This is a genomic window from Lacihabitans lacunae (assembly GCF_042649125.1).
GTDB classification, from domain to species: Bacteria; Bacteroidota; Bacteroidia; order Cytophagales; family Spirosomataceae; genus Leadbetterella; species Leadbetterella lacunae.
On sequence record NZ_JBHRYQ010000001.1, the window covers coordinates 4,556,045 to 4,613,715 of the forward strand.

Sequence of the window (57,671 nt, forward strand, 5' to 3'; positions counted from 1 at the left end):
ATTTTCGCAAAGTAACATAAAAATATTCTTATTTTACTTTAATCTCCTTAAACTAAAATAAGCGATTTCTTATTTTAGTTTGGTGCTATATTTCAATTCCTACTTTTACTAAATTCGTTTTAATACGCTGTTGCAACTCAATAGACTTTTCAAAATACCCTTTTAGGTTTTCAGAAATGGTGGCCACTTTTTCTTCATACGGTATGCCGTCATCTTCTACTTCTTCAGTGCCTACATATCTTCCCGGAGTTAGTACAAAATTGTTGGCTTCTACTTCTGCAAGATTTGCAGACTTGCAAAAACCTTGTACATCTTCATAATTGCCATCTATGTTACGCCAATTGTGGTAGGCTTCTGATATTTGGGTAATGTCTGCATCTGTAAGGATTTTATTTTTACGGCTGGTCATAGTGCCTAATTTACGGGCATCTATAAACAGTATTTCGCCTGAACGATTGCGGAATTTGTGATTGGTTCGGTTACGAGCCAAGAACCACAAACAAGCTGGTATTTGGGTATTGTAGAACAGTTGTGTTGGTAAGGCTACCATACAATCTACCAAGCCCTCTGTAATTAGTTGTTTTCTTATTTCATTTTCTGTACCTGCATTGGTAGTCATAGAGCCATTGGCTAATACAATACCTGCTGTTCCTGTGGTGCTTAGTTTATTGATGAATAGTTGCAACCAACCATAATTGGCATTTCCTACTGGTGGTACTCCGTACTTCCACATATGACTATCTTGCAATTGCTCGCCACCCCAATCGGAAATATTAAACGGTGGATTGGCAATGATGTAATCTGCTTTTAAGTCTTTGTGTCTGTCGTTATGGAACGTATCGCCTAATTCAATTTTGGCATCAATACCTCTAATGGCTAAATTCATTTTAGCCAATTTGTAAGTAGTGGGGTTACTCTCTTGACCATAAACGGCAATATCGCCAATTCTTCCACCGTGGGCTTTTAAAAACTTCTCGCTTTGAACAAACATACCACCACTACCACAACAACCGTCATAAATACGCCCATTGTATGGTTCGAGCATTTCTACCAATAGTTTAACAATACTTTCGGGAGTATAAAATTGACCGCCTCTTTTACCTTCGGCATCAGCAAACATTCCTAAAAAGTACTCATATACTCTACCTAATAAATCTTTGCTGCTATGGCCTTCTTGTTTGAAACCTACGTTTCCGATAAGGTCAACTAGTTCACCCAAGCGTTTTTTGTCGAGAGCAGGTCTTGCATAGTCTTTTGGCAATACACCTTTTAGCGAAGGGTTGTCTTTCTCGATGGCATCCATAGCATCATCAATGTCTTTGCCTATGCTCGGAAGTTTGGCTCTTTGGTGTTGTATATAGTTCCATCTGGCAGAAGGGGGTACATAAAAAACATTCTCTGCCAAGTACTCGTCTTTGTCTTCGGCATCAGAAAGGTTGTCTTCTTTGAGTTTGTTGTATAAATCCTCAAAACTATCCGAAATGTATTTTAGGAATATCAAACCCAATACAATGTGTTTGTATTCGGCTGCATCCATATTGTTTCGGAGTTTGTCAGCAGTGGCCCAAAGGGTTTTTTCTAGTTCTTGATCCATCTTTTTGTATAAAATTCAATAAATATGTCTTTTCAAAAATGTAATTGCTTTTTCTCAGATTTCTTTGGCTAATATCCGTAATAAGTAACAAATCATGTTTTAATCGAAATAAAAGCCATACTCCAATTCATGATTTTAAATCAAGAAATCGGGTTAGATTATTAATTCTGGGGGTTAAAGCAATGCGAATTAAGAATATTCTTTCAAAAAGCTAAAAAACAGTAGAGTTTCATGGTCGATTTCAGAATTTTTCAAATTCGATTTAAATTTAAAAAGAACTATTTGTTATCAAATACTATTACATGGTATTTTTTGAAACAAAAGATAAAAAAAAGACAGCCGGAGCTTTTTAAATGCCACCGCCTGCCTTTGTGTCGATAAGATATTTTTACGAAATATCACACCAATATTCTAATCACACAGCCTTTATTGCTTATAGTAAATGTATCAGACCAAACGTAAGTTCCATTTGCAGAAACCGCTCTATAGGTATGTTTTCCCGGTTTTAGATCCTTATAAAATCCTACTCCATTTACTAAGGTTTTATTGTCGCAAGATATTTTTACAGAAGACGTGATATAACTGCTAACTGCTCCTATATAAACATTGTCAATATAAAAATTCAGGTAGTTATCATTAATCTTCTTGTTTAGGTAAATCAGAAATGTTCCCTTGGTATTAGTAATTTTTACAACTTCCGAAGTAAAACCACTTTTCCCAAGTTTTCTTTTTGCGGTTACTTTTAAGGTGTAATTACCATCGTTTTCATAGCCATGGAATATCTCGGAGAATCCTTTATCAAGGTTTTTTATATTGCCATCTCCCCAGTCTATGGTATATGAATTATACGTTGAGTTATTTTTAAGGACTATATCTCCATAATCGCCATATTTAATACTAAATTCTGGATTTGGAGATGGAAATATCTCTTGGTTTTCACAAGAGATATTTAGTAATAATACAATAACAGAAGTGATGATTTTTAATGTTTTTTTCATTGTTCGATACTTTTTGATTCTTGGTTATCTATGGATTCTTCTAAAATTTTATCCTCTTTCATTTTTTCAATGGCCTCTAATTGCTTCTTGAAGAATTTTTTGATTGACTCTCCAAATACAAAAGTTAAAATCAGGATTCCGATAGCTGCTGCCGACCAGAAAATGATAGAAAACCAATTAGTTGTTTTTTCAGGTTTAGGATAAAACCTCGGGCGATATTCTACTATTTCAAATGGGTTATAGTCAAATTTGAGATTTGGGTCAAGCATATTGTGTTTGGTTTAGAGTGGGTAATATAAATTGGTTGTAATACATAGTTACCAAGATGTTCACCAGAGTGGGCATATCGGCTACAACATCCTCATTTGATTGACCATTAACAAAGTCAAATGTTTCCATTAGTAGGTCAGTTTCATACCTTTCAAGACGTGCAGAGTTTTCATAATAGTTTTCTTTTGTTTTTAAATACAACTTATTTAAAGTATCCAATTCAGCATTTTTTTGCTCTTTTATCTCATTTTCTATTCTTTTTAGCTCGCTCTGTTTCCATTGCTCTAGTATACGGTTTGATTTTTCTAAAACTGAACTTTGATAGTTGTTCTGAAAATCTTCGAATTTCTCTTCATACGAGTTAATTTTGCTTTCTAAGGTTTTTATTTTTCTTGCCTTTTCCTCCAATTTAACTTGATAGTTCTTTAGCTCCTTTTCATATTCTTCATTTTCAAATTTGGAACTTTTTAGCTCCCCTTTTTCTTCCATTTCCCAATAATCTTGTATTAGATTTGTTAGGTATTCTGACATTCTCATACGCCTTTCGTTTGCTTCGGCCATGACTTTTCGTTTAAAATCATACGATGTTCGTATGTTTACATTTTGTGATAATTCATTCATGATAAAAATTTTAAAAAGTTTTTAATATTCTGTAAACCAGCTGTATAACAATTGCGTTACAGCGGTTTTACATGTGCAAACTTAATGTTATACGACGTATAACACAGGAGAGTATGGACAATATGGATTGTGTGGATTTTGTTTTACATTTTAATAAAGTATATAGCGAAGGGATAATATTACCCACTCTTAATACATTCGTGAATCTCTGTCTCCACAAGGTCATAAGCATTTGCAATATCCTTAATAGTGACTCTCGCCCCTGTCAGTTTCTTAGAACTTGGGTACTCCTCTTTTATACTTTTGATTATTGCATAGCTAGATGACCTGCTTGCATCCAAAATCTTCATTACGTCCATATAATTCAATACTAATCTTTTCATTTTTTTAGGTTGTTTTTTTAATACACTACAACGCAACTTTAAACTGTTGATAATTAAATAATTAACTCTTGATATTTGTAGTAAAAGTGTAGTTAAAGGCTACTACACTTACTACAAATATTAAAATCAGAATTACTACATTAAACTACAGATTTACTACACTTTTACTACAAGAATATTAATATAAATAATTGATAATAAGGATTTTAAAGTGTTTGTTGTAGTGTAGTGTTGTTTTTAAGAATCAAAATTATTTTCTGGATATTCTCTATTTAAATTCAAATTGAATCTTAGCCTATAGTTTTCGTAAATCAATGAAAGTGAATTACTTACTGGCTGAGAGCTTGATTTTTCAGACTCTATATTTTTTGAAAAACGAATTGACTTAAGAACCTCTTTGGAATTTCTCTTTTCTTCAATTTTTAAAATCTCTTGTACAATAGAATCTCTGTCTGGAGCCGTGCCGTGATTTATTTGTCTATACTTTAGTTTGTAAAGATTATAGACTGAAGGCAGATTAATTTGAAGCATTTCGTTTAAAAACTTAAAATGTACTCCTTCGATTAATTGATGAGCATCATATAAATTTTGAAGTATGGCAAAAAACTCCGCCACATCTGAATTACTAAATTGAATTTGATGCTGATGTTTTATACAATCGGCAGCATAGCTAGTGTATACATCTAAAACATCATCCTCACTTTCACTTTCGCACATGGCGATTTTGTTATGAGTTTGAAGAATAAATGCACATGTCATACATTGTATTATGTTACTAGTTATTCTTTCTGGATAGTCACATCCTTTTACTTTTTCAAGTAAACTTGTATTTAATTTATCGAAAGCATTACTGTAGTTTTCTTCAATTAACGCTCTGTATTTAAGAAGCTCCACAGAAATACCTGCCAAACCTCTTGACTCTAAGTCTGAAATTTGATTGTAACCTTCTCTTTGGCTTTGTGTCTTTTTGGTATCTTCTACACTTATTAAAATACACCGTGAAAAGAAAATTGGATTTCTTGGTAAAAAGTTACTTGTTAGAGTCAAAGCAGAATGTATTTCTATACTATCAGTATCTGTGTTCCCTCTGTTGTTATCGGGTGTTTTATGATATCCTGCATTGTCATAAGCTGCCTGTAAAAGACCTTCATGCTGAAAGTCAGGATGGTATTCATCCATCCATAAAAGCGTATTGGATGCCTGATCCATTAATTTAACTAATGCCGCTTCTGTATTTTTTGACTTTAGATTTATATCTTCTTGTTTAAAGCCAAATAAGGCCGTTAAGCTCCTTACTATACTACTTTTGCCAGTACCTGCTCCGCCTTTTAGAAAAAGAATAGGAGAGCTTCCTTTATGTTTTAAAATGATGTCTCTAAACAAAGACATAACATAAAAACAAACCGGTATAAACGCCTTCTCTAAAGTATGAGCTTGAGCGTATATTCGGAACCAAGTATTGAAGTTAATTTGGCTATCCGTTAGCTTGAATCTATGTTTCAATTTATTGTTGGAGGTTGGAATGCATAAATGAAATTCACCAGAATTAATTATTCCTAAATTTCCTGGAGTGGCCAATTGGTTATTTGGCTTTAATACTTCATTAGAAAAGAAATAACAACCAGATTGTTGATGGTATCCATACCTAGTAACCTTTATGGCATCAGGAAATTTGTGTTTGAATAATACATCCTGCATTTCGGTTAAATGTAGTTCTGTCCCTTTAAAACTTAACCTTTCTTTAGCAAGAATATTCTTTATTTTTTTAGCGGAGCAAAAATCATCATGTGATACTTCTATAAATTTCGAGTTTTTCATTTTTGTTTTTATTTCAATTATCCAAGTTATTTGGTCTTCGTTGTCAATTGTTTTATACTTAATAAATAGGAGATATTCCTGTGCTACTACTTCATAATTGTTTTTTGTTTTTACCCAAATAGAGTAATCATCACGAAACTCTACTGTTGGTTTAATAAAAAACAACTCGTTTTTGATAATGCCGTCTAAAATATCAAGCTTTGTCTTTTCATTTTTGAACCGTTCTATATTTGCTATTATTTCATCTGCCAAATCGTGTCCATCTTCTCTTTCAGGAAACAAATCGGAAACTTCAATATCATTTACCGTTGATCTAAGGTTTCTTATGCTGGAATTATCTCTTCCTGCTTTGTCAGCATCACAAAGCCATATTACTTCACGACCAATGAGATTTTTGGCTTTTTCAGTTTTAACACCATTTGCGGCTGCACTTGCCAACCATACATATTCAGGATAAAAGTATGAGGCAATTACTTTTGTTTTTTCTGACTCTACTATTACTACATTCTTTTCTTTATCTATATCAATACTTTCTAATCCAAATAAATCAATGCTGTATTTTTGATTTTGATTTGGACCTTTCATTGAAAAGCTGTAAAAGTTCTTGTCTCTTTTACCATTGGTGGCATATCTAGTCCTTTTACAATTTATTATATCACCTTTTTTGTTCCGAAAAACAAATACTGTTAGGCCTTTTTCATCAGTCCCAACATTTTGAGATTTTAGATGACTTGCTGGAATGCCAATAGAGTCGCAAAATTTGTGAAATGAGCTTGAAGAGTCATTTAAATAATCTTCAAATGTATCCTTCTGTTCTTTAGATGGATATATGTATTCTATTTTCGGATTACTCTTTGTAGAAGCCTTTGTAATGCCATTACCAGTAGGGATATTGTGATAACCGCATTTATTTTTTTTATCACAAATCCCATATTCTAATGGCATTCGTACACCAAGGTCATTTTGATAATATCTAAATGACTTTTCAGTATTACATTTTGGACAAGTACCCTTTGGTTTATTAGTATCCTCGAATTTATATTTACTCATCAGTTTCAGTTTTTTTAATGTTAAAGTGCTTTGAAGAATTACATTGAAATATTGTAAGGCCATGACCTGACAATAACTGAATTATGAGGGGAGGAGAACCGCTTTGGCTAAAAGGCAAAAAGGATTTTGCAATCACTTGGGAGAGTGATTGACTTTTTGAAACGAATTTCATAAATTTGTTAGTTATTATTTTAAAAAAATGTACTAGTCGGTGCATTTGAAGCCAATGTGCGGGAACACATTGGCTTTTTTTATGCACCTAAATCATTAAAAATCCTTCGGGAAAAGGTTCTTTAAATCTTGAATGGAGACGTAGACTTTACCACCAATCTTGTTGGTTCTAAATAGTCCACTTCGCTTGAATTGCTCAAATTTTGATCTTGACCAACCAAATTTTGCACATACCTCTGATGGCTGAATAGTTTCAGGTAATTCAGATTTTGTTTCTTTGGAGATTACTTTCTCAAGATGTTTGAACTTTTGTTCGATGAGCGAGACCACGCTTTGAAGGTCTGTTACTTCAGTACTTAATTGACTTTTTTGTCGGTGCATAAAAATTATTATTATTTAATACCCAAAGGTAGTAAATAATATGTTGTAATAACGCCAACAGCAAGAAAAATATTTATCTTTTTTGATTGTCGTCTATTAAAGTCTTGATAGATTCTATTAACCCCTTAAATTCTATTGTTTTGAAGTATTTTTGGAAGTCTTCAATAAAGTCAAGGTATTTAAAGTCTGCAAGAGTTGCACCCATTAAGAGATATTTAGGGTTATGGAATTTGAATTCGTAATATTTAAATTCAAACATCCAGATATTTTCATCTAGTCTTTTTTCAAATTCAAGCCATTTATTGTCTTGAGTTTTTAAGAATGAAATCAATTGAAAAGCATTTAGCTCTAAACTTTCATTCAATAAATATTCAATAAAATCAGTATTCTTAAGACTTTTTGAAAAAGAAATTATGTGTTCAATTAAAATTTCATTTATTATTTTCGGCAATTCGAAGTTTTCATATCTATAGGTATTGAATAAATATGAAAAATCAAAAGTATGGATAAGCATACCGGTACGGTCATTATCTGTAACTTTCTCATACTCATTTTTTACAACGTTAGTTAGAGTAGCAGCTTCTCTAATCATTTTTAAATAGAGTTCTTTTTTCTCCGCTTTAAATGCTTCAGGTTCCGCACATATTTCAATTAATTCATCAAACTCATTTAATGTTAAACTTACATTTAACTTACTTTTAATTTTGACAGATTGTCTATTAAAAATTATTCGTACGTATAATTGAAACTTTGGTTCTGAACTATTGTTTTTTTCATCTTTCAATTGAGAAATATATTCGGTAGCTTTAAGATATATATTCAAATAATACTTAATTGCTATTTTTTTTCCAGGAATCGATAATTCACTTGCAAAATCATCTGGAAGCTTAAAGTCTATATTTTTAATTACGTTATTTCCCATTTTTTTCTTTTTTAAATATGTCTCTCAATTTTTCATTTTGAATATCTTCAACCAAATGTACATATTTGTCAGTTTGTTCTCTTTTTGAGTGCTGTAACTGTGATTGGACTAACATTGGATCTTTTGAAAGTATATAAAGATTAGTTCCAAAAGAGTCTCTTGAAGCTTTAAAATAGAGTTTTCTATTAACACCTGCCAACACTGCAATTTGCTTTAAAAGCTTATTTACTGTGGAGTTATACATTCCATGAAATAATCTTCTTTTCTCAGTGGTTGGCCAGTATTTTCTAACTAAATCCACTGGTTTTCCATTAAATAGTAAATATAAGGGTCTAGTTCCTATTTTATTTGTTTTTTTTGCTCTAAATTTTAATATTAGACCGTTAGCAGTCTCTTCAAAGTTTTCTCTTGTTAGTGCTTTACAATCAGAAAATCTTAATCCTGTATAGCAACTAAACAGGAACATATCCCTTGCTTTTTCAAGCTTATCTTTTTTCTCCATTCTTTCATTAAAAACCAGCGACTCTATTTTTGCAATATCGTCCAGCCTTAAAAAAATAGTGTCTGTTTCTTCAGTGTGTAATTTAAAGTCACGGTAGGGGTTTTCGTTTTCAGCCATTAAATTCTGCTTAACAGCGAGGTTAATATATTTTCTTAACTGCCTGTGATATTTTTCTATGGTATTGATCTTTAAGTTTCTGTCAGACCTTAAGAAATTATCAAAATCTTGAATAAGGCTATAATTCAAATCCTCAAATTCGATATTTCTCATAAATTTTGTCAAAACCAATAGTGTGTTTCTGTGACTTTGAATAGTTACAAGTTCAAGTTGCGTTTCCTTTTCAATTTGCTCTTTGAAGAATTTAGTAAAAGAAGTTTTTGGTCTTAGTTTTTCCTTTGGCTTTAAAAAGATATCAAAGTCTGATAATTCAAACTTCCCATGTAAGGCTCGATACTCAATCTCAAAAGTTTCAAAGGTATTTAAAAAGTCTTTGATAGTTTTTTCAAGGTATGCGTCTTTAGGTCTATTTTTTTTAGTATCCCATTCTTTTGGAGTTAAATAAACTTTAGTGGAAAAATATCGACGACTTCCATTAAGGTAAGCTTGAATTTGAATCAATCCTTTTTCCTTGTTCTTTTTAGGTATGTCTTTTTTAAAATCGAAAACTAATCTGTAGGAAACTTTCATTTGCATTATGTTTTTGTGAATTCAAACATACCATGAAAGTGCAGAGAAAATGTGGGTAACAAACGAGTAACAAAAAATGTGGTATTATGTGTTAAAACATAGTAACCTAGAATATCTAAAAGTGGACTAAAACCCCCAGAAACCAAAAAAAGCACTCAAATTGAGTGCTTTTTGCGGTCCGGACGGGACTCGAACCCGCGACCCCATGCGTGACAGGCATGTATTCTAACCAGCTGAACTACCGGACCAAATTCCCTTTCGGTTAATTGTGGTGCAAAGATAAGTGCATTTTTTGTATTGTCAATACCCCGACCGAAAAAAAATCATATTATTTTTATACATTTTTTTTAAAATATTAGAAATGAATACTTTACGAAAAAACAAATATTTTAATTTTTAAAATAAATTCATCCATCTCTATTTCTACCGTTTCTTTTAGTCCATTTTTGATTTCTAAACTTGTAGCCTGAACCTCCTGACATATGTATGCTGAGAAATTTTGAACGGCAGTGCTTAGCTCTTCTTGGTCGTTTTCTAATTCAATCACTATTTTGTCTGTCACCTCAAAGCCATTGTCTTTTCTGTAATTCTGAACACGGTTCACAAAGTCCCTCGCTATGCCTTCTTGTTTCAGGGCGTCGTCTATGTGTATGTCAAGAGCCACTGTAAGGCCGCCGTCTTGAGCGGTTAGGTAGCCGGGTAGGTCTTCGGTCAGTATCTCCAAATCGCTCAGTTCTATTTCGCCTATTTCGAAGCTCAATTTCCCTTGAGTTTCTATTTCTTTTATCTGCTCTTTGTCTAAGCCCAATATCAGGTCAGCCACGGCTTTCATGTTTTTGCCGTATTTAGGTCCTAAAGCCTTAAAGTTTGGTTTTACTTTTTTGCTCAATACACCCGAAGCATCGTCGAGATAAGAAACCTCTTTAACGTTGACTTCTGTTTTAATCAACTCCTCCACACTGCTGATTTGGTCGCGGGTGGTTTGGTTTAGTACAGGCACCAATATTTTAGAAAGCGGCTGTCTTACTTTTATCTTGTTGTTTTTACGGATACCGTGTATCATCGAACTTATGCGTTGTGCCAAGTCCATTGAGTTTTCTAGGTCTTTGTTTATCCACGTATGCTCAGCTACTGGGAAGTCCGTTAAGTGCACCGAGTTATCGTCAGACGTATGCGTTAGGTTTCTGTAAAGCCAGTCTGCATAGAATGGGGCTATAGGTGCCATCAGTTGCGAAACCACCGTTAGGCAGTAGCCAAGTGTTTCATAAGCCACATGTTTGTCTTTGCGTTGGCTTTCGCCTGCAGACGGGTTCCAGAAGCGTCTTCTGCTCAATCTTACGTACCAGTTAGACAAATGGTCAGACACAAACTCTTGAATGGCCCTGCCGGCTCTGGTAGGCTCGTAAGTTTCGTATGCTTCGTCTACTTCGCCTATTAGTGTCTGTAGTTTAGATAGTATCCATTTATCTAGTTCAGTGCAGTTTGCCAAGTCTATTTTGCCCGATCGCTCGAAGCCGTCTAGGTTAGCATATAGGGCAAAGAAATTATAGGTGTTAGTCAATGTTCCGAAAAACTTATTTCTAACCTCAGTGATTCCATTTAGGTCAAAACGTAGGTTGTCCCAAGGCTGTGCGTTGGTGATCATGTACCACCTGGTAGGGTCAGCACCGTAGTTTTGTAAGGTAGTAAATGGATCTATGGCGTTCCCGAGGCGTTTAGACATCTTGTTGCCGTTTTTATCCAAAACCAAACCTGTAGAAACCACGTTTTTAAACGCTACAGAGTCAAACAACATACCGGCTATGGCGTGCAAGGTAAAAAACCAGCCACGCGTTTGGTCCACACCTTCTGATATGAAGTCAGCAGGGTAGGTGCTTTGAAGGCCATCGCCGTCTATTTTGCCTTTGTTTTCAAATGGATAGTGCCACTGTGCATACGGCATAGCACCTGAGTCAAACCAAACATCAATCAAATCTGGCTCACGCGAAAGCACACTCCCTAGGTCAGAAACCAAGAAGATGTCGTCTACAAATGGCCTGTGGAGGTCAAACGTGCCGTCTTTGTGCATTTCTAGGAATGTCTTGTTTTTAGAAGACTGCTCATCCGATAGTTTGCCTGAGTCTACTGCTTCTTGCATTTTTTCAATCAGTTCGGCTACCGAACCAATGCATATTTGCTCATGGAAATCATTTCTCCAAATCGGTAGGGGAGTACCCCAATATCTCGATCGCGACAGGTTCCAATCCACTAGGTTTTCAAGCCAGTTGCCAAAACGCCCTGTACCTGTAGATTCAGGCTTCCAGTTGATGGTTTTGTTTAGCTCTACCAGGCGGTCTTTCATGGCGGTGGTTTTTATAAACCAGCTGTCAAGCGGATAGTAAAGTACCGGCTTGTCGGTTCGCCAGCAGTGCGGATACGAGTGGTCGTAGCGTTGCACGGTAAATGCCCTGTTGAGCGTCTTTAACTTGATAGAGATACGCTCGTCTATCGATAGGTATTTGTCTTTTCCTTGTTTTATTCTTTCTGCTTCTTTTTCTTCGTCTGTCAGGTAGGCTTCTTTTACATATTCGTGAGCAAAATCAGAGACCTCTTTCACGAATCGGCCTTGGCGGTCTACCAATGGCATTTCTTTGCCATTTTCGTCTTTGACCATTATTGACGGAATGCCGTTTTGTTGGGCCACTCTAAAGTCATCTGCACCAAAAGTAGGGGCAGTGTGCACCACGCCCGTACCGTCTTCAGTAGTTACAAAATCTCCGATGATGATTTTGAATGCAGGTTTGTCGGGCTGTACATAAGGCATCAGCTGCTCATAATCTAGTCCTTCTAGTTCTGAGCCTTTAAAGGTGGTCAATATGCTCCACGGCAATAGTTTTTTGTCAGAAGCTTCGTAACCTTCAAAGTCGCCATCTTTCCCTTTTTCGCTGAAATATTTCGGGATAAGGTCTTTAGCCAAGATCACATTGATAGGCAAATACGTATATGGGTTAAAGGTTTTCACCAGTGCGTATTCTATGTTTTTGCCTACTGTCAAGGCTGCGTTAGATGGCAAGGTCCAAGGAGTGGTGGTCCAAGCCAACACAAAAACCAGGTCAGTGGCTTTTTCGAATATAAAAGCCGATTTCTCGGTTTCTTCTAATTTAAACTGAGCCGTTATAGACGTGTCTTTCACATCACGGTAGCAGCCCGGCTGGTTTAGCTCGTGCGACGAAAGCCCGGTTCCGGCCGCTGGCGAATAGGGCTGTATGGTATATCCTTTATATAACAGGTCTTTGTCAAAAAGTTCTTTGAGTAAATACCAGATACTCTCTATGTAATTGTTTTCGTAGGTGATATACGGATCTTCGAGGTCTACCCAATATCCCATTTTGAGGGTTAGGTCGTTCCATTGATCGGTGAATCGCATCACGGTCTCGCGGCATTTTTGGTTATATTCTGCCACCGATATTTTCTTGCCTATGTCTTCTTTGGTTATTCCAAGCTCTTTTTCTACTTGTAGCTCTACCGGAAGCCCGTGCGTGTCCCAGCCACCTTTACGGTTTACTTGGAATCCTTTGAGGGTTTTGTATCTACAAAAAATATCTTTTATGGCTCTGGCCATTACGTGGTGAATACCCGGTGTGCCATTAGCCGAAGGTGGACCTTCAAAAAACGTGTATGTAGGCTTGCCGCTTTTGGTGTCAATAGATTTTTGGAAAATTTGGTTATCGTTCCAAAATTTCAGGATTTCATCTGCTACTTCTGCGTAATTGACGGCTTTATATTCCGGATATCTCATGATCAAAAATAATGTTTGTTGGATTTTAAAGAACCTTCCTTAAAATGAGCCGCAAAGATACATATTTTAGCTACAAGACTATATAAGGTTTTTGGGATAAATGCATAAAAAAAGAGTAAAATATAAGGAATAGCCCGAGATTCTCAGATTACTAGGCTATTTTTGCAGAAAATAATAACAATCGCTTGGACGTACTTTCATTTATAAATATCGGGGGAATGATTGCCTTTGTGGCATCGGGCACACTTGCGGGTATCCGTAAGCGACTCGATATTTTCGGCGTAATGGTAATCGGCTTTGTGACTTCTATCGGTGGTGGTACTATCAGAGACATGCTTTTGGGTATTTCGCCTGTCAAATGGCTCACCGACTCCAAAATCATTTTACTCATATTGGTGGTTTCGCTTTGTACCGTTTTTTTTAGAAAAAGAATAGAGAGATTAGATAAAACCTTGCTTTTTTTTGATACCCTCGGTTTAGGTTTTTTTACGATAAAAGGATTGGAAGAAGGTATTTCAGCCGGACTAAGTGTGCCGTCGTGTTTGATTATTGGGACCATAACGGCCTGTTTTGGTGGGGTATTAAGAGATATTTTGTTAAATGAAATACCCACACTTTTTCATAAAGAGATATATGCTACTGCCTGTCTGATAGGCGGTTTTCTTTTTTTTCTTTTAAAATACCTGAATGCTCCTTTGGCGTTTATAGAACTGGCCACTTTTATTGCGGTAGTTTCGGTGCGTTTTGCGGGTATAAAAACAAATTTTACGCTTCCTAATATAGAACCATAGTCTTGATTTTTTTAGAAAAAATATCGCAGTTTGTTTACAATGTTTTACTGTTTACAGTAAAAGTGTTGTTGGTTTTCTTTCGAAAATCAAATTCTAAGATTGGGCTTTTTGCAATTGGTCAAAGCGATTTGTCGGTTAAGTTAAAAGATTTTTCAAGCAAAAGAAATTATAACCAAAAGCTCATTTGGTTTCATTGTGCGTCTTTGGGTGAGTTTGAGCAAGGCAGGCCCGTAATAGAAGCCTACAAAGCGGAGTTTCCAAACGACTTTGTGTTGCTCACTTTTTTTTCACCTTCGGGATATAAAATTCGTAAAAACTATGCCTTGGCAGACAAAGTCATGTATATGCCCTTAGATACCCCTGGCAATGCTCGAGCATTCGTAAAAGCGATTCAGCCTGATGTAGCGGTTTTTGTGAAATACGAAATTTGGCCTAATTTCATCAAAGAACTTAAAGCTGCCGGATCTTTAGTGATAGGCATCTCCATGATTTTTAGAGAAAGTCAAATCTACTTTAAGTATTATGGGAGTTTTTTCAGAAAAGCACTCTTCTCATTTGATCGTCTTTTTGTTCAAAACAAAGAAACCGCAGATATTTTAGTTAAAAACGGTTTCACCAGCATCGAAACAGTAGGAGATACCCGTTTTGACAGAGTTTGGGACACCGCCCAGCAGATTCAAGCCATAGACCGGGTCTCAGAGTTTGTAGGTAAACAGCAAGTGATGGTGGTGGGCAGTGCATGGGCAGCAGATATGCAGGTGCTTTTGCCGGTTATTAATGCATTTCCAGAGTTGAAATTTATCATTGCCCCGCACGAAATCCACGAAGTGGAGATATCAGACTGGAGAAAGCAAATTCATAGCCCCACGGCCCTATTTTCGGATTTACCTGATGAAGAAATTCTTAGGGAAACTCAAGTGGTTTTTGTAGATAGTATAGGAATGCTTTCTAAACTTTATCAATATGCCACCCATGCATATATAGGAGGGGCTTTTGGCAAAGGATTGCACAATACTCTGGAGGCGGCGGTTTTTGGTGTACCCGTATTTTTCGGAAATAAAAACTTTAAGAAATTTGACGAAGCAGTAGCCCTCCTTTCGTTGGGAGTCGCATTTTCGGTAGATAGTCATGAGCAGCTGCATACGCTACTGTTAAATATGGATGCAGGTGCTTTGCTTAAAATTAAGAAAGACTCCGAAGCATTTATTCAGAAAAACAAAGGTGCAACGGTTAAAATCATGCATTTTCTACAAGAATTTAGGGTAAAATAAGTGCCACAAAAACAACTTTAGTAAGTATTTGATATATTTACGTAGATACACCTTAATACATTATGAACGTTGCGATAATCGGCACTGGAAACGTGGCTTGGCATTTGGCTCGCGTATTTGAAAAAAACGAGATTTTGGTCACAGATATTTATGGAAGAGACGAAGACAAGGCCGAAGAGATTGGCCAACAGCTCTACGAAGTAAAAATCAATACGGAGCTCGATTTTTCGGAAAGTAGGGCAGATGTTTTCTTTGTTTGCGTGTCTGATGACGCCATAGCGGAGGTTTGTTCTAAGGCTTTGTTTCCTGAAGGAGCCATAGTGGTGCATACTTCTGGTGGTCGCCCACTGTCAGATGTGCAAGAGACACTCCGAATCTACCACGACCTTCCCGTAAGCAGTGGGGTTTTTTATCCAGTAATGACGTTTACCAAAGGCAAAGCAGTAGATTTTCTTAAAATTCCGATTGCCATAGAGTCTGAAAACGAAGAAACCGAGAATCTGCTGCTCGGACTAGCGAGGGCAATCTCAAACGAAGTTTTTTTGATGAACTCCAAGGAGCGTGCTATTTTGCATGTTTCGGCGGTTTTTTCATGTAATTTTACAAATCATTTGTGGGCATTGTCAAAAGCTATTTTAGATTCCGAAAATCTGGAATTTGATATGCTAAAACCTTTGATTGCCGAAACCTTTAAAAAGGCCATGGCCAGCGATCACCCCGCCGAAGTACAAACGGGACCAGCCCTAAGAGGCGACGACAGCAGCATAAAATCACACCTGGATTATCTTGCCGAAGACGAGGACTTATTGGAAGTTTACGAAACCCTCACCAAGAGCATCCAAGATTGGCACGAGTAAAGCAGTTTTGCTTTTCTTTTTAATTATGACGACAACTTTTTTTGTTCGCACCCCCGTGCCATTTTTATTTAGAAATATTTTTATTTCAATTCTAAAAATATTTTAGGCGAATTTAAATTTAGTTTCTACTTTTTTTTCTTTTCAAAAAACGTCTTTTTTTGATATTCATACTTTTGTTTATCAGGTAGTTGTGTTGTTTTTTTGCTTTCAAAAAATTATTTAACGGTAACTATTTTTGGCTAAGTTTCTAATTATTAGCAACTCTGGCATTTAAAGTTGTGGCACAGATTTTGGAGCGTATAATCACAAGAGCAGCCCCATAATTAACCATTTATGAAAAGGCCTCCCAAATTAAATTATTTATAAACTAGGATTTAGTGTATCATTTTGGTTCCTAAAATGTCAGGGAAATACCATTGAAAAGCTAATCAAAAAATTAAACATTTTTTTATTATGAAAAAGTCTATTTTGACATCATTCGCTCTTGTTTTGTTTGCACTTGGTGCAAGTGCACAGGTAGTAACTTATCCCAATTTAGTTCAAACCTACAAACAAAAAGTTCAAATGGTAGCCACTGCAGTTACTACAGATGGTACTGGTGGTGGTGGTGGTGGCACAGGTGGTACTGGAGGAACTACTGTGGATTTAGCACAAGTTGATTTTGCTTTTAATACCGCTGCTCACTATGCTGATGGTATTTCAGGAAAGGTAGGACACAACTTTCTAATTACTTCAACTTCTCCATGGTTATTGCAAGTAAAAGCAGAAACTGATTTATTTACAGCACTTACTACATCTGGTTCTGACATTTCACATAATAAATTAGCTTGGGCTTTAGCTTCCGATGGTACTTATACATCATTATCTACGGACTTTGCAGCAGTTAAAAGTGGATCTTTAGGTTCGCCACTTACCCCTGGTCATGACTTTACAGTTTATTACAAGTTAAATCCAGGTGCAGTTGCTCCAGATACGTATTCAATGAATGTGATTTATACATTATCGGTTCAGTAAAATTTCACTTTTATAGTTTTCATTAGGAGAGGATATTTTTATTCTCTCCTTTTGGTGTTTATTTTGGTTTATTTTTTTATGTTTGTAGACCGTAGTTTTTAATTTAAGTTTAAGGGCTACGCCAATTTGTCTAAAACAAGGAAAAATGAACAAAACGCTATCGTTTATAACGTGTTTTTTGTTAGCCTTAACTGGCCTGAAAGCCCAAAGTACTTTTACCCAAAAAATTACTTTGACGGCTCTTCCTGTCCTCGAAATGAAAGTAGACAACAACCTAACTTCTTCTGATTTTGTATTTAATACTACTGAAGATTATCAAAACGGAAAAACCAAGGTGCAAGCTATTGGGATTAGCGTAGTTTCTAATTTAGATTGGGTAGTAAATGTAAAGTCTACATCTGCTTCATTTAATCCACAGACTGTCGGAGATATTGATATTCCATCTTCCGCTTTTTTGATAAACAAAACAGGCTCAAATGAGCAAATTCTTCTTAGTACTGAAAACCAAACGGTGGCCAAAGGTGGTCTTGGTGGTTTCGAAAAGAATCATTTTTTGTTAGATTACACTGCAAAACCAGGCAGTGTTAAACACGATATCTACGATATCGAAGTAGTTTATACGCTCTCACCTCAATAGTAATTATTCTTCATTTCATTTTTTTCGTTACAATAATCAAATATTATTGTTTTTAATTATTTGATTTTTAATGATTTGTGATTTTTTCGCCACCGTTAAATCATTTTTGGCACAGTTGTTGATATATGTCAATTGTGAAGATTTTAAGTGCTTAACTTCTTTACAAAACATATAAAGTCAAACAGAATCTTAGATTCTAATTTGGCGAAAACAAATTGCTTTTTTAATGAAAAAATTCCTAATAACCGTAGTGGTAACTTTTACCACCACCTTATTGTCTTACGGGCAGGTTTCTGCCAAAGGCCACGATGTAGCCCTCGAAGTAAAAAATATAATTGAGCTAGATTTTGTGAGTTCACTTACTAACCCTCATTTTGTTTTTAATCAAGCAAGTGATTATGACAATGGTAAAACCTTAGAACAAGCTGGTACTTTCAAAGTCAGGTCAAACATTCAGTGGATTGTAGATGTAAAAACAGCTACAACGTTTTTTCAGAGCAATAATGGCTATCAAGGTTTAAGTGCCAGTAAGCTTTCGATTAGAAAGAATGGCGAGACGGTTTTCAAGTCTCTGTCTACAACTCCCCAAGTTTTAACTACTGGTCCACGTGGTGGTTTTGATCTCAATAATTTTCAAATTGACTATTTCGCTGCACCTAGTTATATACTACCTGGTGAATATACCATTGATGTAGTTTTTACACTTTCCGCACCTTAATATAAACCGTATTTTCTTAATAAATTTTTAATTGGCTGAATATAAACCGCAGTCATAATTTTTTTACCCAATGAATAAAACTCTTTTTTCAATCGCAATCGGATGCCTTTTGGCATCAAATGTGTTCGGTCAAAACACCGTAAAAACACAAACTGTCACATTGAGCATCAATAACATATTGGAGCTTGATTTTGATAACACTACACAAAATCTTGGATTTACATTTGCAACTGCATCTGATTTTGAGGACGGCAAAACCAACCTCTCAGCAGCAGGGCTAAAGGTAAGATCAAACAAGGCTTGGAATGTAAGTGTAAAGGCTAATACGGCCAATTTTGTTACCTCAGGAACAGGAGATTTGAATGTGGCAGCAAGTACGCTTTCGGTAAGAAAGAATGGAAGCACTGCAGCTATTCCGCTTTCTACAACAGATCAAACTTTAACTACAGGTGCTAAAGGTGGCTTTGGGCTAAATACGTTTCAGATAGATTACATTGCCAAGCCTGGGTATATCTCACCTGCGGTATATACATTGGGTGTAACCTTCACAGTAACAGCACCATAAATTCAATACTTAAAGCATTTCCCTAATCATAAAACTGTTATTCCTAAAACCCTAAAATGATACAAAATAGAAACATATCTATTTTTATTATCTCATGCTTTCTGTGCTTGTTTTTGTCAAAAAACGAGGCTATGGGACAGTTTGATATGGGTATGGAAAACTATTCTATTCAGGTTCTAAATGATACAGTGGCTGTAAAGCCAGGGCAGTTTGCTTTTAACTCTATAACCATAAACAATACCTCAGACCAAGACTTAGTGCTGGGTCTGGGGTTTAGTTTGCCCGTTGGGTGGGGGTTTGTAACTAACCCTGACCCAAAAGTGGTAGTTAAAAGAGGCGAGTTTTTGAGTATACCGTTTCGTATCGCTCCTTCGCGGGCGGCATTAGGCGATGTAAATTATCCCATAACCATCATATTTCAAAATCCAATGACGGGCAAAGAAATTAAGCAGAATTTCTTTGTAAGAATTAATAATAATACGGTATGGAATGCAAGTCTATTGAGTTCAAATCTGCTAATTGAACCTACCGATAGTTTATCCAAGTTTGAACTTAGAGTAAAAAACAACGGCAATAAACGTGAGCTTTTTGAAATAAGTTTAAGGTCAGATTTAAGGTTAAGTTTACCTTCTACAGGTACACAATTTATTCTTTGGCCAGGAAAAGATACTACAGTAACGGTTTTTGTAGCTTCCAGGTCAAAACTCGCGAACACCAATACCGTTTTGTTTTTTGTAAAAGCTCAAAAAGAAACCGTTTTACTTACGGGTAACGTGTATTTCACATCTGATACTTTTCAAGGTAAAACAAGCAGGTTTGGCTCTATGCCGATTGACGTAGAGTATTTTGGAGTTAATATGTTTAAAAGAAATTCTTCGTATAACTATTTCGATATTAGTGGAAACTACGATTATGGAAAAAATAGGTCGCTTAATTTCAGACTGAGAACAAATTCGGTAAACCTTGGGGATATATTTTCAACGCAGTTTTATAGCCTCAGATATAGTAGCGACAGGTTTGAAGTTGGTGTAGGCAGTCAAAATAGGTTCCTGAATTACCAAATTAACGGATATGGAGCAAATGTAGTTTTTAAAAACAAAAAACAAAGTGAGTTTGAGCTTTACGGTGTTAAAGGCTATCAGAAAGACGATCAAGTTTTGGGTTTAAGAATCGATAATAACATTTCAGAGAGTCTGAATTTGTCAACAAATGCGATGTTAATCGATGACAAAAAGAAAGATGTGCTAGCTTTTTTTAGTCTACATAAACTAGAGAAAAAAAGCACAGTAAATGACCAAATTTCGGTATCGGGAGGTTATAGTGCTGGAAAACACATTGACACGCTCAACTATGGCTACATGGGTGGCTATCGAATCGAGAAAAGATATAATTTAGTTCGATTACAATCTTCGTATCAATATTACAGTCCTTTGTATTATGGTTTATTAAGAGGAGTAATACATGGAAGTCATGAGCTAAGGTTTGGTACCAAAAAGGCTACTTTCTCTTTATTCTCGCAAACAAACTCAAGGCAGCCTGTTCAGCTTAATTCGGAAAATGTAAGTTTCTCAAGTCTAAATTATAAGACTTTTGATAGTGGCTTAAGATTTGGATTTGCTAATCAAGTAAATAACATAAGTTTTGAGTTTTCTTATTTAGAGCAATATCAGCAAAATGAAGATTTGTCTAAAATGAAAGGTTATAGATCTACCGTCTATTTGACTTCTAATAAGGCTAAGTTTTTTCAAACTTTAAGATTTAGTTATACCCAGGCCTCCATAAAAGAACTGGCAGATTCTAATATGAACAATAGCTATAGTGCTTATTATCAAATGAAGTATAAAAATATTGGTGTAAATGCAAATTATGCTTTTGGGCCTAATTATTATTTTGACTATTTGAGTTATTACAAATCTAATGTATTGCCTAATTCTCAAAACGTATCTGTTTTTTATGAATTAAATAACAAGTCGAAAACTTTCTATAATCGCTTAAATCTCACGGTTAGTAATCGTTCAAATTTTGAGCACCCGAGTATGTATGTAAGAAATGAGCTATATTTTGAAATGCCTAAGATAAAATCAAGAATAACACTATTTTCTAGCTTTGACATTAAAGATGTATCCAATACAATGTCATTTAATGTTTCGGTCAAGAAAACCTTAGACGTACCGATGATATTTAAGCAAAAATATTACTCTGCGAGTTTGTTTTTATTTAAAGATTTAAACAATAATGACCTGTTTGATAATGGAGAAGAGCCACTATCCAATGTTAATATCAAAATAAATGATATCACCTTTAAGTCTAACAGCAAAGGAATGATTTTCCTTAAAAATGCCGAAGAAAAACAATACATAATAGATTATAAAGTTATTCAAAACCTGAAAGGATGGATGGTAAAAGACGGAACCGTAGATACCTTAAATTTAGATAGAAATGTTTCACTTGGTGTGCCATTTAAGCAAAGTAGAATGGTGGCAGGGAGAGTAAAGTTTGAAAATGAAAATACCTATAACAACAAAATTGAGGCGGCAAATGGCATTCTAATTATTGCCATCAATAAAAAGGGAGAGATTTTTAAATCTTCTACAAACTCAAAAGGAGAGTTTTATTTTAATTTAAATAAAGACTTTTATAATATACAGATGCCGACCAATATTTTTGGAGAAGAGTATCATGTAGAGAAATCTATTTTCTCAGTAGATTTGACTAATGAAAACTATTCAGAAATAGAATTTAAAGTTGTGAAACAAAGGCGAAAAATTAACATTAGAAAGCAATAATACTATTGGGCAGTAAGGGTGAAAAGCAAGACGATAGCGTAGGCACCACCATTATAATCATATCCTGGAGTAGCTTTTATGTCAAGTTTGAAATTGTTGCCTGACTGTGTGTCATTGCCTCGGCTTCCTTGAGTGACCATTTTCGGGCTATTGCTCAGCGGTACAAAAGTGTTAGAAGTGGTTTTTCTTAAGCTGAGAATTGAGGAAGGCATTTGGGTACTGGCCTCAGGTCCGATGGAAATAAAGTTAGAAGTTAAGGTGGATACATTGAGAAGCCAGTTTTTGTTTGAATTTACGCCAATGTTAAACTTGTTGTTGAGTATTATGCCATCAAGGAGTTCTTGGTTATTATTAAATTTGAAGTCTAAGAAGCCATTGGTGCTGAGGTCCATAGCGATATACGAATAAACAGTCACACTGGCATTTGCACTTCTCGTAACTATTGTTTGAGAAAAGCTGGTATTAGAAATAATAAAAAATATAAAAATGAGTATTTTTTTCAAGGTCTTAGTTTTAAAGTTCGGTTAACGTAAAAATAAAGTTATAGTTGTAATAGTTGGGTACATATATAAATTCAAGTGGGTTTAGAATTAGGTCGAAATAGATAATATCAGACTTTCTAGAACGACCATTTACCTCAAGTAATAATATATCGGAGAGACCTAATGGTTTTGTCAAAAAACTTGAGCCACTGATTGTAAAATTAGCACTGTTTAGTTTTATCGAAAAAAGAGAGGTGGGGGTAAGGCCAATATTAAAATTATTGATAGGTTCTAACTTGCAATAAACATTGTATTGTCCTTTTTTAGAATTGGTAACATTTAAAGTAAAGGCCTTGGTGGTAGTTCGAGAAGTTTGAAAATTATTAAGTGTGCTATAATCAAATGTTAAAGATGAAGATTGTAGGTTAAAATCAAAGGTTTGGGCATTAATTTTGAATAGTGATGTTAAGCTCACTAATAGTATAGAAAATGTTATTTTTATAGGTTTCAATTTTAACATTAAGGGGTAGTTTTGTAAAATAAAGTTTAAAATAAATATATTAAATAAATGAAACGAGTTTTTTTTCTTTTTTTCTTTTTAATTGGATTATCCGAAGTACATGCACAGCAAGTAAATGTGAACCCTTCTATCGTTAATTTTAACGTTGGAAACGTGGGTGCATCTGAAACTAAAGTAGTAACCATTACCAACAATTCAAGCAAAAGCCAGTCTTTTGAGGTGAGTTTAGGTGACTGGAATAGAAACCCAGACGGTTCACACGAATACTTTGCTCCAGGTACTAAACCTTTCTCGTGCTCATCATGGATAACGCTGAGCAGTAACTTTATAGAGATACCTGCTGGGCAAAAAGGAGAGATTCTGATTACTATGCAAGCACCCACAGACCCAGCTCAATTAGAGAAAATGAAATGGGCGATGCTGTTTGTTCAAGGAGCACAGATAAAGAAGGAACTAGTAGGTGGGCAAAACGAAGCGAAAGCAGCTGTGCAGGAGATATTACGAATGGGTATCCATTTGTATCAAACGCCACCATCACTTTTCGAAAGTTCAGCGAGAACACTAAATTTGAACCCAAATAAAGAAAATAGTAAAGTGTATGACTTTGAAATAGAAAACATAGGAAAAACCATGATTACAGGCAGGGCTCACATGGAAATTACCAACCTTTCAAACTCTGAGGAAGTTATCACGCCAGTTGTAGATTTTCCTGTATTTCCGGGAGGAAAAAGAGTGGTAAAATTAGAGATGCCGAATGAATTAAAAAAAGGTAAATATTCAATACTCGCGGTGTTGGATTATGGAATAAATAATCCGCTCGAGGCAATTGAAAAGACCATTGAAGTTAAATAAATTTAAGCCACTTTCGAGTGGCTTTTTTTTTGCCATTTTTTAGTGAAAAATTATTAAAAAGGGCAATTTGTTGAAAAAATTACTGTTTATTAAGCCCAAGAGTCATAATTAAACCATTAATTTGTACTTCAAAAAAAAACATTGATGCTTCCTAAAGTAATTGCCATTTGTAATCAAAAGGGTGGAGTGGGCAAAACCACCACAGCTGTTAATATTTCAGCAGGTTTAGCCGCCAGAGGTTATAAGGTTTTGCTTATTGATACCGACCACCAAGCCAGCTGTACCGTGGCTTTTGGACTAAAATCTGAATACGACAACAAAAGTATATATGCGGCTTTGGTAGGCTTAAGTCCGATCCAAGACTGTATCATAAGGACTGGCTACCCAAACCTAGACCTCATACCGTCTACACCTCACCTTGTGGGTGCCGAAATAGAACTCGTAAACGTTACCGAACGCGAGTATATTCTAACCGAAAAGTTAGAACCCATAAAACCTCTGTACGATTTCATTTTTATTGATTGTCCGCCTTCCTTGGGTATTGTGCCCGTAAATAGCCTTATGGCGTCTGATTCGGTGATTATTCCGCTTCAGTGTGAGTATTTTGGTATCGAAGGTTTGGAACTCATATTGGGTACCATGAAGATTATTCAGAAAAGATTGAAGCCGGAGTTACGTGTGGAAGGGATTTTGCTCACCATGCACGACGAAGACAATGAGCTTTCTAACCAGATATTGAAACTCATGCGAAGCACCTTTGGTGACCAAGTATTTGATACTTATATACCTAGAGACATGGCGTTTATTGACTCTACTGCCAAACAAGTGCCTGTGATTTTAGCCAAAAAGAAAAATACAGTAGGTGCTAAGGCCTACGATAGACTTATTCTAGAATTTTTGGAAAAATATAACCTAATTAAAAGAAAAAGATAATCTTATAAATCATTTGCCTTGCTACCCAATATTTTGGTGCCCGATATCTCTTCATACTTTTCTTGAGATAATGTAAAGCCGTCAAACTCGGCAAAACGGGTATACTTTCCAATAAAACGGAGGTTTACATTATCTACAGAACCACTTCGGTTTTTAGCTATTATCACCTCAGCCATACCTTTGGTAGACTCGCCAGTTTCTGTTTCAGTTATTTGGTAGTACTCTGGTCTGTAAAGAAACATTACCACATCGGCGTCTTGCTCAATTGAGCCCGATTCCCTTAAGTCAGATAGCTGTGGGCGTTTGTCTCCACCACGGGTTTCTACCGACCTACTCAGCTGCGAAAGTGCAATCACCGGAATGTTTAATTCTTTTGCGATGGTTTTCAGTGACCTCGATATCGCGGCTATCTCTTGCTCACGGTTCATGCCACCTTTTCCATTTCCAGCGGTCATCAGTTGGAGATAATCTACAATCAATAATTTGATATCATGAAACGCCTTCAGTCGGCGGGCTTTTGTCCTTAGTTCGAGTACCGAAAGAGCCGGTGTGTCGTCTATATAAATGGGAGCAGTAGCCAAGTTGTTAAGTCGCGAGTGCAGAGCTTGCCAGTCTTCGGTTTCTAGTTCTCCTTTTCTTAGCTTTTGAGAATCAATCTCAGCCTCGGCCGAAATCAACCTGAGCATTACTTGCTGAGACGACATCTCTAACGAAAACAACGCCACAGGCATTTTAAAATCGATTGCGGCATTTCTTAGAGACGAAACCACAAATGCGGTTTTTCCCATACCGGGCCTGGCCGCAATAATGATAAGTTCGGTGTTATGCCATCCACCGGTAACTCTATCAAGTGTTGGGAAACCCGAAGGTACACTTGAGCCACCTGCGTCTTGGTCTGCTTTGTTTTTAAGTTCTTGAATGGTTTTTTGAACCACCAAACTTAGGTCAGGTATATTTTTATTTAGATTTCCTTCTTGAATGTCTCGGAGGCTTTGTTCTGTAGTATCCATCAAATGAAACACGTCTGTGGTGTCTTCGTAGGCTTTGGTAACAACCTCACCCATAATTTTGATAATACTTCTTCTGATTGCATACTGAACAATAATTCGAGCCTCTTTTTCAATGTGCGAACTGATAGATTTGGAGGTGATTCGGGCCAAGTAGCTCGCTCCACCAATAAACTCAAGTTCGCCCGATAGCCTAAGTTGATTAGAAACCGTGAGTAAATCTACAGGTTCTGTTTTTCCGAAAAGTAAAAGAATAGCCTGATATATAGCCTCATGTTTTTCTGAGATAAAGCTATCTGGTTTCAAGATATCAATGACTGAGGTCAGTGCATCTTTTTCTTTTATGATACCCCCAAGAACCGCTGCCTCAAGTTCGATAATATGAGATGCTTGCTGGAAATCGTATATCTGTTCCGCGTTTCTCTTTGGTTTTTCTGGCCCTCTTCTTTTTTGTTGTTTCATTTCTGTAGGTCTTTCATTGATACCTCGCGTTCTTCTTTTTTGGCGGTACCCACTCCTAAAGGTATGCTCTTATTTTTCTTATCTCCAAATAGAGAGTTGAAGTTCCTCGAAATTATTAAGTTTCCTCCCGAAACCACCACATTGCCACCAGTAGAAATCAAGTAGTAATTGGTTGGTACACTTCTCGAGTAAAGCTTAAATTTATACTCACCATCTGGCGAAAGTAAATATTCCAACTCGCCGCCCACCGAAAGCTGCCCTTGGGTGTTGGCATTTATGCTGTTTTCTATCGCATTAATAAACGAGCTTTTTCCGGTTAGTTTTATTCTGTTGTTTGAGAACCTATAACTAAAGTTTAGCTGCATGTTGTTTAATAGGTTAGTTCTGATATCGCCAAACTGCACCCCAAGTTCGAGGTTAGGATTTAGCTTGTTGGCTAAGTTTCCTATCTGGTTCGAAAGCAAATTGCTGACATTGTCAATCAAAAACTGCTGCGTAAGTGCATCTGCAAAGTTATCTGGAAATATCTCGTTGAAAACCAAAATACTAGACACATTTCTGCTTAATAGCTGCTCGTCATTTCTAAGTTTTTGTTCAAACCCCAGGAGGTCTTGCTGTACAGCAAATGGCACCTGTTTCATGTCAAAGGCGATGTCATATTTGATAGTAGGAGTCATTAATCTCTCTGTCAAAAGAACCATGACATTTACCGGATAACGAATATTTGCATCTTCGGTTCTGTTTGTGATTTTACTTATCGGAATATTGGCCGTATAAGCAGCTTTCATATCCAATACTGCTTCGTATGGATCGCCAGACCACGTTATTCTACTTCCATCTATAATATTAAACTTACGCAGGGAAGCCAAGTTTTGGAAACTGAAGTTGTACTTTCCGCTTTTAACTACATAAGGCCCATTTATCGAAAACTCTCCCCGCGTGTCATAGACAATACTGAGTCGTCCTTCCCCAAACACGTCTAAAATATCGTTATTGGTTCTATCAAATATTATCTCGCACTCGGCATCAGGTGTAAAACTCAGGTTAAATACCATTTTTACTCCATCTGTCTTTACTCTTTTTTTAGGAATTTCTATTGTCGAAATTACCTCTGGATTTTTTATTTTTCCTATGAAAGGAATACCTTCTTGCTTGGTGTCAATTTTTTTCTCGTTATCAAGTGGTATAATTATTCTAGTACCTTTTTTGCTCGTTAGGTTAGCATTGATATTTAAGTTAGAAAAATCGCCACTAAGGTGAATATCGCCCGTAGTGTAAGCAATTCCCGAAAATGCGGCATTTTCATTTGAGGATATTTGCATGATTTTAAAACCATCTTTTCCTTTAATGTATCCATGCAGACCCACCATAAAATTCCCCGACCCACCATTATATATTCCTCCTTGGATTTGAGCAGTGTTTCCGCCTACAAGTGCGTCTTTTACGGTTATACCCTCCGAAGGAGCCACAAAGCCTTCCTCACTACAAATTATTCTATCGTCAAAATACAAGGTAGTGCCCGATGCATCAATCTTTAGGGTTCCTTTATCTATTTTTACTTCTCCCTTAAAAATCGGATCAAGTGGGAAGCCGGTTATCAAAACATCACCTTCGGCAAAACCCCCAAGTTTTGAGAATGTGCCTTTAAGTATGCCCTCAAACATATCAATGTTGAGGTTTCTTAACTTGGCTTTTAGAGCCAAAGGACTCAGTTTATTTTTTGGGTCAAAACTCCCGTTCACTCTAAATATTTCTTTGTTTACCCGATAGATATTTCCGTTGATATTTAGTTTTTCGTCGATATTGTCCCAAACCGCTTCAGTGTTTACAGTACCTATCAAACTGTTCTGATAAATGAGCTCGTCTATGTGTAATGTGCTCGTAATTAACGGGTCATCATAAAAATTCTTCAAACGGAGTTCGCCATTGGCTATTCCTTTTATTTCTGAATTTGTGAAGGGCTTAAGTGTTTGTAGGTTCAGATTTTCCACTGTCAAGATCGACTCTTCGTGCTCGTTGTTGGCTATTACACCATTGAGCGACACCCGTTGCGACTTATTAGAAAACTCAAGGTTTCTAACACTTATCTCTTTGTTTTCTACATAAATCGCATTTTCAGGGTCTATTTTCCATTCATCTTTTACCAAAAACATTCCCGAGTTTTCAGGGCTAAACTTTATCTCGTAACCTTTTTCTAGGAAACTTACCTTACCCGTCATGTTTCCAAAACTACTCGTGCTTTTTTGTTTTATACCAAGGTCAAAATCTATGGTGTTTGTAAGTCCCCAATACGCATTAAATACCAAGTCTTGGGTTTCTATGTCTTTGCTCAAGTTTTGATTTTCTGACGATACCACCAAAGCCGTTAGTACCTCAGGTGCGAGTATTTTTTTAGAAGAATTAAAATCAATATGGTTGGCATAGAAAGCACTTTTCTTATAGTTTAAGGTATCTAATGTTCCTGCCAAAGTAAACTCCGAAGTGGTTTTGTTTGAAAATTTTCCCGATAGCGAAGAGCCCGATGAGACATAATAATCAGGAGCAAAAAAGTCAAAAAACGTACGGGAGTTTTTAAAGAACAATTTATAATAAGCCTCGTATGGCAGTTTACTCACATAGTTTTTCTTTTTTTGAGCATAGTATTCATTTCTTTGCTGCTCAGACTCTTCAAAATACAGCCTATATTCTTTCCCTAATAGTTTAAGGTCACTAATAATTTGACTTGGAGCAAATTCCCCATTCAGATATAAGTTCCAAAACTCTGAAACCACCGAAAATCTCCGCTGGTTTTCGGCTATCGCCGAATTGAAAAATAAGGAATCTATCCGGAGTTTTCCATCTTCGTTGGTAAATTCAGTATTTTTAAATTGTGCCCTACCAATCCAATCATCTAGTTTATTCCCTACAAAATCAAAGTTTATCGTAGACTTAATCTGCATCGGGTCTTTGGTTATTCCCAAGTTTTGCAGGTTGGCATTGCCGAGGTTTCCTACTATTTTAAAGCTATTCAGCTCTTTATTAAAATCTACTCGACCACTTACGTCAGCCGTTAGGTTTGGATCTTTTATGTCCACAAACCCATCAAATACCGACTTTCCCAGTTTGCCATCTACCACAATGTTTTTGTAGTTGTAGCCATTAAATCCGATGCTCGCCACCTCGCCGTCGAGTTCTATTGTAGAGCCAGTAAGTTTAAATCCGTCGCCTTTTATTTCACCCTTGAAACTTATGGTTTGTAAAGCCTCTGGGTCATCTATAAACTTGCCAAGCTCGAAATTGGTGGCATCTATATTTCCAAAATAGGTAACATCATCTGCTCCATTGCCTATTTTAACGTTTATAAGGCCATTTACCTTACCCAGGTTTTTACTCTGCAAGTCAGCCTTCATCACAAAATCATCATAAACTCCCTTGTAGGTCCCCGATAGGTTAAGTTGCTCTATTTTGGTTATATACTTTTGATATTCAGCGTTTTTGCTGTATTGTTTTAAGTCATTGGCTACCAATAGCGAAGGCTTTAACTTCAAGTCGGTTACGGTTTTTTTCAAATCCGGAAATCCTTTAAAATTAACATCGCCTTTTAAGTATGAGTTTTTGCCAAACTTTAAATCAAAATTATCAAAAGTTAAATCAACATACCGGCCCTTCATACTCGCATTTAGCTCATACCGCTCATTGATGGCATACATTTCAGGAGCAAAACGCCCAAGGTCTTGCGAATCAAAAACACTGTTTTTTAAATCAGCCCTCATTCTTATTTTATGAAAGAAATCGTCAAAGGCAGACGGGCGATCATAGTAAAAGTGGAGCTTATCGCTTACAAAAGAATTATTGATATAGGCACTTAGCCTATCTAAGGTCATGGCAGTTTTACAATACAAAAAATCAGTTTTAATATTTTTTATATCTAACTGACTCCTTTTGTCTATCCCGTTTATAGTGGTCGCCCTAAATGCCACCGTATCGCCAAGTATCAACACTTTTTCGAGATTGGCATTTATTTGGTCAAACCTAAAATTGTTGTAATCAAACAGATTCTCTGGAGAGCGTTTTTTACGACTATCCGTAAGGCTCACAAATCCATTCTTTATATAGGCATTGTCAATCGTGAAGGCCGTATTGTGATCTTTTACTACTTTTTTGGTGCTATCCGAAGTCATTCGTTCTATCTGAGCTATCCAATCGTCTATGTTCAGATGTCCGTTTTTTTCTTTAACGAGTTTAACCTCTGGATTTTTTAGAAGCACATAGTCGAGGTTGTTGTCAAACTCAATATACGTTTCGGCATTAAACTTAAAATTCGTTTTGCAGTTCACATAAAGCTCCCTCACAAAAATCATATCACGCCCCTTAAGGTCTTTGATATTTATGTCTTCGAGCGTAATTTCATCCAGCCACGATATCCTCGCACTACCCACCGTAACCTCACTTCCCAGCTTATCGCCAAGCCATTTCGTTGCTTTTTGAGCCAACGCAGACTGCACCTCCGAAAGCTGTAAAGCATAGTAAACCACTACTATCATACAAAAAATGCACAACAGCAGCCAAGCCAGAGTTTTTATTAATATGTTCGGTATTCTACTCAATTATAGGTTTTGCTTCTTATTTTTGCCTTTATTTTATTTAAAAACGCTTTTTTTACTAATTAAACATACCAAAAGGGTAATAATTTACTCATTTTTTGGTTAAGTTTCAAATATCCCAAACCAACCGAACCTATTTCAATTTTATTGACGTTCGTTCCATAGTTTTGGGCGGCACCCACAAGGGGTCGGGCTATCTGTTACAAGTCCTCGCGGCTACGCCAGCTGTGGGCTTTTCACGTCTATCCCTGCCGCAAAATTTGACTTTAATTAGACCAGTTTTTAATTAAAAAAAATTGGTTTACAACCATCAAGCAAAAGGCATGCAAAATTTCTTAAAAATATTCAAAATTACTAATTAAATGGCCATTAATACTGAAAAAGTAACACTTTTGGCCATCGAATCCTCGTGCGATGAAACCTCAGCTTCGGTTATCTCTGATGGTCAGATTTTATCTAATATCGTGGCCACTCAGGTAGTACACGAAAAACACGGAGGAGTAGTTCCCGAACTTGCCTCCCGAGCACATCAACAAAATATTATTTTGGTGGTTCAGGAAGCCCTCCAAAAAGCCCAAATAGACAAATCGGAACTTTCAGCCATTGGCTTTACACGTGGGCCGGGTTTGCTGGGTTCGCTTCTTGTAGGCACCTCATTTTCTAAGGCCATGGCTTTAGCTCTTGATATTCCCCTCATTGAAGTTAATCACATGCAAGCACACGTTTTGGCCCATTTTATAGATGAACCAAAGCCAGCTTTTCCATTTTTGTGTTTGACTGTAAGCGGTGGTCACACCCAAATAGTTAAGGTAAAAAGCCACTTAGGTATGGAGGTCATCGGCGAAACCACCGACGATGCCGTAGGAGAAGCCTTCGATAAAGCCGCCAAAATGTTAGGTTTAGGTTATCCCGGAGGCCCCATGGTAGACAAACTTGCTAAAACGGGCAACCCACTAGCGTTTCCGTTCCCTATATCAGACATGCCAGATTTGAAGTTTTCGTTTAGCGGAGTAAAAACAGCCTTGCTTTACTTTATACAAAAACAAACGCCCGAATTTATCCAAGAAAACCTTGCGGATATTTGTGCATCGTACCAATATACCCTAATCAGAACGTTACTTTTAAAACTCAAAAAAGCATCTAAACTACACGGCATCAAAGAGATATCGGTGGCGGGAGGTGTTTCGGCCAATTCAGGTTTAAGGTTAGCACTAGCCGAAATGGCAAAGAAAGAAAGGTGGAATATATACATTCCTGATTTTCAGTATTGTACAGACAATGCCGGCATGATCGCCATAGCGGCACATTACAAGTTTTTGGCTGGTGAATTTACGAGTCAATCCGTGAGTCCGATGCCGCGTTTTGCAATATAAAAACCACCTATTTTTTATTTATTTTCCAAATAAAACAATATACTAGGTCTCAAATGCATTTAAAATATTATTTTTGAAATCGAATAAAAACATATTCCTAATCTATGAAACTCCCAATTATTAAAAATCTGGCAGCAGGAAAATATAAAGGACTAATAAATATTGTCTATAGCTTATTTTACCTGGGTGTAGCTGGTTTTTTATTTTTTATAATTGCTCTTAACTTCAATTTGTTTTGGCTTTTTGGCAAAATGCCGGGTGTAGACGATTTAGACAATCCCAAAAGCGAAATCGCTTCTGAGATAATTTCATCTGATGGAAAAGTGCTCGGTAAATTCTTTTTTGAAAACCGCAGTCCCGTAACTTTTGAAGAAATACCGGATAACTTTATCAATGCACTAATAGCGACCGAAGACGTAAGGTTTACCAAACACTCCGGCATAGATGCCCGCAGTATGTTACGTGTATTCGGAGGTTTATTGACTTTGAGCCCAAAAGGTGGCGGTAGCACCATTTCGCAGCAATTGGCCAAAAACTTATTTAAGCTGCGTCAAGACGAAGAATACGAAGGAATTTTGTACAAAGTTCCTTTGGTGCGAACTTTTGTAATCAAAGCCAAAGAGTGGGTTACTTCTATTAAACTAGAACGTAGATACACCAAACAAGAAATATTGGTAATGTACCTTAACACTATTGAGTTTAGTAGTGGTGCATATGGACTTAAGTCTGCCGCAAAAACATATTTCAAAAAACTTCCGAAGAATCTTTCCCAAGTAGAGTCTGCTTTGCTAGTAGGAATGATTCAGAATCCTTCGAGATTTAACCCCAAATTTTTCCCAAAAAACTCAATAGAAAGAAGAAATACGGTGCTTTCTCAAATGGTGAAATTTAATAAAATCACACCTGAAGAAGGAGACGAATTGAAAGAGTTGCCAATTGAACTTAATTATTCGCCCGAAAGCCATAACAACGGCATGGCTCAATATTTACGTGCCTACATTAAAGATTGGATAAAACCTGAACTAAAGAAACTAGGGTATAAAGAATCTGATTTGTACACCAAAGGCTTTAAAATTTATACCACCATAGATTCTCGTATGCAGGCATACGCTGAGGATGCTGTAAATACGCACATGAAAGATCAGCAAGCCAAGTTTTATGCTCATTGGAGAGGACGTAATCCTTGGGTGCAGCGTAAAAGTCCAAATTCAAACCAATATATAGAAATACCGAATTTTATAGAAAACGCTGCAAAAAGAACCGGCTATTATCAAGCCATGAAACGTAAGTTGGGCAATGATAACGAGGCGATTATGGCGGCCATGAACGAGAAAATGCCAATGCGTATTTTTACTTGGGAAGGCGAGAAAGACACCGTCATGTCGCACATAGATTCATTAAAGCATTACAAGAAATTCCTTAATATTGGAATGATGGCTATGGATCCTAGAAATGGCAACATAAAGGCCTGGGTGGGTGGTATAAACTTTAAGTATTTTAAGTTTGATAACGTGTATCAAAGTAGGAGACAGCCCGGTTCAACATTTAAGCCTTTTGTATATGTAACCGCTATAGATAATGGTTTCTCTACGTGCGAAACTGTAGTAGACGAACCCATAACTTTTGGAAGAGAAGACGGCGTTTATGGAGCTCCTTACACGCCAAAAAATTCAGATGGTAAATACAGCTACCAATCCATGACGCTTAGACAAGCACTTGGTCAATCGATTAACAGTGTAAGTGCCAGACTAATAAAAGAATTTAAACCTTCCAGGGTAATCGAATATGCCCATATGTTAGGAATTACCGGCGAATTGGCCAACAGTCCTTCACTTTGTTTAGGGGTTAGTGATGTTCGTCTGTTTGATATGGTGGGTGGTTACGGAGTTTTTGCAAATCAAGGAAAGCACTCTCAGCCGATGGTGGTTGTTAGAATTGAAGACAAACACGGTGATGTTATAAAAGAGTATTTGCCAGACCAAAAAGAAGTGCTAAGCAAAGAAACGGCCTATAAAATGGTGCATTTGATGCGTGGTGCAACTTTGCCTGGAGGTACAGCCTCTGGTTTAGGGCGTTACGGAATTTTAGATGGAAACGAGGTTGCGGGCAAAACCGGTACAACTTCAAACTATTCAGACGGATGGTTTATGGGCATGACCCAAGACCTAATAGGTGGAGTTTGGGTAGGTGGAGAAGACAGGGCTGTCCACTTTCAATCCATTGCTCTTGGTCAAGGTGCCCGAATGGCCATGCCAGCTTGGGGATTGTTTATGCAAAAAGTATATGCAGACAAAACTTTAGAATTTAAAAAAGGCAAATTCATAATACCTGATGGTGTAAGAATCAGCGGTGATTGTGTGTTAAATCCAAATGAAGGTTTTCCAACTCAAGATGCCGCTCAAACCGCTCAGCCGGCTTTGAAGCCAGCAGACGATGACGATTTGTTATAGGTATTAAATTTTTATAAACGATATTTGAAGAGTCGAGCAGTTTATCTACTGTTCGGCTTTTTTTGTTTTTACACCTTAGATTCCTATTAGAAATTATAAAGTTTTTAAGAAATAATTTGGTTTTTTCGAGAGGTCTTATAGCTTTGTAAAAGGAAGTCAAGTGACTTAAAATTCTCTCCTAGTCTCGGTTATTATAATTTAACTTTTATGGGTAAACAGATAAAAATTTCGAAAGGCTTTGATATTAAGATTGTTGGAGCTCCCACACATGATTTAGAAAGTTTACCACCCTCAGATATTTTCGTTTTAAAACCCTCAGATTTTAAAGATTTAACACCAAAACTCTTGGTTGCAGAGGGTGATACCGTTTTAGCAGGCCAAAAAGTCTTTTTCGATAAAGATAGACCTGAAATTGGCTTTGTTTCACCGATGAGTGGTGAGGTGGTAGAAATAGTACGAGTAGAGAAAAGAAGGATTTCTGAAATAAAAATCTTAGCGGATAAAAAAATAGAATTCAAGCAATTTGATGTAAGTAATCAAAATACAAAAGAAGGTATAAAAGAAATACTATTGGAGTCGGGTTGTTGGAGCTACATTCGCCAGCGGCCTTTCGATGTAATTCCTGATATTACAGCCACACCAAAAGCGATTTTTGTGAGTTTGTTTGATACAGCTCCCTTGGCTCTTGATTATGATTTTGTCTTAAAAAATAAAAAAGTTGAGATCAAAAAAGGTTTAGAAGTTTTAGCTACATTAAGTGGTGGTAACTTACAAATAGGAGTGCCTAACTCTAGCACTCTAGATACAATTGGAAATTTAAGTGGTGCAAGTGTCAATGAATTTAAAGGGCCGCATCCGTCTGGAAACGTCGGGATTCACATTCATCATATCAGTCCTATATTGCCTGGGCAAAGTGTGTGGTACTTAAACCCACAAGATGTATGTATTATTGGCAATCTTTTTTTAACTGGAAAATACGATGCTACTCGAATAATAGCCTTAGGAGGTAGTGGCGTAGTTGATCCGCAATATTATGAAGTACTAACAGGGCAAACGCTAAGAAGTATTTTAGAGAAAAAAATCAAAGAAGATAATCAAAGAATCATTCAGGGGAATGTGCTGACAGGAGTCAAGTCTTCAGAGTCAGATTATCTCTCATTTTATACCAATCAAATAACAGTCATTTCGGAGGGGAATCAGCCTGAGTTTTTAGGGTGGATTTTGCCAGGTTTCAATAAGCTTTCGCTTTCTAGGTCTTATTTCTCATGGCTAAACAAATCAAAGACGTACGATCTCGATACCAATACACATGGTGAAGAGCGAGCGTTTGTGGTTTCTGGTCAATATGAAAAGGTATTGCCTATGAATATTATGCCCGTGATTCTGCTTAAGGCCATTTTGGCACAAGACATAGAGCGTATGGAGCAGCTTGGCATTTACGAAGTCTCAGAAGAAGATTTTGCTCTATGTGAGTTTGTGTGTACGTCTAAAATAGAGGTACAGCAAATAATAAGACAAGGACTAGAACTAATGCAAAAAGAGGCTTAAAGCTCTGTTTTTTTATAAAAATTATTAAATTTCATTATCTGTGAAAATAGCAAGAAAATTAGTAGATTCCATAAAACCGACTTTCGCAAAAGGGGGTAAGCTCGAAAAGTTTCATTATATGTTCGATGCCTTCGAAACCTTCCTTTTTGTGCCCGATACTACCACTAAAACAGGTGTGCATGTCAGAGATGCCATGGATTTAAAGCGAACCATGGTTATGGTTATTTTTGCTTTGGTGCCGTGTTTACTTTTCGGTATTTGGAATACAGGATACCAACATTATTTGGCGTATGGCATAGAAAGTTCTTTTGTTGAGAATTTCACTTTTGGCCTAATAAAAGTTTTGCCCATTATTGTGGTGTCTTATGTTGCGGGTTTAGGTGTTGAGTTTGCTTTTTCTATTGCCAAAGGCCACCCAATAAGCGAAGGATACTTAGTTACAGGTTTACTTATTCCGCTTACGCTTCCTGCCACAGTACCACTTTGGATGGTTGCTTTAGGTGCTATTTTCTGTACATTATTAGGCAAAGAAATTTTTGGAGGTACGGGTATGAATTTCATGAATCCGGCCTTGTTGGCTCGTGCATTTATGTTTTTTGCTTTTCCTGCCTATTTGAGTGGCGATATTTGGACAGACCTGAGCCCAGAGGCAGGTCATCAGGTAGTTGATGCTTTTTCGGGTGCTACTAACTTGGTGACATTTGATAGCAATTATCAAAATCTTCCCTCCGTTTGGGACATGTTTATGGGTTTTGAACAAGGTTCCATAGGCGAAACCTCAGTATTGGCTTGCCTCATTGGTGCATTAATTCTAATTGTTACAGGTGTTGGCAGTTGGCGAATAATCGTTTCTGTTTTTGTAGGTGGTTATTTGATGGGCTTACTTTTGAATTTTTTAGCTCCTGCAGATAATTTACAACACGCCATGCACACGCCGGCTTATTACCATTGGTTTATGGGAAGTTTTGCTTTTGGAGCCATATTCATGGCTACCGACCCAGTTTCTGCTGCCCAAACCGAAAAAGGAAAGTTGATTTACGGTTTATCTATCGGAGCATTCATTGTTATTCTCCGGGTATTTAATCCCGCTTATCCCGAAGCCGTTATGTTGAGTATTTTACTATTTAATGTTTTTGCTCCAATTATTGATCATTTGGTTATTGAACAACACATAAAATCAAGATTAAAAAATGCACAGTAATCGATATACATTTTTATACGCCATAGGCATTTCTATAGTTACTGCGGTTATTCTCGTTTTAACTTCCGTTATGCTCAAACCCAAGCAAGATTTTAATTTAGCACTTGACACCAAATCTAATATTTTGAAGTCAGTTAAAGTCGAGTCAGCCATACCCAAAGAAATCGAAAGAATGTATGGTGAGCAAGTAGAAGAGCTTGTTATTAATAGCGAAGGAGAGAAAATAGAGGGCGTTAAGCCATCGCAAATTGTGCTTAAAAACGAATTGGCGAAACCCTTAGCAGATAGGAAATTGCCACTTTATATTTTTACTGAAAAAGATAATTCTAAAAACTATGTAATACCGCTATATGGCGTTGGACTTTGGGGGCCAATCTGGGGCTTTTTAGCCTTAGATTCTGATTTAAATACTGTGAAAGGAGCTTTTTTTGACCACAAAGGCGAAACACCAGGTTTGGGTGCTGAAATTGCTGAGAAGAGTTTTCAAGATCAGTTTATAGGTAAAAAAATAAAAGACGGATCAAATAATTTCATTTCGGTCAATGTGGTCAAAAAATCAGCAAAGGTAGACTTCGGAGATGAATATCGAGTAGACGCTATTTCGGGCGGAACCATCACTTCAGAAGGAACGGATAAGATGTTAAAAAAATGCGTTGAACCATATTTAGTGTATTTCAATAAAATCAAAAACTAAATGGAAGAGGTAATAGAAAAAACAAAAAAAGAAGGTTTATTCTCAAAGAAAAACCTGGCCATCATTAAAGACCCTTTAGATGACTCTAATCCGGTTACGGTGCAGGTTTTGGGAATTTGCTCGGCCTTGGCGGTAACGGTGCAAGTGAAGCCCGCTATCATCATGTCGCTCGGGGTGATATTCGTTACTGCGTTTTCTAATTTAATCGTATCATTAATTAGAAAAAGTATTCCCACTCGAGTTAGAATCATCGTGCAGCTAATTGTAGTGGCTACTTTGGTAACTATTGTGGATCAAATGCTTAAGGCTTATATGTTCGATGTTTCAAAGAAGCTTTCTGTTTTTGTGGGTTTAATAATCACAAACTGTATTGTAATGGGTAGGCTAGAGGCTTTCGCTTTTGCTCAGAAACCTTGGCCTTCGTTTTTGGACGGTATCGGAAATGGTGTCGGGTATGGTATAATCTTAATAACGGTAGCAGTTTTCAGAGAGTTTTTCGGTAGCGGTTCATTGCTAGGCTATGATATAATTCCGCAATGGGCGTATGACCACGGATACGTAAATAATGGACTAATGATGTTACCTCCTTCGGCTTTGTTTTTAATAGGCGGTTACATTTGGTGGCAACGTAGCCGAAATAAAAAATTGGTTAACATCTCATAATCAGAAAACACTATGGAAAATTTATTAGGTATATTTATAAAATCCATATTTGTAGAAAATGCAATCTTTGCTTTTTTCTTAGGTATGTGTTCGTTTTTGGCGGTTTCTAAAAAAATAAAAACAGCGGCTGGTCTAGGTCTTGCGGTGGTTTTTGTGATGTTACTAACTGCTCCTCTTAACTATCTTATTCTTAATTTCATGCTCAAAGAAGGGGCTTTGGGTTGGATTCACCCATCTTTGGCTGCGGTAGACTTAACCTTCTTGGCTTTTATACTTTTTATCTCTACGATAGCCGGAGCGGTACAGTTGGTAGAAATGGTGGTAGAGAAATTCGCTCCAGCTTTATACAGTGCCTTGGGTATATTTTTACCCCTAATTACGGTAAATTGCTCCATTTTGGGAGCCTCGCTTTTTATGCAAGAGCGAGAATATAATTTTTCCGAAACCCTCGTTTTTTCATTTGGAACAGGTATCGGCTTTTTCCTTGCCATAGTTTTGTTGGCTTCTATTCGTGAAAAATTGAGATATTCTAAAGTTCCGGCACCGCTACAAGGTCTCGGAATCGCGATGATTATTACGGGCCTGATGGCAATGGCTTTTTTAAGTTTTTCAGGTATCAAACTTTAATTCCCTTCTAATATGCTCCCTATTCTTTTAAGTGGTATTGTGGTATTTATATTGGTAGTGTTGTTGTTTGTGTTTTTGATTTTAAAAGCAAAAGACAAACTCCTACCTCAAAAAGATGTGAGTATTATCATCAATGGTCAAAAAGACGAGCCATTGATCGTTAAACCGGGCGATTCACTTTTGTCGGTGCTCGCTTCTAAAAACCTCTTTTTGGCGTCTGCCTGCGGAGGGGGTGGAACATGTGCCATGTGTAAATGCCACGTAATAAGTGGCGGAGGCGATGTGTTGCCTACCGAAACCAACCACTTAAATCGCAAGCAGGTGGCGGAGAAAATGCGTTTGGCCTGTCAGGTGAAAGTGAAAGAAGACATGGAGATTGAGATTCCTGCTGAAGTATTTGGTGTTAAAAAATGGGAATGTACGGTTACCTCAAATTACAATGTGGCCACATTTATCAAGGAATTTGAGGTGAAATTGCCCGAGGGCGAAACCTTAGATTTTGAAGCTGGTGGTTATATTCAAATTGATATTCCAAAAACTTCGGTTAATTATAGTGAAATGGATATTACTGCACACCCTGCCTATCATGACTCTCCCCAAAAATTTAAACCCGATTGGGATCAGTTTAATCTTTGGCCACTTAAAATGGTTAATCCAGAAGCTGAGTTTAGAGCATATTCAATGGCCAATCACCCAGCGGAGGGCAACATTGTAAAATTAACCATTAGGATAGCTACTCCGCCTTTTGATAGGGCCAAAAATGGTTGGATGGACGTAAATCCGGGAGTGGCGTCTAGTTATATTTTTAACTTGAAACCAGGAGACAAAGTAAATATTTCGGGTCCATACGGTGAGTTTTTTATAAAAGAAACAGAAAAAGAAATGCTTTATATAGGTGGTGGAGCAGGAATGGCTCCAATGCGTTCTCATTTATTTCACCTTTTTCATACTTTAAAAACCAAAAGAAAAGTAACGTTTTTTTACGGAGGAAGAACCAAGAAAGAGTTATTTTATATTGAAGAATTTAGAGAAATAGAAAGGCAATTTCCAAACTTTAGGTTTGCGGTTGCTTTGGACAATCCGATGCCAGAAGACAATTGGACACTTAAAAAGGATATCGATGATCCCGAAGGTGATGGATTTAAGGGATTTGTCCATAATGTAGTAATCGATGAATTTTTGAAAAAACATAAAAGTCCTGAAGATTTGGAGGTTTATTTCTGTGGGCCACCCATGATGAATCAATCTGTGCTAAAAATGGCAGACGATTGGGGAATTCCACCCGAAAACGTTGCCTTCGATGACTTTGGAGGATAAAAAATAGAAGCGAGCTTTACAGTTCGCTTTTTTTAATAAAAAAAATAGATGACTGTGACTTAGTTTTTCATTTAGCATCTAAATTGCTTATTATTTACAATCATCAACCTAATATGAAGTTTAAGTTTTCGCTTTTGGTCGTAGTTTTTGCACTTTTTTCTTCTTGTAACAAAACAAAAGTTAGGAAATATCAGACCTTAGAGGGGCAAGCTCAGGGTACTACGTTTCGGATTATTTATGAAGATTCTTTAGGTCAAAGCTATCAAGTGCAAGTAGATAGCTTGTTTAAAGTGATAGACAAAAGTATGTCGCTTTGGGACTCTACTTCTTTGATCTCAAAAGTAAATGCCAACCAAGAATACGATAAATTAGACCCGCATTTTCTTAAAGTTTACAATACTTCCAAAGACATTTTTGACCAAACCGGCGGCTATTTTGATATTACAGTGGGGCCACTCGTAAAGGCTTGGGGCTTTAGTTTTAAAAAAGGAGAGGCCTTTCCATCGCAGTCAAAAGTGGACAGTCTCATGACCAAAGTTGGATTTAAGAAAATCGGACTTTCTGATCAAAAAATAGTAAAAAGTGATAACCAAATAAAAATTGATTTTAATGCTATCGCCCAAGGCTATACCGTAGATGTTATCGCTGAGTTTTTAAATCAAAAAGGAGTTTTTAATTATTTGGTAGAAGTAGGCGGTGAAATACGTGCGAGCGGTTTAAATGCTGAAAACCACCTTTGGAAAGTGGGCATAGAAAAACCACAAGATGAGCGAGCATTAGAAGTGGTAGTAGCTCTAAACAATCAAAGTTTGGCTACCTCTGGTAGTTACCGCAAGTTTTTCGAAAAAGGAGGGAAGCGATATTCACATGCCATTGACCCATTTACGGGTTTTCCTGTTAATCATAACTTGTTAAGTATTTCGGTTATTGCACCTTCTGCTATTTTGGCAGATGGATTGGCTACAGCGTTTTTGGTAATGGGTTTAGAGAAAACTAAAGTTTTTGCAGAGAAAAATAACGTAGAAATTTTCGCTATTTACGAAGAAGCAGGAAAGCTTAAAACGTATGCTTCGTCTGGCCTTAAGAAAATGATTATCAAGGATTAGGGTCCGCACATGGCTCGCCGGGCACTCTTCCGCACACGCCGCAAACTGCACCCTCTTTTTGAAGCATGGGGTTATTGCTGGCACAGGTACCTTTGAATTCGCCGTTTTTTATAAATATTAAACGAACCGAAAACATAAATACGCCAAATAGTATAAGGCCAAGTGTAACTAAAAATAATGGTAACATAATTCTATATTTTATATTAAGCTCGACGATTAATCGCCGAGCTTAATTGTTTTATTTATACATCGCATATTTCTACACAGCGTTTTAGCGAAGCCAACATGCCTGCTTTGTCTTTAGGTGTGGGGATAAATTCCTGACCCAAAAAGCCTGTGTAACCAGAGTCTACTATTGCTTTTATAACGGCAGGATAGTATATTTCTTGTGTTTGGTCTATTTCCTTTCTGCCTGGCATACCACCTGTGTGATAGTGGCTTATATATTTTCCGAATTTTTTCACGTTTCTGATATGATCGCCATGCATGCTTTGCATATGGAAAATATCATATAAAAGTTTAAAATACTCCGAACCCACCATTTCACACAACGCCGCTCCCCACTCTATGTGGTCGCACATGTAGTCGGGGTGTGAGTCACGCGAACTCAGTAATTCCATCGAAAGGGTAACTTTATATTTTTCACAAGTTGGAATCAATCTTTTTATAACATTGGCACAGTTTATCATACCTACTATGTCGCTCATGCCGTTTCTGTTTCCTGAAAAACAAATGATATTCGTTATGCCATTTGCGGCAGCTTCTGGTAATAATCCTTCGTAAAACTCTACTAATGTGTCGTGGTTTTTAGGATTACAAAAGAAATTGTTTAGCCCCGTCCCTTTGGGCCAGTCTCCCCAACCTATGCCGGCCGTTAGTCCATATTGTTTCAGGATAGGCCATTCTTTAGGCCCAGTTAGCTCTATAGAAGCCATGCCTATATCTTTTACACCTTGGCAAAGTTCTTCAAAAGGAATTGAGCTGTAGCACCATCTACAAACGGAGTGCTTTATGTTGCTTTTAAGTTTGGTATTTGCCTTGGTTTGGGAAGTTGCTGCCATTGCAGTACCAGCAAAAGATCCTGCCGCCACTGTTCCAATAGTTTTTAAGGCATTTCTACGATTTGTTTTCATTGATTTGAGGTTGAATTAATTTTAATATTTAAATATAATTTATTGGCTTCATTAAGAAAAATCTAAACTTAGATATTATCTCAGAAACTAGCTTTTTTTATTTTAAAATTATATACATCCATACTTTTTTAAAGCCGAACTACCATTAGATAATAAAAAGACTTATTTATGATTATGCTCATTTTTTTCTTATTTTTGGTAAGTAACCTTTGTAACATAAACAGCGTAAGGATATGGAATCAAAAACATTAGAAGATTTAGTAGAAGGTAATAAAATGTATCAGTTAGTAACCGAGCGTTTGGAGGTTAAAAACCCAAGCTCAACTGATTTATTTGAAAGGTTTGATATGGAGGCAGAGCTAATGGCTCTGATTCTTGACTTATATAACGAGGACGATACAGATTTTCCTTATGAAAAACTTCAGAATTTTCCTCCTGACCAAGTGCTTTCATATTTGCAAGCTTCACATAAGTTGTATCTTTCTAAGAAACTGCCTGAAATAGAGCTTACTATGGAGCATTTTTTTAGTAGATATGGAGAGTCTCATCCATTGTTAACGAGTTTGACACTGTTTTTTAATCAATATAAAAACAGACTAGTGGCTCATATTAGAATGGAAGAAAAAGAGTTTTTCCCTTTTATAAAAAGACTCATAGCTGCCTCTAAAGGGGAGTTGACATCTGCAGAAGTAAATGAAATTTTAGCGACTAAGTCTATTGATGATTTTAATGACCATCATGACCCCATCGAAGATGACTTAAAAGAGGTTTCGGCTTTGATTCACACCTATTCTTCTAAAGAAGAGACACCTTTGCCTTTCAGAGTATTTTTAAATCAAGTTGAGCTTTTTGAGCTTGAACTAAGAAAACATGCGATAATAGAAGACCACGTATTGGTGCCTATTGCGAAAGAATTAGAAAGGACTTTGAAACAAAAATAAATTTAAGAAGCTTTCATTTTAAGCTTTAACTCACAGATAGTCTTGCCAATTCGTTTGCCGTTTTTGAGGCCTTCGTCGTTTGACATGCGGTAGTGTATGCCACCGTAAAGTCTAGAAAGTGCTGCCTCTTGAGCAAACTCTAAGAAAGAATCATACGAGCGTGGTTTTAGGCCTCGATTTTGGTGTGAGTTGTCTACGAATGCATAATTGTAGCCAAAAGCATCGGAAAGTACCATGGCGATTGCCCCAGACACCGTGCCGTGACCCGAAGTGTATTCGGGGAAAGGTGGATTGTCTAAAAATGCACGCCAGTTAGGATCTATGGTGGTTTGTATAAAAGTAACGGGTCGTAGTATATTATGCATGTATTTGCATTTCCAGCATGACACAAATGCATCAGATACTGCTATTCCAAGTCTACAATATAGCTCAGCCGCCTTCTCTAAGCTTAGGTTTTCTTTTTTGATTAACTGCGTCGCAATAGATATTCCATGGCCTGGCGGTGTAAATGTTTTGCCGGGGTCATCAGACCAAAAAAGTGCTATGTCTTTCTGTTCTTGCGTAAGGTTTTTACCTACACTGTAAACTTCCAGTGCTTGTACATATAAAAGAGACGAATTTCCTATTTCACATTTGGGTGGTGCAGGTAAATCAAAATCTGCATTTCCTTTAATGAAAGTCCTGTTTTTGCCCCAATAAGGTTGTAATGCCAATTGCTCTCCTACAGGAATCCACATACATGAGCCTGTATTGGTTTTGTAGTTTTTGGGAAAATTATTTTTTTCAGCTTCGTCTGCTCCGTCAGTTTTTGAATATTGATAAATTGCTTTTGCTATCTCTTCTCCATATTTTACGGAGTTTTTATAGACTTGCTCAGTAGTTTTTTGTTTGAGAGGGAGGTCGATTTTATTTCTAAAATCTTCGATTTTTTGAATATTCGCTTTAAAGTTTTTAGCGTAAATCTCTTTACATATAAAAGCTTGGGCTGTGTTAGCCACTACTTCCCATTGATATTCTTTGTTTTGCTCTGGTTTTGGTAGTTTTTCTAAGTCCTGCACTATTCCCGCCATCGAAATGTAGTTTGGCATGCCGTGGACCACAGACTCATATAGGGTTAGTCCACTATAGCCCAAAGCTCTAGCTACTACCGGCGGAGTAAATCCGGGTGTTTGGGGGATAATCTCAAGCTGAAACTCAAACCATTGAGTGGCTACATCGTTTGGCTTACTTGCCACATTTGGCTGTCCAAAAATCTGTAGGTTTACAGCAAAGATTAAGATTAAAAATATGTTTTTATTAAGGCCTTTCAAATCAGGTTTTTATATAGGAAAACAATTTACGAAAACTCTACTTTTTAAATTTCAAATTTAAGATATTTTTTGCCACTTTTCTTCCACAAGCATAGCCGTTGTCGCAAGAGAATCTATAATGAATACCTCCATATACTCGAGACAGGGAAGTTTCTTGGCCATAAGCCTCAAAATTATCAAATTTTCGGTTTGGATATTGGGGAGAATACGTGTTGTCTTCAAAAGCGTACGTCTTTCCAAAAATACTCTCTAACACCTCTACGGTGGCTCCTGCAGCTGTAGAATGCCCGGATGCATATTCAGGAAAAGGCGGGTTAGTCAAAAATGGGCTCCAAGTTTTTGCGATTGACTGCGTAATGTATGTACTAGGACGCATTAGGTTATATTCATATTTTCCTCTCCAAGCACTTATAAAGGCGTCGTTTAGCGAAAGTCCTACTTTCACAAAGACTTCGGCTACTTTGTCTAATGTAGCTTTTTCTTTTTTGACTATAATATTGGCAATGTTAAAATGATGCCCTGGAGGGGTGATAGTACCGCCGCCGTCTGCAAAGTACAGGGCGATTTGTTTTTGTTCGCTAGTTAGATTTTGTGAAACAAAATATACGTTTTTTGCTTCAGCGAAAAACGCCGAGTTTTTTTCAAATGAAAAAGTTAACGGGGTTTCTAAGTTATTTTTCAGGTTTTCGGAAGCCATTGTTTTATTTGAACCCCAATAGGGTAGAAGAGGAATAACCTGAGAGCCGGTGGGTTTCCATGAACCTATACCACCAGGGCTTACATAGTTAGCAGGAAAGTTAGCCACTTGGCCGTCCTGTCCACCATCTTTTTTTGAAATTTCAAAAATCTTGAGTGCTATCTCTGATCCTAACCTGATAGATCGCTCAATGGTTGGGTCTGAGCTACCTACTTTTAGCTTTGCTTCATAAAATTTTCTTACTGAATCTATTGCTACTTGGTTTTTATCGCTGGTGGTTTTAAAAAACTCTCTAAGAATGGTATATTGAGAGGTACTTGCAGCTAAGGCCCAGTTATATTCTAATGTACTGTCTGGCTGAGGAAGGCCCGAAATGCCATTTAATTGGCCACTTAGAGACATATTTTGAGGCATGCCTGATACTACACTTTCGTAAAGTGCTAAGGAAGCATATGCCAATGACCTAGCCGCTACAGGTGGTGCATAGCCAGGAGTATCTTTAATTAAAAACAAATGAAGTTTTAGCCAATTGGTCGGCATTTCATTGTCATAGCTACTTGCAGGAGCAGAAATAGCAGCAACAGGTTGCGGATTTACTACATCTTCTTTGGTTTTCTTACAAGAGAAAATTAATAATGAAGTAGAAATGAGTAATACACCTATATACGTATTTTTGGTTACCATCTTTTAAAGGGCTATGTTTAACTAAGATTACTTTTGAAAAGATTCAAAAATCTTGCCAAAAAACTTAGTTGGTTTGATTTGGCTTTTGTTAGCAGAGAATGGGTTTTATATTTTATATGATTTAAATGATATTTTTTTTGATTTAAGTTTGAATTTTACTGTAAAAATTTTTAAATTGGTATTCGTATTAACTCACCTAAACATACTACTATGGCTACTTCAGTAAAAACTCTTTTAGAAAGCAAAAAGATTAAGCAAATACTATCTGTTAAGCCGGACACCACGGTTTACGATGCCTTATTTATAATGGCTGAAAACAATGTGGGAGCTCTTTTAGTAATGGAAAATGACAAACTCGTGGGTATATTTTCAGAGCGAGATTATGCTAGAAAAGGAATAATTAAAGACAGAAAAGCCAAGTCTACGCCGATGTCAGAAGTTATGACGGCTAATGTATTTACGGTAAAGCCAGAAATGAATATAGTGGACTGTATGGAGTTAATGAGTTCGAAGAAATTTAGACACCTTCCTGTAGTAGTTGAGGATAAAGTAATCGGTGTTTTGAGTGTGGGAGATATAGTTACAGCCCTAATAGTAGAGCAACGCCAGCACATCCGTTTTTTAGAAAGTTATATAGCTTCTTAATTTTTGAATTAAAAAGATTGAAAAAGTGGGGTTCTAGACCCCACTTTTTTTATGCGTTTTCCTTTTGAGGAAACAAAAGCGAAGCTCCGATACTTACTCCCAATATAGAAATGATAACTATTAACGAGTGCATATTCGTAAATCCATGGCTTTCTAACCAGCTGTGAGCAAGCATTTTTCCTCCAATAAAGGTTAACAGAACGCCTAAGCCGTATTTCAAATAGCCGAACATGTCTATGATATTCACTAAGAAAAAGAACATAGAACGTAAACCCATAATGGCGAATACATTTGAGAAGAATACAATATATGGGTCTTTCGTTATCGAGAAAATAGCAGGGATAGAGTCTACCGCAAAAATAACGTCGGTAAAAGCGATTACAATGATTACCACAAAAAGTGGCGTTATGAAAAGCTTGTTGTTCTTGTATTTGTTTCGAACAAAGAAGTTGTCAGCTACATATTTTTCATAGACATTAAACAACTTTGAGGTGATTCTAACCGCTGGGTGCTTCTTCGTATCAATACTTTCTTCTTCATCTTTTGAAAATAAAATATTGATACCTGTGTAAACCAAAAACGCTCCGAATATATAAAGTACCCACTCAAATTGTTGAATTAAGGCTGCTCCTAAAAATATAAATATAAATCGCAATACGATAGATCCCAATATACCCCAAACCAATACTTTCTTGTAGTTTTTTTGACGAACGCCAAATGAGTTGAAAATCAGGATAAATACAAAGATATTATCGACTGAAAGTGAATATTCTACCAAATAACCCGTGATATACTCCAAGGCCATGTTGTTTTGAAATATCTTTAAGTTGCTCTCAAAGTTATCTCCAAGTTTGAGGTTTTTGTAATATGTATTTTGAATAAGTTCAAGATGTGAATTATCGCTAACGTCGTGAATGAGGTACCCGTAGTTTCTTAAAAAAAGGAAAAATACGATAGCCAAAGCTACCCAAACGGCACTCCAAAGTCCTGCTTCTTTGAACTTTACAATCTGATCGGGCTTTGAACTAAAAATCCCCAAATCAAGCAACATGACAAAAATTACGAAAACCGAAAATGCAGCGAAAAACAAAACCTCGTTAGAAAAAGGCATAATTTATTAATGATTTAAATGAATACGGACGCAAAGTTGCAACTAAAAAAAACGAAACCGAAATTTATTTTTTGAAGAGTATTAATTCAAAATGGCTATTTATAATCAATTTCTTAGTCAATTTAACATCAAAACATGAAACCTAGTTTACTTTGGAGGTTATTTTTCCATTAGATTTTTACCCAAAACATAGTTTAACTTTTTTTGACAAAGCCCGCAAAGTGTATTTCCTCTAAGTTGTGTTTCTTTCAAATCTTTGGCAGCATGCATGATGCAGTTAGTGACAGGGCAATGCTCTAAGCCTAAAGTGTGACAAATTTCGTGGATAATTGTGTTTATAAGTTCATCATTTGTTTTTAGCCTAAAGTTGGATACCACGGCACAATGTGTGTCAAAATCAGCTTTTCCATAGCAGAAGTTCCAAGCATTGTGAGGGTACAAGTCTATATTTATTAAAGCTACATTACAAAGTTGATTTTTCGATGCTAAATCGATATTTAAGTATTTTAAAAAATCATCAGCTGCATATTGTAAGGTGTCTTTTTGAATACGTGTGGAAATTTTTGTAAAGTCAACTTTCTGCTGTTGTGTGCTAGTTTTTATATCAAAAAAGTTAGAAACCTCTTTCGAGATTTCATTTAAACTTTCAGCGTCCAATGTTTGATTAAGATTAAGAATCAATATTGGTTTTGAAGTATCTCTTGGCGAATTATGAAGTGTAAACTTGAGGTAGTTAATTTTGTCTGACAGTGTATCTTTGTCATTTTTGCAAGAAATCACAATACATAAAAGCAGTAAAACTTTTAGATGTTTCATTTTAAGGTTACATCACGGCCCCTAAGATATCCGCTATTTTTTTTATCAAAAGTTGTTTTTTATTGATGTTTACAACGATTATTTCTTGGTCTTCGTCATTTGCATCATCTATTTCATTTAGCATTTGATTTATCTCGTTTTGTAATTTGTCTTTCGTAATTCGTAAAACTAATTTGTATGAAAAATCGCTTAGTTTTTCTTCGTATTTCGGTACAAAAATCTCGAATTTAGTCCAGTTGTCACTCAGTTCGTGTTTTGGCGACATCCAGTTTATTACGCAATCTTGTATTTTGGTATCCGGACTAGACGAAAATATTTTTATATCGGGGTACTCGCCGAGGTCATAGTATTGTTTATAGGTAGCATAGATTTTTTGAAGCAATTGGTCTTCAATTCTGATTTCAGAAGTTTCATGGAAAAGGTAATCCGCCAAGGTATGCTCTTCTTCGGTTTCGTAGTCTTTGTCTATAACTTCGTGGCCATACAAAACCAAGTCTCTCACCAAAACCTCCTCGTGAAAGTTGGTTTTGCTCATAGAAGCCTCAACTATTTCTTTTTCCCGATTTCGAGCGGGTTCTGGTGGTCCAGGAGAAAATCCGCCTCCGTCTGATCTTCCTTTTTTCTGTTCCGGATTTTTGCCCCTTAATAGCTTGTTTCCTTCATTTATCAGGATGTTTTCATCTATTTGGAGCAATGTGCTCACTTCTTGATAGAAAACCGAACGCTTAATCGGGTTTGGTATTTTGGTGATACTTTCTACCAGATCCGTTATCAAACCTGCTTTTTTGATAGGGTCGTTGCCTATTTCCTCTAGCGAAAGCTCAGTTTTGAACCTGATGAAGTCTTTTTGAGAGGCATTTACATAATCTGTAAATGTTTGACTGCCTACTTTTCTAATGTAACTGTCGGGGTCGTCGCCATCTGGAAAAACTACGGACTTTACGTTCATGTCTTCTTCCAAAATTAAATCTATACCTCTCAACGAAGCCTTTATACCTGCTGCGTCACCGTCATACAATACGGTGATATTTTGACTGAACCGTCTAATAAGTCGGATTTGCTCAGGTGTAAGTGAGGTGCCAGACGATGCCACCACGTTTTCTATTCCTGCTTGATGAAGCGAAACCACGTCGGTATAGCCTTCTACTAAAAAACAGTTATCGGCTTGTCTAATCGCGTTTTTTGCCTGATAAATACCATATACTATCTGACTTTTATGGTAGATTTCGGTTTCAGGCGAGTTGATGTATTTAGGAGCTTTGGGGTCAGTTTTTAAAATTCTGGCACCAAAGGCAATCGGTTTTCCGGCTACATTATGAATCGGAAATATTACCCTGCCTCTAAATCTATCAATTTTAGATTGATTGTCTTTTACGGAAATCAATCCTGCTTTTTCTAATATTTCAGTAGTAAACCCAGCTAAGCTCGCTTTTTTGTTGAAATCGTCGTAAGAATCGAGGGCGTATCCCAGGTTGAATTTCTCAATAATGGCCTTCGAAAACCCCCTTTCTATAAAATACGATTGTCCTACACTTATGCCTTCTTCGTTTTTGAGTAAAAGATCATGGAAGTAGTTTTGGGCATATTCTAAAACGATAAATAAACTTTCTTTTTCGTTTTGTTGAATAAGGTCTTGGTCCGTCATTTCACGTTCCTGCACCTCTATGTTGTACTTTTTAGCAAGCCACTTTAGGCCTTCGGGATACGACAGCCCCTCGAGCTCCATTACAAACCTTAGTGAGTCGCCCCCTTGGCCACAACCGAAACATTTGTAGATGCCTTTTGCTGGAGAAACGTGAAAAGAAGGCGTTTTTTCGTTGTGAAATGGGCAACAAGCCATCATACTAGACCCTCTTTTTTTGAGGGTAACAAAGTCTCCAACCACTTCGACTATGTCTGCAGCTTGAAGAATTTTCTGTACGGTATCCTGAGGTATCATAATGTAAAATTATCAGAAATAGATGTAAATTCGATAACAAATGGTAACTAAATAAAAAGCCCTGCACTTTGTGAGTCAAAATGAAGGGCTTTTGAGATAAAACAGAAATTATTTAAGAAGGGTCTTCTTTTTTCTTTTTGAGATTAATGGCAGGAATCTGATTCTCTTTTACCAATTTATTAAATGCCGGCACGTCTTCGTCTACTACTTTCTGTAGCTTTTCAGAGGCTTGATCTATTTTGTCAGACAAATCTTTGTAAACCTCGTAAGATGCTTTCGTGGGCTTTGTGTCTGCACTTCCTACTACATTTGCCACGCCGGCTATTTTGTCATTTAACCTAATCGGATATGCCAATAAGTCTTGAACGGCCTTCGCTTTATTTTGCATAATAGATTGCTCTAAGTCTTCTAAGTTTTTAAGCATTGGCTTCGTTAACTTCTCAAATTTTGAAATAATTACGGTGTCTTTTACCGCTTTCATATATTCTGAAACCGCTTTTCTGATTTGTCTTTTTTCGTTTATGCTTTTATGCGTTTGGTCTAACTTTTTATGAATTTTCATTAAAAGATCAAATTGCTCTTTAAACTCAGCATCAGTAGTCGGTATTCTCGGGTCTTTTTTTATTTCGGCGGTTTGTTGCCCTATCAGTTTACCATCCAATATCATTTTAACTACATACTGACCAGGAACCACCTTTGGCCCTGTGGTGTTTCCGGCCCACATAGGTGCTTTATCGCCTTCTATCTCAGTGGCGTCGGGGTATCTCATATTCCACACAAACCTATTCAGACCTTCATTTACTGTTAAGCCGTTTGGTTTTGATTTTGTGCTGTCTTCGTAGTAATCTTTTGAGGCTTTGAAAGGTTCGCCGTTCTCGTCTTTAATACTAGAAAATGCCATGATGGTGTCACCCGACATAGTTTCAAACTGAAGTTTAAACTCTTTGCTTGGTTTTTGTTTTAAATAATAATTTACTAAAACTCCATTTGGAGCATTGGTGCCTTCGTCGCTAGCGGCTCTTCTGCCTGCTTGACCACCTTCCATGCGGTAGGCATGTCTTGGTTTAAACAAATGAGCTTCTTTCTGTTGAATATCTAGATTGTCTTTAATCTCGTGTAGCGGCGTGATGTCATCCAATACCCAAAACGAAAGTCCATGTGTAGCCACCACAATGTCTTTCTCGCGAGCATGCACTTGTAAGTCTCTCACAGGCGAAATAGGCATATTTAAGTTAAGCGGTTGCCAAGTATCACCATCATTAAAAGATACATAGATACCTCTTTCGGTTCCGGCATAAAGTAAGCCTTCTTTGTTCGGGTCTTCTCTGATAACGCGGGTATATTCGTCGGCTGGAATACCATTGGCTATTGCTTCCCAGGTTTTACCATAGTCCGAAGTTTTAAATAAATATGGCTTTCTGTCGCCAAACATATAGCGAGTAGCGGCCAAATAGGCTTTTCCTTTTTTAAATACCGAAGGGTGGATAATTGACATCAATGAGAAGTCGCCCATCATGTTTTCTGGCACATTAATTTTTGTCCAGTTTTTGCCATTGTCACGGGTTACGTGCAAATATCCATCGTCAGATCCTGCCCAAATGTTGCCTTTCTCAAGAGTTGACTCCGCTAGGGTAAATATAGTAGCGTAAATCTCAGCACCTGTTTGGTCCAAAGTTATTGGTCCACCAGTTGCTCCTGTGGTCTTTGGGTCATTGCGAGTTAAGTCGGGGCTTATTATTTCCCAGCTATGGCCGCCGTCATGTGTTACGTGTACATATTGGGAGGTGCAATAAAGGCGAGTGTCATCATGAGGGGAAAACAAAATAGGGTAGGTCCACTGAAATCTAAATTTCTTTTGAGCCGAGGTATGTCCCATGTTGTTTTCAGGGTACACCATTATGTTTTGTTCTTGCTTGGTATCTAAGTTTAGTTTGGTTAAAAAACCATCATAAGAACCTCCGTAGGTTATTTTTGGGTTGATAGGGTCAATGGCTATATAACCAGACTCTCCACCTGCCACGGGTTGCCAATCCCTAATTCCGATCGAATATCCGTTGGTTCTACTTGCTATTTTTACTGTAGAGTTGTCTTGCTGCGAGCCATAAATATTATATGGGAAGTCATTGTCTACATGCACATGATAAAACTGAGCCGTAGGTATATCTATATCAGAAAAAGTGAAGCCATCGTTATAGGTTACTTCAGCACCACCGTCGTCACCAATAATGAAATTGTTCGGATTTTTCGGATTTATCCATACATCGTGGGTGTCGCCGTGGTGTACACTCAGTCTTCTTATGGTTTTGCCACCGTCGGTAGATTTAAATGAATTTACGTTTAATATGATTATGCTGTTTTCATTAACTGGGTCAGCCTCTAAGTTCATATAATACCACGGTCTCTGCCATAGGTTTTTGTCATTGTTTACCATTTTCCAGGTTTCACCGGCATCTGCGGAAGTAAACAAACCGCCTTTGTCGTTTTCAATAAGAGCATATAGTCTGTTTGAGTTTGCACCCGAAACTGCAATTCCTATTTTACCCAATAGCCCCTTAGGCATTCCTGGTTTTTGATTTAAAGAAACCCAAGTGTCACCACCATCGGTAGACTTGTAAAGTCCACAACCCTCGCCGCCACTGCTCATAGAGTGACCATTTCGATAGGCTTGCCAAAGTGTGGCGTATACAATTCGCGGGTTATTTGGGTCAAGTTTTACGTGGTAAGCACCCGTGCTGTCGTTTTTAGCCAAAATATGCTCCCATGTTTTACCGCCGTCTTTACTTCTAAAAACACCTCTTTCTCTGTTAGGTGCAAAAGGGTTTCCTACAGCGGCCACATATACTAGGTTTGCGTCTTTTGGGTGTACTTGAATCGTCGCTATGGCGTCCGCTTTGGGCAGTCCTATAAACTTCCAGGTTTTGCCAGCATCGGTAGACTTGTACATGCCGTCGCCATAGCTGATGTTGCTTCGCATGTCTGCTTCGCCCATGCCCACATATACTGCATTTGGGTCAGATTCAGCAACCGCAATAGCCCCCACAGAGCTTGATTTAAAAGTGGAGTCACCTTGGTAGTTCCAGTTGTTTCCACCGTCTTCGGTTTTCCAAACTCCGCCACCCACAGCTCCAAAGTAGTAGGTAAGTGGTTGGTCTTTGTGACCGGCTACAGCCAAAGATCGGCCGGCTCTAAACGGTCCGATGTTTCTCCACGATAGGCCACTGTAAAGTTTAGCGTCAACTTTCGAAGTAGTTATATTCTGTATGATTGGTTTTTCTTTTGAGCTTTTCTTTTTTTGACCTATGCTTAGCAAAGGCACAAATAATAGTGAAACAAGCAAAAGGTTAATTTTTCTCATATGTTGATAGTTTAGGGAGGTGTAATTTTTTTTTACACAATATAATAATCTATTTCAAAAAAATAGGACCAGATGTATAAAAAATAGATAAAACTCCTCTTTTCTTAGACAAATATTTTTATTTCAAATTTCTTTTTTAAAGCCTTCTTTTATGTAGAAATTTTAAGTTTATTTTGTTTTTCACTTAACTTCAAATCATGGGTGTATTTTACAAAACGGTTCTGTTTTTAACTTTAACTTCTGTTGCTTTTGGGCAAAAAGACAGCACGGTTTCTATAGGAGAATTGGTTGTGACGGCAAACAAGTTTGAGCAATTAAAGAAAGAGACTCCTGCCCAAATTTTCCTTTTAAATAAAAAACAAATTAATGCTGTAAATGCTCCCAATACGGGTATTTTGCTTGAACAGACAGGTCAGGTTTTTTTGCAAAAAAGTCAGGCAGGCGGCGGCAGTCCTGTGTTACGTGGTTTTGAGGCCTCTAAGGTATTGTTGGTGGTAGACGGCGTTCGGTTAAATAACGCCATATATCGTGCTGGCCACCTTCAGAATATTCTTCGCGTAGATCAAAATGTATTGGAAAAAGTGGAGGTGGTTTTTGGGCCTAATTCGGTTATTTATGGCTCAGATGCCTTGGGCGGCGTGATTCATATGCAAACCATGAAACCGAAGTTTTCGCAGAAAAACTTTGGAGCAATGCTACGTTATGGGTCGGCTTTTTCTGAAAAGACCGTTCATGGAGATTTTAATTTGGGAGGGAAAAATATAGCCTCGCTATCTAGTTTTACGGTTTCAAGTTTCGGAGATTTAAAAATGGGAAAAAAAATGAATTCTAAATTTCCCGAATTTGGATTTAGGAACTACTATTCAAAACTAAATACATCCACTAATCAATACGAACAAGTGGCTAATTTAGACCCATATAGGCAGGCCGGAAGTGGATATGGTCAATTGGATTTATTACAAAAAATAAGTGTAAAAACAGGAAAAATATTACATACTTTAAATGTACAATATTCTACTACAGGCGATGTGCCAAGGTACGATAGGCTGACAGAAATGAGCGGAAATAAGTTAAAGTACGCCCAGTGGTATTATGGGCCAGAAAGCAGGGTTTTGTTTTCTTACGAGTTAAATTTAGGTGCCACGAAGGTTTTTGATAAGTCTAAAATAATTTTGGCTAATCAAGTTATAAGCGAAAGCAGGAATAGTCAAAAATTCGGGAGTGCAAATCTGAAAAGTCAAAATGAGCAAGTAAATGTCAGTTCCATTAACATGGATTTTCAAAAGTTTTTTTCTCAGAATGTCATCCAATATGGCTTAGAAGCAACGACCAATCAGGTAGATTCAAAGGCAACGAATACTGCCTTGGGTAAAGTTTCAGTGGCAGACACAAGGTATCCGGATGGGGGAAGCAAAATGAATACACTTTCGGTTTATTTAACAGACGAGTTTAAGGTTACTAATAATTTAATAATTAATGCAGGTGCTCGTTTAAACCATTCAATCTTGGAAGCTAAGTTTATTGAAAAAGCATTCTTTCCGTTTCCTTTTGACAATGTAAATCAAAAAAATACAGCATTTACAGGAAATTTTGGATTGGTTTATTTGCCTTCAGAAAATACGAAAATCGCGGTAATGACATCTTCAGGTTACCGTACTCCAAATGTAGACGACCTGACCAAAGTTTTCGAATCAAGTGCTGGGAACTTGATTGTGCCCAATCCAACTATAAAACCAGAATATACATTTAATAAAGAGATAAATATTGCTCAAAATATAGGTGATAAAATAAGTTTAGAAGCAGGTGTTTATCATACGGGTTATCGAAATATCATCGTGGTGTCAGACTTTATCTTAGACGGGAAAACTGAGGTACTTTATGATGGTAAGTTGAGTAAAGTTTTAGCCGCACAAAATAGAGATAGGGCACAGATTTATGGAGCTTTTGCGAGTTTTGACTTCGTTTTATATCAAAATCTTAGGTTAAATAGTTCGATAAATTATACCCGAGGGAAACTTAGCGATGGCTCACCTTTGGATCATATTCCCCCAGTATTTGGCAAAACTCGATTGGCTTATTCCGCTCATAAAGTTGACTTAGAGTTTTTTGCCATCTATAACGGTGCCAAAAAACTTTCGCTCTACAGTAGCTCTGGTGAAGACAATTTACAATATGCAACTCCAGAAGGAGCTTTGGCTTGGACTACGTTTAATTTTAGGTCAGGATACCAAATAGCTAAGGCATGGAAGATGCAAGTGGCGGTTGAAAATATATTTGACCTCAACTACAGAACGTTTGCCTCGGGTATTTCTGCGGCAGGAAGAAACGTCCAAATTACGAGTAGATTTAACTTTTAAGTCATATTCTGGTTTTAGGTTGAAATTATTTTCAAGGCAAAATTTTATGTTTTGAAATTTAAATCTTTATTTTTGTAAAAACTTTATAAGAATTGTTCAAAAAAATAGCTCAAATATTACTCGCTTTCAGCTTACTGGCATTTTTGCTAGGAAAGCCGTTGTTGGAGTATATTGAGTTTTCAAAAGAACTACAAGAAGAATCTTCGTTGGTTTTCGAAACAAGGGGCGACCGCCTGCAAGTAAAAGTGCCGTTTTTATTGCCGTACCAAAGCCAATCCATAATTATGGAAAGCTCTAATGAGCTGGTGGTTTTTGAAGGTAGTTTTTACCGGGCTACTTCTAAAGTTTTAGAGCGAGATACCCTTTTTACAACGTATCAAAAAGAAAACCTTACGCGTCAGAATGTATTTGAATTGATGGCCCAAGTGTCTCAAAATTTTGACAATCAAAAACACAATGACCCTTTAAAATCCTTGGTGGAGGTTTTAAAGCACGTTTCTAAACATTACCTAAAAACAGACGCAAAATACATTACTTATTTTTGGAACTTTGAGCCCACAGTTGCTCATTCGTTTATCTCACATTCTTTTCAATCTCCCAACCTCGTTTTGTTTTCTCCTCCTCCGAGGTCTTAATTATCTTTTTTTATTATCATTCATTTCTTAGGTCGGAATAGCTTTTTGAGCCATATTTTGGGTTTCAATTAGGTCATTTGCTGCGTTTCATACCTTAGATTCTAATATGGATTGTGTAAAAAAAGCTTTTTATATTCTTGAAATCTATAGACTAACTATGCTATAGAGAATCGGGCTATTTATTCTTTTTAATTAAGATTTTATTTAAAAACAAAACGATGAAAAAATTTACCTCATTATATATTCTTATATCGTGTCTTTGTACACATTTTGCTTATTCTCAAGGATGTGTGGCTGTAAGGCACATGAGCTGCAGTACGGTAGCACCGGGAGGCTCTTCCGATATTTTTAAACAGAAAAATGGCACATTTATGGTCAATTTTGGGTATCGCTATTTTGAATCATTTAGGCATTTT

46 protein-coding genes and 1 tRNA gene (1 of these 47 cut by a window edge) are annotated in these 57,671 nt (G+C 36.9%); 24 read left to right on the top strand and 23 right to left on the bottom strand.

Annotated elements, in window-relative coordinates; genetic code table 11:
• Positions 1-85: 85 nt before the first annotated feature.
• The 11 genes from ACFOOI_RS19425 to ileS all read right to left on the bottom strand — a co-directional run bounded on the left by ACFOOI_RS19425 (position 86) and on the right by ileS (position 13,175).
• Positions 86-1,594, bottom strand: a complete 1,509-nt coding sequence (locus tag ACFOOI_RS19425) for a class I SAM-dependent DNA methyltransferase (RefSeq protein ID WP_379839750.1) — start codon at positions 1,592-1,594, stop codon at positions 86-88.
• Positions 1,595-1,992: 398 nt separating this feature from the next.
• Positions 1,993-2,592, bottom strand: a complete 600-nt coding sequence (locus ACFOOI_RS19430; protein WP_379839751.1) for a hypothetical protein — start codon at positions 2,590-2,592, stop codon at positions 1,993-1,995.
• Positions 2,589-2,861 (bottom strand): hypothetical protein, encoded by a 273-nt coding sequence (locus ACFOOI_RS19435; protein ID WP_379839752.1) that lies wholly within the window; start codon positions 2,859-2,861, stop codon positions 2,589-2,591. The genes ACFOOI_RS19430 and ACFOOI_RS19435 overlap by 4 nt, the downstream gene beginning before the upstream one ends.
• Positions 2,854-3,483, bottom strand: a complete 630-nt coding sequence (locus tag ACFOOI_RS19440; protein WP_379839753.1) for a hypothetical protein — start codon at positions 3,481-3,483, stop codon at positions 2,854-2,856. Before ACFOOI_RS19440 ends, ACFOOI_RS19435 begins: the two co-directional genes overlap by 8 nt.
• 179 nt (positions 3,484-3,662) lie before the next feature.
• Positions 3,663-3,866, bottom strand: a complete 204-nt coding sequence (locus ACFOOI_RS19445; RefSeq protein ID WP_379839754.1) for a hypothetical protein — start codon at positions 3,864-3,866, stop codon at positions 3,663-3,665.
• Positions 3,867-4,103: 237 nt separating this feature from the next.
• Positions 4,104-6,734, bottom strand: coding sequence for a DUF6371 domain-containing protein (locus ACFOOI_RS19450; RefSeq protein ID WP_379839755.1), 2,631 nt, complete (start codon positions 6,732-6,734; stop codon positions 4,104-4,106).
• A gap of 267 nt (positions 6,735-7,001) precedes the next feature.
• Positions 7,002-7,286 carry a hypothetical protein gene (locus ACFOOI_RS19455; protein WP_379839756.1) on the bottom strand — a complete coding sequence of 95 codons (285 nt, stop codon included), beginning with the start codon at positions 7,284-7,286 and terminating at the stop codon, positions 7,002-7,004.
• Positions 7,287-7,359: 73 nt separating this feature from the next.
• Positions 7,360-8,208 (bottom strand): hypothetical protein, encoded by an 849-nt coding sequence (locus tag ACFOOI_RS19460; RefSeq protein WP_379839757.1) that lies wholly within the window; start codon positions 8,206-8,208, stop codon positions 7,360-7,362.
• Complete coding sequence (locus ACFOOI_RS19465) at positions 8,198-9,397, bottom strand: site-specific integrase (protein WP_379839758.1); 1,200 nt, start codon at positions 9,395-9,397, stop codon at positions 8,198-8,200. The genes ACFOOI_RS19460 and ACFOOI_RS19465 overlap by 11 nt, the downstream gene beginning before the upstream one ends.
• Positions 9,398-9,571: 174 nt before the next feature.
• Positions 9,572-9,645, bottom strand: a tRNA-Asp gene (locus tag ACFOOI_RS19470).
• A 122-nt stretch (positions 9,646-9,767) separates the two neighbouring features.
• Complete coding sequence (ileS, locus tag ACFOOI_RS19475) at positions 9,768-13,175, bottom strand: isoleucine--tRNA ligase (protein WP_379839759.1); 3,408 nt, start codon at positions 13,173-13,175, stop codon at positions 9,768-9,770.
• 185 nt (positions 13,176-13,360) lie between these two features.
• Here ileS and ACFOOI_RS19480 point away from each other — a divergent pair, with 185 nt between their 5' ends.
• From ACFOOI_RS19480 to ACFOOI_RS19515, 8 genes are all read left to right on the top strand, one after another.
• Positions 13,361-13,966, top strand: coding sequence for a trimeric intracellular cation channel family protein (locus ACFOOI_RS19480; RefSeq protein WP_379839760.1), 606 nt, complete (start codon positions 13,361-13,363; stop codon positions 13,964-13,966).
• A 2-nt stretch (positions 13,967-13,968) separates the two neighbouring features.
• On the top strand, positions 13,969-15,237 hold the full coding sequence (locus tag ACFOOI_RS19485) for a 3-deoxy-D-manno-octulosonic acid transferase (RefSeq protein ID WP_379839761.1): 1,269 nt from the start codon (positions 13,969-13,971) through the stop codon (positions 15,235-15,237).
• A 62-nt stretch (positions 15,238-15,299) separates the two neighbouring features.
• On the top strand, positions 15,300-16,094 hold the full coding sequence (locus tag ACFOOI_RS19490) for a Rossmann-like and DUF2520 domain-containing protein (protein WP_379839762.1): 795 nt from the start codon (positions 15,300-15,302) through the stop codon (positions 16,092-16,094).
• A gap of 453 nt (positions 16,095-16,547) precedes the next feature.
• Positions 16,548-17,108: a hypothetical protein gene (locus ACFOOI_RS19495; protein WP_379839763.1), complete on the top strand. Its 561-nt coding sequence runs from the start codon at positions 16,548-16,550 to the stop codon at positions 17,106-17,108.
• Between the two features lie 145 nt (positions 17,109-17,253).
• Complete coding sequence (locus ACFOOI_RS19500; RefSeq protein ID WP_379839764.1) at positions 17,254-17,745, top strand: hypothetical protein; 492 nt, start codon at positions 17,254-17,256, stop codon at positions 17,743-17,745.
• Between the two features lie 226 nt (positions 17,746-17,971).
• Complete coding sequence (locus tag ACFOOI_RS19505) at positions 17,972-18,463, top strand: hypothetical protein (protein WP_379839765.1); 492 nt, start codon at positions 17,972-17,974, stop codon at positions 18,461-18,463.
• 70 nt (positions 18,464-18,533) lie between these two features.
• Complete coding sequence (locus tag ACFOOI_RS19510; RefSeq protein WP_379839766.1) at positions 18,534-19,028, top strand: hypothetical protein; 495 nt, start codon at positions 18,534-18,536, stop codon at positions 19,026-19,028.
• 56 nt (positions 19,029-19,084) lie between these two features.
• Positions 19,085-21,814, top strand: a complete 2,730-nt coding sequence (locus ACFOOI_RS19515) for a COG1470 family protein (protein WP_379839767.1) — start codon at positions 19,085-19,087, stop codon at positions 21,812-21,814.
• Positions 21,815-21,816: 2 nt separating this feature from the next.
• On the opposite strand, the gene ACFOOI_RS19520 is transcribed toward ACFOOI_RS19515, so the two are convergent.
• Both ACFOOI_RS19520 and ACFOOI_RS19525 read right to left on the bottom strand, forming a co-directional pair.
• Positions 21,817-22,317: a hypothetical protein gene (locus tag ACFOOI_RS19520; RefSeq protein ID WP_379839768.1), complete on the bottom strand. Its 501-nt coding sequence runs from the start codon at positions 22,315-22,317 to the stop codon at positions 21,817-21,819.
• A gap of 10 nt (positions 22,318-22,327) precedes the next feature.
• Positions 22,328-22,816 (bottom strand): hypothetical protein, encoded by a 489-nt coding sequence (locus ACFOOI_RS19525; RefSeq protein WP_379839769.1) that lies wholly within the window; start codon positions 22,814-22,816, stop codon positions 22,328-22,330.
• A gap of 48 nt (positions 22,817-22,864) precedes the next feature.
• Between ACFOOI_RS19525 and ACFOOI_RS19530 the strand changes: the two genes are divergently transcribed.
• Complete coding sequence (locus tag ACFOOI_RS19530) at positions 22,865-23,668, top strand: hypothetical protein (protein WP_379839770.1); 804 nt, start codon at positions 22,865-22,867, stop codon at positions 23,666-23,668.
• Positions 23,669-23,812: 144 nt separating this feature from the next.
• Positions 23,813-24,601 carry a ParA family protein gene (locus ACFOOI_RS19535; protein ID WP_379839771.1) on the top strand — a complete coding sequence of 263 codons (789 nt, stop codon included), beginning with the start codon at positions 23,813-23,815 and terminating at the stop codon, positions 24,599-24,601.
• A gap of 2 nt (positions 24,602-24,603) precedes the next feature.
• Here the strand turns inward: ACFOOI_RS19535 and dnaB are convergent, their stop codons facing one another.
• Together dnaB and ACFOOI_RS19545 are read right to left on the bottom strand one after the other, a co-directional pair.
• A complete protein-coding gene (dnaB, locus tag ACFOOI_RS19540; protein ID WP_379839772.1) occupies positions 24,604-26,070 on the bottom strand; it encodes a replicative DNA helicase in 1,467 nt (488 codons plus the stop codon).
• Positions 26,067-30,656, bottom strand: coding sequence for a translocation/assembly module TamB domain-containing protein (locus ACFOOI_RS19545; RefSeq protein WP_379839773.1), 4,590 nt, complete (start codon positions 30,654-30,656; stop codon positions 26,067-26,069). Before ACFOOI_RS19545 ends, dnaB begins: the two co-directional genes overlap by 4 nt.
• 359 nt (positions 30,657-31,015) lie before the next feature.
• Between ACFOOI_RS19545 and tsaD the strand changes: the two genes are divergently transcribed.
• The 9 genes from tsaD to ACFOOI_RS19590 all read left to right on the top strand — a co-directional run bounded on the left by tsaD (position 31,016) and on the right by ACFOOI_RS19590 (position 41,632).
• Positions 31,016-32,026 (top strand): tRNA (adenosine(37)-N6)-threonylcarbamoyltransferase complex transferase subunit TsaD, encoded by a 1,011-nt coding sequence (tsaD, locus tag ACFOOI_RS19550; RefSeq protein WP_379839774.1) that lies wholly within the window; start codon positions 31,016-31,018, stop codon positions 32,024-32,026.
• Positions 32,027-32,130: 104 nt separating this feature from the next.
• Positions 32,131-34,476 (top strand): penicillin-binding protein 1A, encoded by a 2,346-nt coding sequence (locus ACFOOI_RS19555; RefSeq protein WP_379839775.1) that lies wholly within the window; start codon positions 32,131-32,133, stop codon positions 34,474-34,476.
• Positions 34,477-34,683: 207 nt separating this feature from the next.
• Positions 34,684-36,024: a Na(+)-translocating NADH-quinone reductase subunit A gene (locus ACFOOI_RS19560; RefSeq protein WP_379839776.1), complete on the top strand. Its 1,341-nt coding sequence runs from the start codon at positions 34,684-34,686 to the stop codon at positions 36,022-36,024.
• Positions 36,025-36,064: 40 nt separating this feature from the next.
• Positions 36,065-37,225 carry an NADH:ubiquinone reductase (Na(+)-transporting) subunit B gene (locus ACFOOI_RS19565; protein ID WP_379839777.1) on the top strand — a complete coding sequence of 387 codons (1,161 nt, stop codon included), beginning with the start codon at positions 36,065-36,067 and terminating at the stop codon, positions 37,223-37,225.
• Positions 37,215-37,919 (top strand): NADH:ubiquinone reductase (Na(+)-transporting) subunit C, encoded by a 705-nt coding sequence (gene nqrC, locus ACFOOI_RS19570; RefSeq protein WP_379839778.1) that lies wholly within the window; start codon positions 37,215-37,217, stop codon positions 37,917-37,919. Before ACFOOI_RS19565 ends, nqrC begins: the two co-directional genes overlap by 11 nt.
• The gene (locus ACFOOI_RS19575; protein WP_379839779.1) at positions 37,920-38,582 is read left to right on the top strand and encodes an NADH:ubiquinone reductase (Na(+)-transporting) subunit D; all 663 of its coding nucleotides are present in this window, start codon (positions 37,920-37,922) and stop codon (positions 38,580-38,582) included.
• Between the two features lie 12 nt (positions 38,583-38,594).
• On the top strand, positions 38,595-39,209 hold the full coding sequence (nqrE, locus tag ACFOOI_RS19580) for an NADH:ubiquinone reductase (Na(+)-transporting) subunit E (RefSeq protein WP_379839780.1): 615 nt from the start codon (positions 38,595-38,597) through the stop codon (positions 39,207-39,209).
• 12 nt (positions 39,210-39,221) lie between these two features.
• Complete coding sequence (nqrF, locus tag ACFOOI_RS19585; protein ID WP_379839781.1) at positions 39,222-40,526, top strand: NADH:ubiquinone reductase (Na(+)-transporting) subunit F; 1,305 nt, start codon at positions 39,222-39,224, stop codon at positions 40,524-40,526.
• A gap of 113 nt (positions 40,527-40,639) precedes the next feature.
• On the top strand, positions 40,640-41,632 hold the full coding sequence (locus tag ACFOOI_RS19590) for an FAD:protein FMN transferase (RefSeq protein ID WP_379839782.1): 993 nt from the start codon (positions 40,640-40,642) through the stop codon (positions 41,630-41,632).
• On the opposite strand, the gene ACFOOI_RS19595 is transcribed toward ACFOOI_RS19590, so the two are convergent.
• Together ACFOOI_RS19595 and ACFOOI_RS19600 are read right to left on the bottom strand one after the other, a co-directional pair.
• A complete protein-coding gene (locus ACFOOI_RS19595) occupies positions 41,622-41,819 on the bottom strand; it encodes a hypothetical protein (RefSeq protein ID WP_379839783.1) in 198 nt (65 codons plus the stop codon). The two genes, ACFOOI_RS19590 and ACFOOI_RS19595, sit on opposite strands and share 11 nt — an antisense overlap.
• A 55-nt stretch (positions 41,820-41,874) precedes the next feature.
• Positions 41,875-42,765, bottom strand: a complete 891-nt coding sequence (locus ACFOOI_RS19600) for a hydroxypyruvate isomerase family protein (RefSeq protein WP_379839784.1) — start codon at positions 42,763-42,765, stop codon at positions 41,875-41,877.
• Between the two features lie 233 nt (positions 42,766-42,998).
• Here ACFOOI_RS19600 and ACFOOI_RS19605 point away from each other — a divergent pair, with 233 nt between their 5' ends.
• Entirely contained in the window at positions 42,999-43,706 is a 708-nt protein-coding gene (locus tag ACFOOI_RS19605) for a hemerythrin (RefSeq protein ID WP_379839785.1), read from the top strand.
• A 2-nt stretch (positions 43,707-43,708) separates the two neighbouring features.
• Here the strand turns inward: ACFOOI_RS19605 and ACFOOI_RS19610 are convergent, their stop codons facing one another.
• Positions 43,709-45,016, bottom strand: a complete 1,308-nt coding sequence (locus ACFOOI_RS19610; protein ID WP_379839786.1) for a vanadium-dependent haloperoxidase — start codon at positions 45,014-45,016, stop codon at positions 43,709-43,711.
• Positions 45,017-45,053: 37 nt separating this feature from the next.
• Positions 45,054-46,397: a vanadium-dependent haloperoxidase gene (locus ACFOOI_RS19615; protein ID WP_379839787.1), complete on the bottom strand. Its 1,344-nt coding sequence runs from the start codon at positions 46,395-46,397 to the stop codon at positions 45,054-45,056.
• A 210-nt stretch (positions 46,398-46,607) separates the two neighbouring features.
• Here ACFOOI_RS19615 and ACFOOI_RS19620 point away from each other — a divergent pair, with 210 nt between their 5' ends.
• On the top strand, positions 46,608-47,042 hold the full coding sequence (locus ACFOOI_RS19620) for a CBS domain-containing protein (protein WP_379839788.1): 435 nt from the start codon (positions 46,608-46,610) through the stop codon (positions 47,040-47,042).
• A gap of 49 nt (positions 47,043-47,091) precedes the next feature.
• On the opposite strand, the gene ACFOOI_RS19625 is transcribed toward ACFOOI_RS19620, so the two are convergent.
• The 4 genes from ACFOOI_RS19625 to ACFOOI_RS19640 form a co-directional block, all read right to left on the bottom strand.
• Positions 47,092-48,153 carry a TerC/Alx family metal homeostasis membrane protein gene (locus tag ACFOOI_RS19625; RefSeq protein ID WP_379839789.1) on the bottom strand — a complete coding sequence of 354 codons (1,062 nt, stop codon included), beginning with the start codon at positions 48,151-48,153 and terminating at the stop codon, positions 47,092-47,094.
• 159 nt (positions 48,154-48,312) lie between these two features.
• Positions 48,313-48,969 carry an archaemetzincin gene (locus tag ACFOOI_RS19630; RefSeq protein WP_379839790.1) on the bottom strand — a complete coding sequence of 219 codons (657 nt, stop codon included), beginning with the start codon at positions 48,967-48,969 and terminating at the stop codon, positions 48,313-48,315.
• 7 nt (positions 48,970-48,976) lie between these two features.
• Positions 48,977-50,908 (bottom strand): DNA primase, encoded by a 1,932-nt coding sequence (dnaG, locus tag ACFOOI_RS19635; protein WP_379839791.1) that lies wholly within the window; start codon positions 50,906-50,908, stop codon positions 48,977-48,979.
• Between the two features lie 112 nt (positions 50,909-51,020).
• Positions 51,021-54,263 (bottom strand): WD40/YVTN/BNR-like repeat-containing protein, encoded by a 3,243-nt coding sequence (locus ACFOOI_RS19640; RefSeq protein ID WP_379839792.1) that lies wholly within the window; start codon positions 54,261-54,263, stop codon positions 51,021-51,023.
• A gap of 197 nt (positions 54,264-54,460) precedes the next feature.
• Here ACFOOI_RS19640 and ACFOOI_RS19645 point away from each other — a divergent pair, with 197 nt between their 5' ends.
• The 3 genes from ACFOOI_RS19645 to ACFOOI_RS19655 form a co-directional block, all read left to right on the top strand.
• Positions 54,461-56,620 (top strand): TonB-dependent receptor, encoded by a 2,160-nt coding sequence (locus tag ACFOOI_RS19645; protein WP_379839793.1) that lies wholly within the window; start codon positions 54,461-54,463, stop codon positions 56,618-56,620.
• Between the two features lie 92 nt (positions 56,621-56,712).
• Complete coding sequence (locus tag ACFOOI_RS19650; protein WP_379839794.1) at positions 56,713-57,255, top strand: hypothetical protein; 543 nt, start codon at positions 56,713-56,715, stop codon at positions 57,253-57,255.
• Positions 57,256-57,473: 218 nt separating this feature from the next.
• A protein-coding gene (locus ACFOOI_RS19655; protein WP_379839795.1) for a hypothetical protein crosses the window boundary here: on the top strand, positions 57,474-57,671 show its start. The gene runs 918 nt beyond the window's last position; 198 of the gene's 1,116 nt are visible here — the first part of the coding sequence; the start codon lies at positions 57,474-57,476; its stop codon lies off the right edge, out of view.

Bases quoted from the DNA above. Each gene is read 5' to 3' on its own strand.
- ACFOOI_RS19425 (WP_379839750.1), bottom strand. From the start codon at position 1,594: ATGGATCAAGAACTAGAAAAAACCCTTTGGGCCACTGCTGACAAACTC.
- ACFOOI_RS19430 (WP_379839751.1), bottom strand. From the start codon at position 2,592: ATGAAAAAAACATTAAAAATCATCACTTCTGTTATTGTATTATTACTA.
- ACFOOI_RS19435 (WP_379839752.1), bottom strand. From the start codon at position 2,861: ATGCTTGACCCAAATCTCAAATTTGACTATAACCCATTTGAAATAGTA.
- ACFOOI_RS19440 (WP_379839753.1), bottom strand. From the start codon at position 3,483: ATGAATGAATTATCACAAAATGTAAACATACGAACATCGTATGATTTT.
- ACFOOI_RS19445 (WP_379839754.1), bottom strand. From the start codon at position 3,866: ATGAAAAGATTAGTATTGAATTATATGGACGTAATGAAGATTTTGGAT.
- ACFOOI_RS19450 (WP_379839755.1), bottom strand. From the start codon at position 6,734: ATGAGTAAATATAAATTCGAGGATACTAATAAACCAAAGGGTACTTGT.
- ACFOOI_RS19455 (WP_379839756.1), bottom strand. From the start codon at position 7,286: ATGCACCGACAAAAAAGTCAATTAAGTACTGAAGTAACAGACCTTCAA.
- ACFOOI_RS19460 (WP_379839757.1), bottom strand. From the start codon at position 8,208: ATGGGAAATAACGTAATTAAAAATATAGACTTTAAGCTTCCAGATGAT.
- ACFOOI_RS19465 (WP_379839758.1), bottom strand. From the start codon at position 9,397: ATGAAAGTTTCCTACAGATTAGTTTTCGATTTTAAAAAAGACATACCT.
- ileS (WP_379839759.1), bottom strand. From the start codon at position 13,175: ATGAGATATCCGGAATATAAAGCCGTCAATTACGCAGAAGTAGCAGAT.
- ACFOOI_RS19490 (WP_379839762.1), top strand. From the start codon at position 15,300: ATGAACGTTGCGATAATCGGCACTGGAAACGTGGCTTGGCATTTGGCT.
- ACFOOI_RS19495 (WP_379839763.1), top strand. From the start codon at position 16,548: ATGAAAAAGTCTATTTTGACATCATTCGCTCTTGTTTTGTTTGCACTT.
- ACFOOI_RS19500 (WP_379839764.1), top strand. From the start codon at position 17,254: ATGAACAAAACGCTATCGTTTATAACGTGTTTTTTGTTAGCCTTAACT.
- ACFOOI_RS19505 (WP_379839765.1), top strand. From the start codon at position 17,972: ATGAAAAAATTCCTAATAACCGTAGTGGTAACTTTTACCACCACCTTA.
- ACFOOI_RS19510 (WP_379839766.1), top strand. From the start codon at position 18,534: ATGAATAAAACTCTTTTTTCAATCGCAATCGGATGCCTTTTGGCATCA.
- ACFOOI_RS19515 (WP_379839767.1), top strand. From the start codon at position 19,085: ATGATACAAAATAGAAACATATCTATTTTTATTATCTCATGCTTTCTG.
- ACFOOI_RS19525 (WP_379839769.1), bottom strand. From the start codon at position 22,816: ATGTTAAAATTGAAACCTATAAAAATAACATTTTCTATACTATTAGTG.
- ACFOOI_RS19530 (WP_379839770.1), top strand. From the start codon at position 22,865: ATGAAACGAGTTTTTTTTCTTTTTTTCTTTTTAATTGGATTATCCGAA.
- ACFOOI_RS19535 (WP_379839771.1), top strand. From the start codon at position 23,813: ATGCTTCCTAAAGTAATTGCCATTTGTAATCAAAAGGGTGGAGTGGGC.
- dnaB (WP_379839772.1), bottom strand. From the start codon at position 26,070: ATGAAACAACAAAAAAGAAGAGGGCCAGAAAAACCAAAGAGAAACGCG.
- tsaD (WP_379839774.1), top strand. From the start codon at position 31,016: ATGGCCATTAATACTGAAAAAGTAACACTTTTGGCCATCGAATCCTCG.
- ACFOOI_RS19555 (WP_379839775.1), top strand. From the start codon at position 32,131: ATGAAACTCCCAATTATTAAAAATCTGGCAGCAGGAAAATATAAAGGA.
- ACFOOI_RS19560 (WP_379839776.1), top strand. From the start codon at position 34,684: ATGGGTAAACAGATAAAAATTTCGAAAGGCTTTGATATTAAGATTGTT.
- nqrC (WP_379839778.1), top strand. From the start codon at position 37,215: ATGCACAGTAATCGATATACATTTTTATACGCCATAGGCATTTCTATA.
- ACFOOI_RS19575 (WP_379839779.1), top strand. From the start codon at position 37,920: ATGGAAGAGGTAATAGAAAAAACAAAAAAAGAAGGTTTATTCTCAAAG.
- nqrE (WP_379839780.1), top strand. From the start codon at position 38,595: ATGGAAAATTTATTAGGTATATTTATAAAATCCATATTTGTAGAAAAT.
- nqrF (WP_379839781.1), top strand. From the start codon at position 39,222: ATGCTCCCTATTCTTTTAAGTGGTATTGTGGTATTTATATTGGTAGTG.
- ACFOOI_RS19590 (WP_379839782.1), top strand. From the start codon at position 40,640: ATGAAGTTTAAGTTTTCGCTTTTGGTCGTAGTTTTTGCACTTTTTTCT.
- ACFOOI_RS19595 (WP_379839783.1), bottom strand. From the start codon at position 41,819: ATGTTACCATTATTTTTAGTTACACTTGGCCTTATACTATTTGGCGTA.
- ACFOOI_RS19600 (WP_379839784.1), bottom strand. From the start codon at position 42,765: ATGAAAACAAATCGTAGAAATGCCTTAAAAACTATTGGAACAGTGGCG.
- ACFOOI_RS19605 (WP_379839785.1), top strand. From the start codon at position 42,999: ATGGAATCAAAAACATTAGAAGATTTAGTAGAAGGTAATAAAATGTAT.
- ACFOOI_RS19615 (WP_379839787.1), bottom strand. From the start codon at position 46,397: ATGGTAACCAAAAATACGTATATAGGTGTATTACTCATTTCTACTTCA.
- ACFOOI_RS19620 (WP_379839788.1), top strand. From the start codon at position 46,608: ATGGCTACTTCAGTAAAAACTCTTTTAGAAAGCAAAAAGATTAAGCAA.
- ACFOOI_RS19625 (WP_379839789.1), bottom strand. From the start codon at position 48,153: ATGCCTTTTTCTAACGAGGTTTTGTTTTTCGCTGCATTTTCGGTTTTC.
- ACFOOI_RS19630 (WP_379839790.1), bottom strand. From the start codon at position 48,969: ATGAAACATCTAAAAGTTTTACTGCTTTTATGTATTGTGATTTCTTGC.
- dnaG (WP_379839791.1), bottom strand. From the start codon at position 50,908: ATGATACCTCAGGATACCGTACAGAAAATTCTTCAAGCTGCAGACATA.
- ACFOOI_RS19640 (WP_379839792.1), bottom strand. From the start codon at position 54,263: ATGAGAAAAATTAACCTTTTGCTTGTTTCACTATTATTTGTGCCTTTG.
- ACFOOI_RS19645 (WP_379839793.1), top strand. From the start codon at position 54,461: ATGGGTGTATTTTACAAAACGGTTCTGTTTTTAACTTTAACTTCTGTT.